The sequence below is a fragment of the Agrobacterium sp. DKPNP3 genome (assembly GCF_052686535.1).
In genome coordinates this window covers 1-57,531 of the sequence record NZ_JBQYSN010000002.1, presented here as the reverse complement: position 1 = coordinate 57,531, position 57,531 = coordinate 1, and the positions used below count along the sequence as shown (strand labels likewise).

At 58.7% G+C, this 57,531-nt stretch carries 50 protein-coding genes and 1 pseudogene (1 of these 51 only partly in view); 22 read left to right on the top strand and 29 right to left on the bottom strand.

What is annotated here, in order from left to right:
* Together ACUTJJ_RS01005 and ACUTJJ_RS01000 are read left to right on the top strand one after the other, a co-directional pair.
* A protein-coding gene (locus ACUTJJ_RS01005) for a DUF4118 domain-containing protein (protein ID WP_445541010.1) crosses the window boundary here: on the top strand, window positions 1-1,575 show its 3' portion. Its footprint begins 1,128 nt before the window's first position; only the last 1,575 of its 2,703 coding nucleotides appear in the window; its start codon lies beyond the left edge, outside the window; the stop codon is at window positions 1,573-1,575.
* Between the two features lie 57 nt (window positions 1,576-1,632).
* Window positions 1,633-2,322, top strand: coding sequence for a response regulator transcription factor (locus ACUTJJ_RS01000; RefSeq protein ID WP_063950330.1), 690 nt, complete (start codon window positions 1,633-1,635; stop codon window positions 2,320-2,322).
* Between the two features lie 30 nt (window positions 2,323-2,352).
* On the opposite strand, the gene ACUTJJ_RS00995 is transcribed toward ACUTJJ_RS01000, so the two are convergent.
* Window positions 2,353-3,405, bottom strand: a complete 1,053-nt coding sequence (locus ACUTJJ_RS00995; protein ID WP_063950331.1) for a threonine aldolase family protein — start codon at window positions 3,403-3,405, stop codon at window positions 2,353-2,355.
* A gap of 447 nt (window positions 3,406-3,852) precedes the next feature.
* Here ACUTJJ_RS00995 and gltB point away from each other — a divergent pair, with 447 nt between their 5' ends.
* Both gltB and ACUTJJ_RS00985 read left to right on the top strand, forming a co-directional pair.
* On the top strand, window positions 3,853-8,520 hold the full coding sequence (gltB, locus tag ACUTJJ_RS00990) for a glutamate synthase large subunit (protein WP_236734446.1): 4,668 nt from the start codon (window positions 3,853-3,855) through the stop codon (window positions 8,518-8,520).
* A 172-nt stretch (window positions 8,521-8,692) separates the two neighbouring features.
* Complete coding sequence (locus ACUTJJ_RS00985) at window positions 8,693-10,147, top strand: glutamate synthase subunit beta (protein ID WP_445541009.1); 1,455 nt, start codon at window positions 8,693-8,695, stop codon at window positions 10,145-10,147.
* A 182-nt stretch (window positions 10,148-10,329) separates the two neighbouring features.
* Here ACUTJJ_RS00985 and ACUTJJ_RS00980 read toward each other — a convergent pair.
* The 3 genes and pseudogenes from ACUTJJ_RS00980 to ACUTJJ_RS00970 form a co-directional block, all read right to left on the bottom strand.
* A pseudogene (locus tag ACUTJJ_RS00980) lies at window positions 10,330-10,440 on the bottom strand (DNA-binding response regulator); the annotation flags it as partial.
* Between the two features lie 244 nt (window positions 10,441-10,684).
* Window positions 10,685-11,920, bottom strand: coding sequence for an SGNH/GDSL hydrolase family protein (locus tag ACUTJJ_RS00975; protein ID WP_445541008.1), 1,236 nt, complete (start codon window positions 11,918-11,920; stop codon window positions 10,685-10,687).
* Between the two features lie 66 nt (window positions 11,921-11,986).
* The gene (locus ACUTJJ_RS00970; RefSeq protein WP_063950336.1) at window positions 11,987-13,210 is read right to left on the bottom strand and encodes a lytic murein transglycosylase; all 1,224 of its coding nucleotides are present in this window, start codon (window positions 13,208-13,210) and stop codon (window positions 11,987-11,989) included.
* A 195-nt stretch (window positions 13,211-13,405) separates the two neighbouring features.
* Between ACUTJJ_RS00970 and galU the strand changes: the two genes are divergently transcribed.
* Entirely contained in the window at window positions 13,406-14,293 is an 888-nt protein-coding gene (galU, locus tag ACUTJJ_RS00965; RefSeq protein ID WP_063950337.1) for a UTP--glucose-1-phosphate uridylyltransferase GalU, read from the top strand.
* Between the two features lie 54 nt (window positions 14,294-14,347).
* Here galU and uppP read toward each other — a convergent pair whose 3' ends face one another.
* Window positions 14,348-15,841: a polysaccharide biosynthesis protein UppP gene (uppP, locus tag ACUTJJ_RS00960; protein WP_445541007.1), complete on the bottom strand. Its 1,494-nt coding sequence runs from the start codon at window positions 15,839-15,841 to the stop codon at window positions 14,348-14,350.
* Window positions 15,842-16,253: 412 nt separating this feature from the next.
* Between uppP and ACUTJJ_RS00955 the strand changes: the two genes are divergently transcribed.
* Both ACUTJJ_RS00955 and ACUTJJ_RS00950 read left to right on the top strand, forming a co-directional pair.
* Window positions 16,254-16,619, top strand: a complete 366-nt coding sequence (locus ACUTJJ_RS00955) for a PAS domain-containing protein (RefSeq protein ID WP_445541006.1) — start codon at window positions 16,254-16,256, stop codon at window positions 16,617-16,619.
* Window positions 16,620-16,729: 110 nt separating this feature from the next.
* Window positions 16,730-17,725 carry a KpsF/GutQ family sugar-phosphate isomerase gene (locus tag ACUTJJ_RS00950; RefSeq protein ID WP_209091076.1) on the top strand — a complete coding sequence of 332 codons (996 nt, stop codon included), beginning with the start codon at window positions 16,730-16,732 and terminating at the stop codon, window positions 17,723-17,725.
* A gap of 71 nt (window positions 17,726-17,796) precedes the next feature.
* Here ACUTJJ_RS00950 and ACUTJJ_RS00945 read toward each other — a convergent pair whose 3' ends face one another.
* From ACUTJJ_RS00945 to ACUTJJ_RS00920, 6 genes are all read right to left on the bottom strand, one after another.
* Complete coding sequence (locus ACUTJJ_RS00945; RefSeq protein WP_445541005.1) at window positions 17,797-18,261, bottom strand: NfeD family protein; 465 nt, start codon at window positions 18,259-18,261, stop codon at window positions 17,797-17,799.
* A 2-nt stretch (window positions 18,262-18,263) separates the two neighbouring features.
* On the bottom strand, window positions 18,264-19,316 hold the full coding sequence (locus tag ACUTJJ_RS00940) for an SPFH domain-containing protein (RefSeq protein WP_144576696.1): 1,053 nt from the start codon (window positions 19,314-19,316) through the stop codon (window positions 18,264-18,266).
* 57 nt (window positions 19,317-19,373) lie between these two features.
* Complete coding sequence (hemH, locus tag ACUTJJ_RS00935; RefSeq protein ID WP_445541004.1) at window positions 19,374-20,408, bottom strand: ferrochelatase; 1,035 nt, start codon at window positions 20,406-20,408, stop codon at window positions 19,374-19,376.
* A 346-nt stretch (window positions 20,409-20,754) separates the two neighbouring features.
* Window positions 20,755-22,665, bottom strand: a complete 1,911-nt coding sequence (locus ACUTJJ_RS00930; protein ID WP_445541003.1) for a 5'-nucleotidase C-terminal domain-containing protein — start codon at window positions 22,663-22,665, stop codon at window positions 20,755-20,757.
* 218 nt (window positions 22,666-22,883) lie between these two features.
* Complete coding sequence (gene omp10, locus ACUTJJ_RS00925) at window positions 22,884-23,261, bottom strand: outer membrane lipoprotein Omp10 (protein ID WP_063950516.1); 378 nt, start codon at window positions 23,259-23,261, stop codon at window positions 22,884-22,886.
* Window positions 23,262-23,410: 149 nt separating this feature from the next.
* On the bottom strand, window positions 23,411-24,856 hold the full coding sequence (locus ACUTJJ_RS00920; RefSeq protein WP_445541002.1) for a homospermidine synthase: 1,446 nt from the start codon (window positions 24,854-24,856) through the stop codon (window positions 23,411-23,413).
* Between the two features lie 258 nt (window positions 24,857-25,114).
* On the opposite strand from ACUTJJ_RS00920, the gene ACUTJJ_RS00915 reads away from it, so the two are divergent.
* Window positions 25,115-26,023 carry a GGDEF domain-containing protein gene (locus ACUTJJ_RS00915; RefSeq protein ID WP_445541001.1) on the top strand — a complete coding sequence of 303 codons (909 nt, stop codon included), beginning with the start codon at window positions 25,115-25,117 and terminating at the stop codon, window positions 26,021-26,023.
* Here ACUTJJ_RS00915 and ACUTJJ_RS00910 read toward each other — a convergent pair.
* Both ACUTJJ_RS00910 and ACUTJJ_RS00905 read right to left on the bottom strand, forming a co-directional pair.
* Window positions 26,020-26,655 (bottom strand): aminotransferase class IV family protein, encoded by a 636-nt coding sequence (locus ACUTJJ_RS00910; protein WP_144576691.1) that lies wholly within the window; start codon window positions 26,653-26,655, stop codon window positions 26,020-26,022. The genes ACUTJJ_RS00915 and ACUTJJ_RS00910 overlap by 4 nt on opposite strands.
* Before the next feature lie 99 nt (window positions 26,656-26,754).
* Window positions 26,755-28,605, bottom strand: coding sequence for a M3 family oligoendopeptidase (locus ACUTJJ_RS00905; RefSeq protein WP_445541000.1), 1,851 nt, complete (start codon window positions 28,603-28,605; stop codon window positions 26,755-26,757).
* Window positions 28,606-28,774: 169 nt separating this feature from the next.
* Here ACUTJJ_RS00905 and ACUTJJ_RS00900 point away from each other — a divergent pair, with 169 nt between their 5' ends.
* Both ACUTJJ_RS00900 and ACUTJJ_RS00895 read left to right on the top strand, forming a co-directional pair.
* Window positions 28,775-30,322: a sigma-54-dependent transcriptional regulator gene (locus tag ACUTJJ_RS00900; protein ID WP_209091092.1), complete on the top strand. Its 1,548-nt coding sequence runs from the start codon at window positions 28,775-28,777 to the stop codon at window positions 30,320-30,322.
* 176 nt (window positions 30,323-30,498) lie between these two features.
* Entirely contained in the window at window positions 30,499-32,403 is a 1,905-nt protein-coding gene (locus tag ACUTJJ_RS00895) for a DUF882 domain-containing protein (protein WP_209091094.1), read from the top strand.
* A gap of 78 nt (window positions 32,404-32,481) precedes the next feature.
* On the opposite strand, the gene pyk is transcribed toward ACUTJJ_RS00895, so the two are convergent.
* On the bottom strand, window positions 32,482-33,921 hold the full coding sequence (pyk, locus tag ACUTJJ_RS00890; RefSeq protein ID WP_063950351.1) for a pyruvate kinase: 1,440 nt from the start codon (window positions 33,919-33,921) through the stop codon (window positions 32,482-32,484).
* Window positions 33,921-34,403, bottom strand: coding sequence for a DUF1036 domain-containing protein (locus ACUTJJ_RS00885; protein WP_063950352.1), 483 nt, complete (start codon window positions 34,401-34,403; stop codon window positions 33,921-33,923). The genes pyk and ACUTJJ_RS00885 overlap by 1 nt, the downstream gene beginning before the upstream one ends.
* A 194-nt stretch (window positions 34,404-34,597) precedes the next feature.
* Between ACUTJJ_RS00885 and ACUTJJ_RS00880 the strand changes: the two genes are divergently transcribed.
* The 3 genes from ACUTJJ_RS00880 (at window position 34,598) to ACUTJJ_RS00870 (ending at window position 36,114) form a co-directional block, all read left to right on the top strand.
* The gene (locus tag ACUTJJ_RS00880; protein WP_063950353.1) at window positions 34,598-35,386 is read left to right on the top strand and encodes an N-formylglutamate amidohydrolase; all 789 of its coding nucleotides are present in this window, start codon (window positions 34,598-34,600) and stop codon (window positions 35,384-35,386) included.
* Window positions 35,387-35,400: 14 nt separating this feature from the next.
* Window positions 35,401-35,706, top strand: coding sequence for a DUF1244 domain-containing protein (locus tag ACUTJJ_RS00875; protein ID WP_063950354.1), 306 nt, complete (start codon window positions 35,401-35,403; stop codon window positions 35,704-35,706).
* Window positions 35,707-35,859: 153 nt separating this feature from the next.
* Entirely contained in the window at window positions 35,860-36,114 is a 255-nt protein-coding gene (locus tag ACUTJJ_RS00870) for a DUF2312 domain-containing protein (RefSeq protein ID WP_004445809.1), read from the top strand.
* Window positions 36,115-36,182: 68 nt separating this feature from the next.
* Here ACUTJJ_RS00870 and ACUTJJ_RS00865 read toward each other — a convergent pair whose 3' ends face one another.
* From ACUTJJ_RS00865 to ACUTJJ_RS00845, 5 genes are all read right to left on the bottom strand, one after another.
* Window positions 36,183-36,803, bottom strand: a complete 621-nt coding sequence (locus ACUTJJ_RS00865) for a hypothetical protein (protein ID WP_445540999.1) — start codon at window positions 36,801-36,803, stop codon at window positions 36,183-36,185.
* A 100-nt stretch (window positions 36,804-36,903) separates the two neighbouring features.
* Window positions 36,904-37,029, bottom strand: a complete 126-nt coding sequence (ykgO, locus tag ACUTJJ_RS00860; RefSeq protein ID WP_003497670.1) for a type B 50S ribosomal protein L36 — start codon at window positions 37,027-37,029, stop codon at window positions 36,904-36,906.
* 146 nt (window positions 37,030-37,175) lie between these two features.
* A complete protein-coding gene (locus ACUTJJ_RS00855) occupies window positions 37,176-38,252 on the bottom strand; it encodes a 5-(carboxyamino)imidazole ribonucleotide synthase (protein ID WP_445541052.1) in 1,077 nt (358 codons plus the stop codon).
* Between the two features lie 11 nt (window positions 38,253-38,263).
* The gene (gene purE / locus ACUTJJ_RS00850) at window positions 38,264-38,731 is read right to left on the bottom strand and encodes a 5-(carboxyamino)imidazole ribonucleotide mutase (RefSeq protein ID WP_035236741.1); all 468 of its coding nucleotides are present in this window, start codon (window positions 38,729-38,731) and stop codon (window positions 38,264-38,266) included.
* A 47-nt stretch (window positions 38,732-38,778) separates the two neighbouring features.
* Entirely contained in the window at window positions 38,779-38,982 is a 204-nt protein-coding gene (locus tag ACUTJJ_RS00845; RefSeq protein WP_003497661.1) for a YdcH family protein, read from the bottom strand.
* A 233-nt stretch (window positions 38,983-39,215) separates the two neighbouring features.
* On the opposite strand from ACUTJJ_RS00845, the gene ACUTJJ_RS00840 reads away from it, so the two are divergent.
* Window positions 39,216-39,392 (top strand): YdcH family protein, encoded by a 177-nt coding sequence (locus tag ACUTJJ_RS00840; RefSeq protein ID WP_006314700.1) that lies wholly within the window; start codon window positions 39,216-39,218, stop codon window positions 39,390-39,392.
* A 99-nt stretch (window positions 39,393-39,491) separates the two neighbouring features.
* On the opposite strand, the gene ACUTJJ_RS00835 is transcribed toward ACUTJJ_RS00840, so the two are convergent.
* Window positions 39,492-40,256, bottom strand: coding sequence for a sulfite exporter TauE/SafE family protein (locus ACUTJJ_RS00835; RefSeq protein ID WP_445540998.1), 765 nt, complete (start codon window positions 40,254-40,256; stop codon window positions 39,492-39,494).
* Between the two features lie 104 nt (window positions 40,257-40,360).
* On the opposite strand from ACUTJJ_RS00835, the gene ACUTJJ_RS00830 reads away from it, so the two are divergent.
* The 6 genes from ACUTJJ_RS00830 to ACUTJJ_RS00805 all read left to right on the top strand — a co-directional run bounded on the left by ACUTJJ_RS00830 (window position 40,361) and on the right by ACUTJJ_RS00805 (window position 47,061).
* On the top strand, window positions 40,361-41,014 hold the full coding sequence (locus ACUTJJ_RS00830; RefSeq protein ID WP_445540997.1) for a thiamine phosphate synthase: 654 nt from the start codon (window positions 40,361-40,363) through the stop codon (window positions 41,012-41,014).
* Window positions 41,015-41,022: 8 nt separating this feature from the next.
* Entirely contained in the window at window positions 41,023-42,123 is a 1,101-nt protein-coding gene (locus tag ACUTJJ_RS00825) for a tetratricopeptide repeat protein (protein ID WP_296072897.1), read from the top strand.
* 152 nt (window positions 42,124-42,275) lie between these two features.
* Entirely contained in the window at window positions 42,276-43,076 is an 801-nt protein-coding gene (locus tag ACUTJJ_RS00820; protein ID WP_063950519.1) for an inositol monophosphatase family protein, read from the top strand.
* A gap of 200 nt (window positions 43,077-43,276) precedes the next feature.
* The gene (locus tag ACUTJJ_RS00815; RefSeq protein WP_445540996.1) at window positions 43,277-44,296 is read left to right on the top strand and encodes a flagellar motor protein MotA; all 1,020 of its coding nucleotides are present in this window, start codon (window positions 43,277-43,279) and stop codon (window positions 44,294-44,296) included.
* Between the two features lie 2 nt (window positions 44,297-44,298).
* Window positions 44,299-45,330, top strand: a complete 1,032-nt coding sequence (locus ACUTJJ_RS00810) for a peptidoglycan -binding protein (protein ID WP_063950360.1) — start codon at window positions 44,299-44,301, stop codon at window positions 45,328-45,330.
* A gap of 87 nt (window positions 45,331-45,417) precedes the next feature.
* Window positions 45,418-47,061: an FAD-binding dehydrogenase gene (locus ACUTJJ_RS00805; RefSeq protein ID WP_445540995.1), complete on the top strand. Its 1,644-nt coding sequence runs from the start codon at window positions 45,418-45,420 to the stop codon at window positions 47,059-47,061.
* Between the two features lie 2 nt (window positions 47,062-47,063).
* Here ACUTJJ_RS00805 and ACUTJJ_RS00800 read toward each other — a convergent pair whose 3' ends face one another.
* A complete protein-coding gene (locus ACUTJJ_RS00800; protein WP_445540994.1) occupies window positions 47,064-48,863 on the bottom strand; it encodes an ABC transporter transmembrane domain-containing protein in 1,800 nt (599 codons plus the stop codon).
* 258 nt (window positions 48,864-49,121) lie between these two features.
* Here ACUTJJ_RS00800 and rpmE point away from each other — a divergent pair, with 258 nt between their 5' ends.
* Window positions 49,122-49,343, top strand: coding sequence for a 50S ribosomal protein L31 (gene rpmE, locus ACUTJJ_RS00795; RefSeq protein WP_003497640.1), 222 nt, complete (start codon window positions 49,122-49,124; stop codon window positions 49,341-49,343).
* A gap of 150 nt (window positions 49,344-49,493) precedes the next feature.
* Here the strand turns inward: rpmE and rcdA are convergent, their stop codons facing one another.
* The 3 genes from rcdA to ACUTJJ_RS00780 form a co-directional block, all read right to left on the bottom strand.
* Complete coding sequence (gene rcdA / locus ACUTJJ_RS00790) at window positions 49,494-50,009, bottom strand: protease adaptor protein RcdA (RefSeq protein WP_063950363.1); 516 nt, start codon at window positions 50,007-50,009, stop codon at window positions 49,494-49,496.
* A gap of 400 nt (window positions 50,010-50,409) precedes the next feature.
* Window positions 50,410-50,601, bottom strand: a complete 192-nt coding sequence (locus ACUTJJ_RS00785; protein WP_063950364.1) for a DUF1192 domain-containing protein — start codon at window positions 50,599-50,601, stop codon at window positions 50,410-50,412.
* Window positions 50,598-51,887: an MFS transporter gene (locus tag ACUTJJ_RS00780; protein ID WP_445540993.1), complete on the bottom strand. Its 1,290-nt coding sequence runs from the start codon at window positions 51,885-51,887 to the stop codon at window positions 50,598-50,600. Before ACUTJJ_RS00780 ends, ACUTJJ_RS00785 begins: the two co-directional genes overlap by 4 nt.
* 136 nt (window positions 51,888-52,023) lie before the next feature.
* Here ACUTJJ_RS00780 and ACUTJJ_RS00775 point away from each other — a divergent pair, with 136 nt between their 5' ends.
* Window positions 52,024-52,179, top strand: a complete 156-nt coding sequence (locus ACUTJJ_RS00775; protein ID WP_172801642.1) for a hypothetical protein — start codon at window positions 52,024-52,026, stop codon at window positions 52,177-52,179.
* Between the two features lie 82 nt (window positions 52,180-52,261).
* Here the strand turns inward: ACUTJJ_RS00775 and ACUTJJ_RS00770 are convergent, their stop codons facing one another.
* The 4 genes from ACUTJJ_RS00770 to ACUTJJ_RS00755 form a co-directional block, all read right to left on the bottom strand.
* Window positions 52,262-53,287: a class I fructose-bisphosphate aldolase gene (locus tag ACUTJJ_RS00770; protein WP_445540992.1), complete on the bottom strand. Its 1,026-nt coding sequence runs from the start codon at window positions 53,285-53,287 to the stop codon at window positions 52,262-52,264.
* Window positions 53,288-53,477: 190 nt separating this feature from the next.
* Window positions 53,478-54,680: a phosphoglycerate kinase gene (locus tag ACUTJJ_RS00765; protein WP_063950520.1), complete on the bottom strand. Its 1,203-nt coding sequence runs from the start codon at window positions 54,678-54,680 to the stop codon at window positions 53,478-53,480.
* 67 nt (window positions 54,681-54,747) lie between these two features.
* Window positions 54,748-56,613, bottom strand: a complete 1,866-nt coding sequence (locus ACUTJJ_RS00760) for a potassium/proton antiporter (protein ID WP_445540991.1) — start codon at window positions 56,611-56,613, stop codon at window positions 54,748-54,750.
* A 318-nt stretch (window positions 56,614-56,931) separates the two neighbouring features.
* Window positions 56,932-57,531, bottom strand: a 600-nt coding sequence (locus tag ACUTJJ_RS00755; RefSeq protein ID WP_445540990.1) for a type I glyceraldehyde-3-phosphate dehydrogenase, incomplete at its 5' end; no start/stop codon positions are given.

Here is a 57,531-nt window from a genome sequence, read left to right as displayed (position 1 = left end):
GTGATTTCCGGCGATAAGTCCACCGAAAAGCCGGCGCAGGCCGCCAAGGCGGCGTCGCCGCCATTGCACCGCTCGCTCTGGCCATATCTGACAAGTACGCTGTTCGTCGGTTTGGCAATTGTCGCAGGCATCGTTCTCGACCAGACGCTCGATGTGAGAAATCTGGCGCTGGTATTCCTTATGGCGGTGCTGGCGGCTGCCGTCCGCGGTGGCTTGGGACCCGCCATATACGCCTCCCTTCTCGGCGCTTTTTCCTTCAATTTCTTTTTTCTCGAACCGCGTTACACGCTCACCGTTCGCGATCCCGAAAGCGTCGTGGCGCTGCTGTTTTATTTCGGTGTGGCGCTGGTCGCCTCGAACCTCACCGCAGCGGTACAGCGACAGGCCGCCGCCGCGCGAGCGAGGGCCAGGACCACCGAAGACCTGTATCTGTTTTCGAAGAAGCTTTCGGTAACGGCCACGTTGGACGACGTCCTTTGGGCCGCAGCGTTCCAGATGGCCTCGATGCTGAAGGTGCGCATCATTCTGCTTCTGCCGGAAAACAACACGATCGCGGTCAAGGCCGGCTACCCACCCGATGATACACTTGTCGATGCCGATATTGCCGCCGCGCAGTGGGCCTGGGAGCATAACAAGGCCGCGGGCCGCGGGGCTGACACACTGCCTGGCGCAAAACGGCTTTATCTCCCATTGCGGACCGGCAGCGGTGCGGTCGGTGTGGTGGGGCTGGACGATGACCGCGTCGGACCGCTGCTGACGCCTGAGCAGCAACGGCTGTTTGATGCCTTGGCCGATCAGGCGGCACTCGCCATCGAGCGGATACAACTTGTGTCCGATGTGGATCGGGCAAGGTTAGCGGCGGAGACCGACCGGCTGCGCACCGCACTCCTGACCTCCATTTCCCACGACCTCAAAACGCCGCTCGCGGCAATCCTCGGCTCGGCCGGAACGCTGAAGGATTTCGCCGACGATATCCCGCCGGACGCGCGCGGGGAGCTACTCTCGACGATCATCGAAGAATCCGAGCGGCTCAACCGGTTCATCTCCAACCTTCTCGACATGACCCGGATCGGTTCCGGTGCGATGGAGCCGAATTTTGGTTTGCACTTTGTCGGCGATATGGTTGGCACCGCAATTTCCCGTGCGGCGAAAATTATCGTGAGGCATGAAATTGTTCTGGATATTCCCTCCGACTTGCCGATGCTGAAAGTCGATCCTGTGCTGTTCGAGCAGGTGCTGTTCAATCTTATCGACAATGCCGCCAAATATGCGCCCGAAAATACACAAATCGAAATCCGCAGCTGGCGGCAGGGGAAAACGATCTTCCTCGCTGTCGCCGATGCCGGACCGGGCATTCCGCCTGCCGATCTGGAGCGGGTGTTTGACAGTTTTTACCGGGTACGGAAGACGGATCACGTGCAGGCGGGAACCGGGCTTGGCCTCTCCATCTGCAAGGGGTTTATCGAGGCCATGGGCGGCTCGATAAGGGCGGAAAACAGATCGGGTCGGGCGGGCGCTCAGTTTACGGTCAGTCTGCCGGTTCCTCCAGATGCCCCGATGATAGACCATGATTAAGGCGCGATTGCTGATAAGAAACGGTGATGCCGCATCCGGCCGCTGAAGGAGATCGGAATGACTAATTCCGCCGTTCGTATTTTGATCGTCGACGATGAACCGCCCATTCGCAAGCTATTGCGCGTGGGCCTGTCGAGCCAGGATTACGCGGTGAGCGAGGCGATGAATGCGAAGGTGGCCATGCAACTGGTGGAGCAGGACAAGCCCGATCTGATCGTTCTCGACCTCGGCCTGCCGGATATGTCGGGCCACGATCTCCTTGCGAAATGGCGTCGCGAGGGGCTTGCCCTGCCTGTCATCATTCTTTCCAGTCGCACGGACGAGGCGGGTATCGTCCGGGCCCTGGAGTTGGGTGCCGATGACTATGTTTCCAAACCTTTCGGCATGAACGAACTCGTCGCCCGCATCCGGGTTGCCCTGCGTCATCGTTTGCAAAGCCAGGGGGAGAAACCTGTTTTTCAGACCGGTGATCTTTCGGTTGATCTGGTGAGACGCATTGTGAAGGTTGAGGGCCGGGAGGTGAAACTCTCGCCGAAGGAATATGACATCCTGCGGGTCCTCGTCCAGCACGCGGGAAAGGTCCTGACCCACCGATTTCTGCTTGAACATGTGTGGGACGAATTGACCGACGTGCAATATCTGCGGGTCTATGTCCGACAGCTACGCCAGAAGATCGAAAAAATTCCGGATCAGCCGCGCTATATCCTGACGGAAACCGGGGTCGGCTACCGGTTGCAGGAGGTTTGAGGGCGTCGCACAGCAACGCCCTCCTACGTCTTAGACGGCAGCGCAGATGGACAGGAATTCGTCCACATCAGCTTCTGTCGTCGCAAAGCTCGTCACCATGCGTATCAGGACTTCGTCCTTGCTGACCTTTTCCGGCATGTCACGCGGCTCCAGCCAGTCATAGAATTTCGCGCCTTTTTCAGTTGCGGCTTCAGCGGCTGCTTTCGGAAGAATGGCGAAAACCTCGTTGGCCTGAGTCGGCCAGGCGAGACGCGCGCTGTTCAGAGAGCCAAAGCCAGCGCGCAGCCGGTTGGCCATGGTGTTGGCGTGGCTTGCAAGACCGAGCCAGAGGTCGTCCTGCAGATAAGCTTCAAACTGCGCGGCGATGAAACGTGACTTCGAAAACAGCTGGGCCGTGCGTTTGCGCAGGAACGAGAAATCCCGCGCGAGCGAGGGATCGAAAAAGACGATTGCTTCCGCGCACCAGCAGCCATTCTTCGTGCCGCCAAAGGACAGCACGTCAACGCCGCGTTTCCAGGTCATTTCGGCCGGCGTGGTACCCAAAGCGGTAAGTGCATTGGCAAACCGCGCGCCGTCCATGTGCAATGGCAGGCCGTTTTCCTTGGCGATCTTGGAAATGGCGTCTATTTCGTCGAGCGTGTAGACGGTGCCCGCTTCGGTCGCCTGCGTCATGGTGATGGCGGCGGCGCGGCCGTGGTGAACGGCATCCTGCGGATATCGGGCAATGCGCTCGATCAGGTTTTCCGGCAACATCTTACCATTCGGCCCCTCAACAGCGACCATGCGCATGCCGGAAAAGAAATCCGGCGCGCCGCATTCATCCTCGATTACATGGGCTTCCGAATGGCAGAACGTCAAGCCGCCGGCGCGGGCGATGCTGGCGAGCGACAGAGAATTGGCCGCCGTACCGGTCGCGACAAAAAACACCGCAACCTCGCGTTCGAAGATTTCGTTGAAGCGCCTTTCGATCGAGAGATCGAGTTCGCTGGTGCCATAGGCGGCGGCAAAACGTGTCGATTCCCGAGACAGTCGCTCATTGACGGCCGGGTGGGCGCCAGCCCAATTATCTGAAGCAAAAAACATCTGCGAAGGCTTTCCGATGGCTGAGGGTCTGTGTCTGGACGTGTGAGGCTATGCTCAGAAAAAGTTCTATGACCTCTGACCGCGATTGGCAAATCCGGCAATGAAAGCAATGGCAAGAAGGTATTCCAGGTAACAATGTTTCACGCAATAGGTCAGTATCGAAACTTCGCTGAATGCCAGGGTACCCGCTAATTGGATTCGGACACTTGCTAAAGGCGACCAATTCTGCCAAAATCACCAGGAATTGAGACAGTCTTGCTGTCCTAAATTTGATCCAGCCGGTCCAGATGGTGTTTGCGGTAAGCAAAATCCCTAAGGTGCCGGATCTTCGCATGAAACCGTGCAAGTGATTTTGCAGGAGGGACAAAAATGAAAATCGAGCAGCAGGCCGCAAGCGCCGCCGCAATCCTGACCAACGACTGTCCCTCCGTGGCCGCCGCTGCGCCCATGTCTGCGAAAGCGCGTTTCGCGGGTGGTTTGCCGGAAAAGCAGGGTCTTTACGATCCGGCCAACGAGCATGACGCCTGCGGCGTCGGCTTCGTTGCGCATATGAAGGGCCAGAAGTCGCACCAGATCGTCAAGGATGGCCTCTTCATCCTCGAAAACCTGACCCACCGCGGCGCTGTCGGCGCCGACCCGCTGATGGGCGATGGCGCGGGCATTCTGGTGCAGATTCCGGACCGTTTCTTCCGCGAAGAGATGGCGGGCCAGGGCGTGACCTTGCCGAAGGCAGGGGAATACGCCGTCGGTCACATCTTCATGCCGCGTGATCCCGCGCGCATCGAGCACTACAAGAAGGTGATTGTCGACGTGATCGGCGAAGAGGGGCAGCAGTTCCTTGGTTTCCGTGACGTACCGGTCGATAATTCCTCGCTGTCAAAGGCGCCGGATATTGCTGCCACCGAGCCGCACCATGTTCAGGTTTTCATCGGTGCTGGGCGCGACGCCGCGACCAATGCCGATTTCGAGCGCAAGCTGTTCCTGATCCGCAAGGTCCTCTCCAACCGCATCTATGACGAGGGCGGCGGCAAGGAAACGCAGGATTTCTATCCCGTTTCCCTCTCCTCCTCGACCATCGTCTACAAGGGCATGTTCCTCGCCTATCAGGTTGGCGCCTATTACAAGGACCTGGCCGATCCGCGTTTCGAATCGGCCGTGGCGCTCGTGCATCAGCGTTTCTCGACCAACACCTTTCCGTCCTGGAAACTGGCGCACCCCTATCGCATGGTCGCCCATAATGGCGAAATCAACACGCTGCGCGGTAACGTCAATTGGATGGCGGCGCGTCAGGCTTCCGTTTCGTCGGCGCTGTTCGGCGATGACATTTCCAAGCTCTGGCCGATTTCTTATGAAGGCCAGTCGGATACGGCCTGCTTCGATAACGCGCTCGAGTTCCTTGTGCGCGGTGGTTATTCCATGGCCCATGCCGTGATGATGCTGATCCCTGAAGCCTGGGCTGGCAACCAGTCCATGTCTGCCGAACGCAAGGCGTTCTACGAATATCATGCAGCCCTGATGGAGCCGTGGGACGGTCCTGCTGCCGTTGCCTTTACCGATGGCAAGCAGATTGGCGCGACGCTCGACCGCAACGGCCTGCGCCCGGCGCGTTACCTCGTCACCGATGACGACCGTATCATCATGGCATCCGAGGCAGGCACCCTGCCGGTCCCTGAGGAGCGGATTGTCAAGAAGTGGCGTCTGCAGCCCGGCAAGATGCTGCTGATCGATATGGAAAAGGGTTCGATCGTTTCCGACGAGGAAGTGAAGCACGAGCTTGCCGCGAAGCATCCTTACCGCACCTGGCTCGACCGCACGCAGCTCATTCTCGAAGAGCTGAAGCCGGTTGAACCGCGCGCGTTGCGCCGCGACGTGTCGCTGCTCGACCGCCAGCAGGCCTTCGGTTACACCAGCGAAGATACGAAGCTTCTGATGTCGCCGATGGCGACGACGGGTCAGGAAGCCATTGGCTCCATGGGCACCGATACGCCGATTTCGGCCATGTCGGAAAAGTCGAAGCTGCTCTACACCTATTTCAAGCAGAACTTCGCCCAGGTGACGAACCCGCCGATCGATCCGATCCGCGAAGAGCTCGTCATGAGCCTCGTGTCCTTTATTGGTCCGCGGCCGAACATTCTCGACCACGAAGGTGCCGCCCGCGCTAAGCGTCTGGAAGTGCGCCAGCCGATCCTGACCAATGGCGACCTGGAAAAGATCCGCTCCATCGGCCACACGGAGGACCGCTTCGACACCAAGACGCTCGACTTCACCTATGATGTGGAGCGCGGTGCCGAGGGCATGCCTGAAATGCTCGAACGCCTGTGCGAGCGCGCGGAATCGGCTGTTCGCGGCGGTTACAACATCATCGTTCTCTCCGACCGTCAGCTTGGACCGGATCGCATTGCGATCCCGGCGCTGCTGGCGACGGCCGCCGTGCATCATCATCTGATCCGCAAGGGCCTGCGCACCTCGGTCGGTCTCGTCGTGGAAACCGGTGAGCCGCGCGAAGTCCACCATTTCTGCCTGCTTGCCGGTTATGGCGCGGAGGCGATCAACCCCTACCTCGCCTTCGATACGCTGCTCGACATGCACAAGCACGGCGCTTTCCCGAAGGAAGTCTCCGATGACGAAGTGGTCTATCGCTACATCAAGGCGGTGGGCAAAGGCATCCTCAAGGTCATGTCCAAAATGGGGATTTCGACCTACCAGTCCTATTGCGGCGCGCAGATCTTCGACGCCATCGGCCTCTCTTCGGAATTCGTCGAGAAGTATTTCTTCGGCACTGCGACCTCGATCGAGGGCGTTGGTCTGACGGAGATCGCCGAGGAAACCGTGGCGCGCCATACCGCAGCATTCGGCAAGGACCCGATCCTCGCGAACACGCTCGATATCGGCGGCGAATATGCTTATCGCATGCGCGGCGAAAGCCACGCCTGGACTCCGGATGCCGTCGCTTCGCTGCAGCATGCGGTTCGTGGCAACAGCCAGGATCGCTACCGCGAATTCGCCGCCATGGTGAATGAGACGGCACTGCGCATGAACACCATCCGCGGCCTGTTCAACATCAAGTCGGCGGAAGCGCTCGGCCGCAAGCCTGTGTCCATTGATGAGGTCGAGCCTGCGGCTGACATCGTAAAGCGCTTCTCGACGGGCGCCATGTCCTTCGGCTCGATCAGCCGCGAGGCGCATACGACGCTTGCTATCGCCATGAACCAGATCGGCGGCAAGTCCAACACCGGTGAGGGCGGCGAAGAATCCGACCGTTACCTACCGCTGCTCAATGGCAAGCCGAACCCGGAACGCTCGGCCATCAAGCAGATCGCGTCCGGTCGTTTCGGCGTGACGACGGAATATCTCGTCAATGCCGATATGCTGCAGATCAAGGTCGCGCAGGGTGCAAAGCCCGGCGAAGGCGGACAGCTGCCTGGCCACAAGGTGGATGCGACGGTTGCCAAGACCCGTCATTCCACCCCGGGCGTCGGCCTGATCTCGCCGCCGCCGCACCACGATATCTACTCGATCGAAGATCTGGCGCAGCTGATCTACGACCTCAAGAACGTCAATCCGGAAGCCGATGTTTCGGTTAAGCTGGTATCGGAAGTGGGCGTTGGAACGGTTGCGGCCGGTGTGGCCAAGGCCCGCGCCGATCATATCACCGTCTCCGGTTTCGATGGCGGTACCGGTGCATCGCCGCTGACGTCGCTTAAGCACGCGGGCTCCCCGTGGGAAATCGGCCTTGCCGAAACCCAGCAGACGCTGGTGCTGAACGGTCTTCGCTCGCGCGTTGCCCTGCAGGTGGATGGCGGTCTGAAGACCGGCCGCGACGTCATCATCGGCGCGCTGCTCGGTGCGGATGAATTCGGTTTTGCCACCGCGCCGCTGATTGCGGCGGGCTGCATCATGATGCGCAAATGCCACCTCAATACGTGCCCAGTGGGCGTCGCTACTCAGGACCCGGTCCTGCGCAAGCGCTTCAAGGGCACGCCGGAACACGTCATCAACTACTTCTTCTTCGTGGCCGAAGAAGTGCGCGAAATCCTTGCTTCGCTTGGCGTAACCAAGCTGGACGAGATCATCGGCGCTTCCGAACTGCTTGAGAAGGATGAGATGCTGGCGCACTGGAAGGCTAAGGGGCTGGATTTCAGCCGCATCTTCCACAAGGTCGAGGCCCCGAAGGAAGCGACCTTCTGGACCGAACGCCAGAAGCACCCGATCGACGACATTCTCGACCGAAAGCTGATCGAGAAGTCGCAGCCATCGCTCGAAAACCGCGAGCCTGTGGTTTTCGAAGTGCCGATCAAGAACGTCGACCGGTCGGCCGGCGCCATGCTGTCGGGGGCGTTGGCGAAGCGCTGGGGCCATAAGGGTCTGAAGGACGACACGATCCACGTGACGTTGCGCGGCACGGCGGGTCAGTCCTTCGGCGCGTTCCTTGCCCGCGGCATCACCTTCGATCTCGTAGGGGATGGCAACGACTATGTCGGCAAGGGTCTGTCAGGTGGCCGCATCATCGTGCGCCCACCGGAAAATACCCGGATCGTCGCGGAAAACTCGATCATCGTGGGCAACACGGTTCTCTATGGTGCGATCACCGGCGAGTGCTATTTCCGTGGCGTGGCAGGCGAGCGCTTCGCCGTGCGCAACTCCGGTGCGGTCGCTGTTGTCGAAGGCGTGGGCGACCACGGCTGCGAATATATGACTGGCGGTATCGTGGTGGTTCTCGGGGAAACGGGCCGTAACTTCGCGGCCGGCATGTCCGGTGGCGTGGCTTACGTTCTCGATGAAAAGGGCGACTTTGCCACCCGTTGCAACATGGCCATGGTCGAGCTGGAGCCGGTTCCGGAAGAAGACGACATGCTGGAAAAGCTGCATCATCACGGCGGCGATCTCATGCACAAGGGACGCGTTGACGTCTCCGAGGACATGACGCGTCACGACGAGGAGCGCCTTTACCAGCTGATCTCAAACCACTTCCACTACACGAATTCGTCGCGTGCCAAGGATATACTCGATCGCTGGAGCGAGTTCCGTCCGAAATTCCGCAAGGTCATGCCGGTTGAATACCGTCGTGCGCTTGAGGAAATGGAGCGCATGCGCATGGGCGTGGCGGCGGAGTAATCCGCCGCGTGAGGACACTACACCAGCTGGTCTCGCGGTCGCCGTTCCCACGGCGATCTAGCGCTCGAGCGGCGAGACCGGATTTGAATTCATCGTGCTGGGGGCGGCTTTAGGTTTCGCCACTTGGTACTGGGGCCCGACAGGCGCTCCGCTTTGATGTGAGGACATAAACGTGGGCAAGGTTACAGGTTTTCTCGAGATCGACCGGCAGGTGGGCAAGTATCAGCCTGCATCGGATCGTATCCGCCATTTCCGCGAATTCACCATTCCGATGTCGGATGCCGAGGTGCAGAAGCAGGCGGCGCGCTGCATGGATTGCGGCATTCCCTATTGCCATGGCCCGACCGGCTGTCCCGTGCACAACCAGATCCCGGACTGGAACGATCTTGTTTACAATAACAACTGGGAGGAGGCGATCCGCAACCTCCATTCCACCAACAACTTCCCTGAATTCACCGGCCGCGTCTGCCCAGCGCCCTGCGAGGAAGCCTGCACGCTGAACCTCGAAGACACGCCGGTCGCCATCAAGACGGTCGAGCAGGCCATCGCCGACAAGGCTTATGAACTGGGCTTCATCGTGCCGAAGCCGGCGACGATCCATACCGGCAAAAAGGTCGCCATCATCGGCTCCGGCCCTTCGGGCATGGCGGCGGCACAGCAGCTTGGCCGCGCCGGTCACGAGGTGCATGTCTATGAGCGGGAATCAAAGCCCGGCGGCCTGCTTCGTTACGGTATCCCTGATTTCAAGATGGAAAAGAACTTCATTGATCGGCGGGTCGAGCAGATCAAGGGCGAAGGCGTTACCTTCCATTGCGGTGTTAATGTCGGCGTCGACGTGACCGTTCAGTCGCTTCTGGCCGACCATGACGCGGTTCTTTACTGCGGCGGCTCTGAAACCCCGCGTCCAGCCGGCATCGGCGGGGCGGACCTGCATGGAGTGCACGATGCCATGCCATATCTCGTGCAGCAGAACCGTCGCGTTGGCCGTGAAAACATCGATAGCATCGGCTGGCCGGCCGATCCTATCCTCGCCGGTGGCAAGCATGTTGTCGTCGTCGGCGGCGGTGATACCGCGTCAGACTGCGTGGGTACGGCGTTCCGCCAGGGCGCGGTGAAGGTCACACAGCTCGACATCCGCCCGATGCCGCCGGAAAAGGAAGACAAGCTTGCGGTTTGGCCCTTCTGGGCGACCAAGATGCGCACGTCCTCGTCGCAGGCGGAAGGCGCGGTGCGCGAGTTCCAGGTCGCCACACTGGAATTCGTCGGCGAAGACGGCGTTCTGACCGGTGTGAAGTGCTGTCAGGTGGATGAACGCCGCAAGCCAATCGCCGGTACCGAATTCATTATCAAAGCCGATCTCGCCTTCATCGCCATTGGTTTTTCCGGTCCCTTCACGGATAGCGTGCTGAAGGAAATGGAAGGCAAGTTGACGCTCAACACGGACCGGCGTGGTTCCACCAATGTGGTCGCCAACGAGACGGATTACAGGACGTCGGTCGAGAAGCTCTGGGCTGCGGGCGACGTTCGCCGTGGTCAGTCCCTTGTGGTCTGGGCAATCCGCGAAGGCCGGCAGGCCGCCCGCGCGATCGATGAGGCGCTGATGGGCGCCACGGTTCTGCCGCGCTAAGCCGGCGGAATCGATAAAGATGGAAAGGCCTGTTGCAGAAGCGACAGGCTTTTTCGTTTGATTGCCGTGCGATCAGCAAAAGGGAAGCGTGATGCGGAAGCAGGCGCCGCCGGTGGAGGAATCGCTGATGCTGATCTCGCCGTTGTGATAACGGACGATTTCCTGAAATAGATTGAGTTCAAGCGGGCAAGATCGAGCGTGCCGACGGAATCAACGATAATATCGAACCGATGGAGCGCAGCTGACAGCGCTGCCGCCATTTCGCGTTCGTCTTCTACAAGAAGCAGGCGCATGAACGATCTCGGCATTAACAGGCGTGACTTCTCGGGGGAATGGCACGCGCGCAAAATAAGAAGGACTGCGTCATCGATGCTCAGTGCATCAGACGCGTTAGCTTGAAATAAATATCGCCAGGCAGAAAGTATGATCGCAATTAATAGACGATCACCCAGCATTCCTGCAAAGCTTAGTCAAGACTGTCATTGATGGGTTGCCTCAACATTACGCCGGTGAGGCTCGGCTCGATGGAAATGGCGCTTACTGTTTCGCTTGTGTGGTGTCTGTGACCACGCGATAGTCATCGATGCGGCCTGCAGGCGCATCGGCCATCTCGCCGCGTTTGGTCAGCCTCTCGCGTGGCGATTCCACGACGGAAACGCGAGCCGGAGTGGGAGAGGGAGGGACATCGCCAAGCAATTTGTCGCCCCCATCAAGAGCAGGATCGGTGAGGCTGATCGGCTGGGTACGCACTTGGCCGGCATCGATGCCGAGTGCGGGCAGGGAGGTGAGGGCTGGCAGATTGCTGCCGTCGAGTTTGACCAGATCAGGGCCCGCGCCATCAAGGTGACGGCGCACGAACTTTTCGACATAAAAGGCAAGCTTGCGTTTGCCGGCCTGTGTCATGCCAATACCATCAGCTTCACGAAGGCGGGCTTGCTGACCATTCATGTCATAGCCGGTGACGACGAATTTTCCTGCCTCATCCACGAAGCCATCCCAGACGTCAACGAATTCCCCGCCATATTTTTCAACGTGGTTGCGATAGAGCCGGTTGAAGCCGACCAGATCAGCGGAGAGCGACGGCGACTGGAAGGCGGGCAGGCCGACCCAAAGCACAGGAACCTTTGGACGTCCTGCGAGTGTCAGCAGTTCGTCGATGCGTCGTTCATATTCCTTGAACCAGACTTCGGTACCGAATTTTTCCTTGCTATCGCCGATCTGCATCTGCTGGCGATCGTTGGACCCCATCATGATGACGATGGTTGCCGGATTCGTCTCGGTAATGAATTGCGGAAGGGTCTTGAACCAGTCGTAATAATCGGTGCGAACAAGACCTGAAGAGCCGTTGGCGCGCACATCGACGACAATCGCCGGCGAGTTGGCGAACGCGTTGACCAGCTCTTCTCCCATGCCACCGGCAAGGAAGTCGCCGATGACCAATACGCGCCGCGCATTTTCAAGCTTGGCGGCAGGCTCCGGCTTTGCGGTGCGCATCTGCACAACCGACGGTGTTTTCTTGGTCGGTTGCGGCCGGGTGACCGATCTCGTTGGCGGGGCAGATGGAAAATCGCGGCGGCTGCGGCGCTGGTATTCGCGGTCTGACCCGCCGTCGCGGCCCACCGGCTTGCCGAACAGCATCTCAAACAGGGTGCGCCGCTGCTCCTGCGCGATGCTTTCGGCGGGAGCAAGCGGCAGCGCAAGCACGGTGCAAAGAAGGACAGCGCAGAAACGCCAGCCGCTTCTTCCATAGTTTGCCGCAGGTTTCGCACTCATCACATCAACCCTTCCGGATATTTCGGCGGCGGATTTTTGGGTGCCGCCGAATGTGCCGGGACATTATCAGTTGCGCAGCGCCCTCAGCAGACGCTGCGACGGCTGGCCATCGGTTTCCATACCCATACGCGACTGGATAGCGCTGATGGCGGCTTTCGAGCCGGAGCCGAAGTTTCCGTCGACTTCGCCATCATAATAGCCGAGTTCCTTCATGCGGGTCTGAAGCTCGAATTTTTCTCTGATATCCAGCGTGCCATCCGGGCGTGGCCACTTCTGCTGCATGCCGCCATAACCGGCAATCTCGTCAGCCAGCAGGCCCACGGCCAGAGCGTAGCTGTCGGATGCGTTGTATTTTTTGATGGTGAAGAAGTTCTTCATCATCAGGAAACCCGGACCGTTGGCACCGCCCTGCAGTTTCAGCATCGCGCGGTCCGTACCACGCGTGAAGCTTTTGCCGTTCGGCCTGGTGAAGCCAAGTTTTGCCCACTCTGCAATGGTTTTCGTCTGCCCTTCATAACGGGCGCCGCCCCGCGGGACCGCCGTCTCGTAACCCCAGGTGCGGCCCGGCTCCCAGCCGTTCTTTGCAAGGAGGTTGGCGGCCGTCGCCAGCGCGTCCGGCACGGAATGCCAGATATCACGCTTGCCATTACCGTCAGCATCAACCGCATAGAGCAGGTAGCTTGTGGGAATGAACTGGGTGTGACCCATTGCTCCAGCCCACGAACCCGTCAATTGCTTGGGCGTGACATCGCCAGCCTGAAGAATCTTGAGCGCAGCGATCAGCTGGGTGCGCGCGAATTTGGCGCGCTTGGGATCGGAATAGGCGAGCGTTGCAAGCGCCTGCGGGATGTTGTGCAGCCGCTCCGGCTTTTCGAGAACAGCGCCGTAGTTGGACTCCATCGACCAGATGGCAAGGATGATGTGTTTGTCGACGTTGAAGTTGCGCTCGATCCAGTTAAGCGTCGCCGCGTGTTTCATCTTCATCTCGCGGCCGATCCGCACCGTGTACGGATTGACGCGTGAGTCAAGATAATCCCAGATCTGCGTGGTGAATTCCGGCTGGAAGGTTGCCTTGCGAAGCGCGTCGGGATCCGGCTCGCTGACGCCGGCAAAGGCCTTCTGATAGGTCGCCTTGCTAATGCCTTCTTTCGCGGCTGTTGCATAGAACTGGTTGATCCACTGACGGAATCCCTGATCGGCTTTGGCCGCGACAGGCGCCAGCGAGATTGCCAGGCCGGCAAACACCATGCAGCCGAATTTGCGGACATCTGAAAGGATCATCTTTGTCATCGTCTGTCTTTCGTTCTCTCGAATGTCATTTCGATTGCGAAAACGCATCGGGCGTCGTCATGGATAACAAAAGATCGTCAACAAATTCTTTACCATTAATAGATGGTAGCGTCACCCTTTACAAAACGTTGTTGTTTTTGAAATAACAACAGCGTGCGGGGATTGTGATCAAGTTTTATCTCTCAGGAGGGATACGTGGTAGAACATAAGAAAATTCGGAAGGCCGTATTCCCGGTCGCAGGTCTCGGCACGCGTTTTCTGCCTGCCACCAAGGCAGTTCCGAAAGAAATGCTCACCGTCGTCGACAAGCCCGTTATCCAGTACGTCGTTGATGAGGCGGCGGAAGCAGGCATCGAGCATTTTGTATTCGTTACCGGCCGCGGCAAGGCGGTGATCGAGGATTATTTCGACATCCAGTTTGAGCTCGAACAGATGCTGCGCGAGCGCAACAAGAATGCCGAGCTGACATTACTGGCTGGTCTACTGCCGAAGGCCGGCACGGCGAGCTTTACGCGCCAGCAGGTGCCGCTCGGTCTTGGCCACGCTGTATGGTGCGCGCGCGATATCGTTGGCGACGAGCCGTTTGCCGTGCTCCTGCCTGACATGATCATGCATTCGCAGAAAAGCTGCCTGAAGGGCATGGTCGAGCTTTACGAGCAGACCCAGGGCAACGTGATCGCGGTGCAGGAGTGTGCGCCTGACCAGACCCATAAATATGGCATCGTCGGTGTTGGCGAGACCGTCGGCGAAGGCTTCAAAATCACCGAAATGGTCGAAAAGCCTGCGAAGGGGACAGCGCCGTCAAATTTCTATATCAACGGCCGCTATATTCTTCAGCCGGAGATTTTCGACATTCTTGAAAATCAGGAACGTGGCGCAGGTAACGAAATCCAGCTCACCGACGGCATGCTGACGCTCGCCAAGTCGCAGGAGTTCGCAGGCTACCATTTCCGCGGCCAGACCTTCGACTGTGGCGCCAAAGATGGCTTTATCCTCGCCAACGTCGCCTTTGCCCTGGAACGCGGTGACATCAGGCCCACAATAGAAGAGCCGATCAAGGCCCTGATCGACGGTCTGAAATAGTCCATAAGAGCCAAGACAATCCCGGCCTTCGCGCCGGGATTTCTTTTTCTGGAATTATCGTTTGAGCACCAGACCGGCGCCGACACGCAGATCGTTGCTGTCATAGACAGGGGTCCACTGGTAGCTGACATCAGCGGTAAGGTCGAGGTAACGGTTGATACCCCAAGTCAGGCCGGCCCCGGCGGTATATTCCACGGCATCCTCGGAAGCACGGAATTTGCGATGAACCACCTGCCCGGTCAGCCGCGCGACGAGGTTGTTGCGCAGCTCGTGGGTCAGGCCGGCATCAAGCCGATAGGACACCCAGCCACCCTGAGGGCCGCCGGCAAAATCCTCGATCGTCGTGCGCAAACCGAGATTGACGTTTGTCCCGCGCTGGGGTGACCAGTTGAGAGTGCCATCCAGCGTCAGGGCGTCGATCGCATCGAGGCGGTCATCATCATATTGCTTGCGCAGATAACCGATGGCGGCTTCGCCCCGCGTTTTCTCGCCCAAATCGACCTCGGCACCCACTTTTGCACCATAGGAATTGGAAGAACGGGCATAGCCGGAATTGTCGAGGCGCCTATCGTATTTCGTCGTCCCCACGTTCAGTTCAAGGAAGGGGATGAGCGCCGGCGACAGTTCATAGCCGATACGACCGCGCAGATTGGCGCCATTCTGGTCACGGTCGTTGAGGCTGATCGGGCGGCCGTCTATGCCTTTTGCATCCGTGTAGACGGTACGAGAAAGATCGAGCGCCGCGAGACCGCGAAGCTTGCCGAAATCCCGCTCGATCGATGCTCCCGTCGTGAAGCGGTGCTCGCCGCCTTGGACGGCGGCCCCTGTCAGGGCATTCGGGTCCGTCGTGTCCTCGCGGCTGAATTCATAGCCGGCCTTGAGATTAGCGGTCGTCTGTCCGCCGAGGTCCAGACGCAGATCCGCATCGATCTTCGCCCGAGGTTCTTCGCCATCCTTGTCGCTGCCGAAGTTTCTTTCCCAGGCACCGTCGCCCGTGACCGTAAGCGCGTGCCGGGACCAGTCGCTGGTGAGCGTGCCGCGTATGCCCGTCGTCAGATAATTGCGTCTGGAAGGGCCGCCCGTATTGGTCTGCCTTTCCGTGTTGATCGTCTGACTGATTGCTGGCCGAAGCACGAATGTTCCGACGCGAATTCCCGGCGTTTGTCCTGGCACGGCGGGAATGCGCGGGTTTTCACCGCCATCCACCGTCGGCTCGTAGGGGTTTTCCGCATCAGCAAAGGGCTGGCCCGCCTCGTCCTGCTGCTCGTAAATCGGGTCGCCCGGATTGTTCGAGGGGCGCCAGAGCTGGGGTGGGGGCGAGGGCGTCGGCGTCAGCTGGACTGCGCCAGTGGCCGCCGCGTCAACTGCGCTTGGCATTGGCGAGGCCGTTGCATTATCGGAAGACGTCGCCTGCCGCAGCGTTGGACCAGCAGGTGTCGCCGTCTGCGCCAAAGCGCTCTCCAGCGGGCAAACAAAAGTACAGGCGAGCAGCAGGGTCGCTGCTTTCCGCGACGTCGGCAGACGTGTGGCGGTGCCCTTCACATTCATTCCTTCTCACCCGGCGGATCCGGCCGACGTCAGATCAAAGGTAAACAGGGCATCTCACCAGACCTGACGGGAGACAGGCCGATGACATGACGTGAAGAAACCAGTGACCAGACAGGCGACGCAAGTTTTAACATCGCTTTAACAATAGGTTTTTTATGGTTAACAGTTGATAAAGATCACTGAATTTTCATCCATCCGGCAGGGGCGAAAAGCGAGCCGATTTTCTCGCAAGCCTGCCGATCGAAAGATGGACGATGATCGCCGCGAGGTCCGCACCAAAATTGCTAAATATTTCTAATATGCGAAGATTAAAACGTTTCATTTTGGCACGGGTTTGCCGTATGATTACGATGATCGATTTTAAAGCGGTCAAAAATCGTATTGAATTTATTTTGTGTGACAACGTCGTTTCATGAAGTCCGTTTTGAACATCAGGCAAGTTGGTTTTTATTGTTGGGATATCACCAATGACCGTTTCTATCTGGACGCGATCTGCGCTGAACTCTTCGGAATTCCCGTAAAACAGGGGATGCTTGGCATCAGCATTTTTCAGGTGCTGGAGAAAGTGGACCTCGATCACCGGAACCGGGTGATCGAAACGGCGCTGACAACGTTGAAGAATGCGAGTTTTTATGATCAGGAATATGCGGTGCGCCGCACCGATGGGTCTGTTTCGTGGGTAAGGACGCTTGGACGATATCTGGTCGATGAAGACAACATTCCTTTCAAGCGGCTCGGGACGATGGAGGAGATATCACCCCCGGAGCGGCATCACTAAGGGAACGAGCGCTACCGAAACTGTTGAATACTTGCCCCGAGACGCGTTCTAAAATGCGGCGCGCGGGGCGAAGAGTGGACTTATTCCGGCTTAAAGAGTAACAGTCGGGCATGATTACGCGCGCCGTCAAACTGGTTGAAGACAACGCCATTGAATCCGCCCTGCGGACGATCTCGATGGAGCGGGCTGGCCTTGCCGCCCTTGAGGATGCCCTTAAGAACGGCCTCTCCGAGCCCTTCTGCAAAGCGATCGAGACCATCGGCGAATCCAATGGTCGCCTCATCATCACCGGAGTTGGCAAAAGCGGCCATATTGGCGCAAAGCTTGCCGCGACGTTTGCCTCCACAGGCACGCCCGCCTTTTTTGTCCATGCGGCGGAAGCCAATCACGGCGATCTTGGTATGATCGGCGGCGACGATGTGGTGCTGGCTATTTCCAAAGGTGGCGAAAGTGCGGAACTGCGCAGCATCATCAATTACTCGCGCCGGTTTTCCATTCCGCTGATTGCGCTCACCTGTTCGGAAAAATCATCGCTGGCGCAAGCCTCCGATATCGTGCTGCTCGTTCCCAATGAGCAGGAGGCCTGTCCGCTTGGACTTGCGCCAACCACGTCCACATTGATGCAGCTCGCGCTGGGTGATGCTCTTGCCGTGGCTCTGCTGGAAGCGCGCAATTTCACTGCGGGTGACTTCAAGGTGTTTCATCCCGGCGGCAAGCTGGGTGCCAGCCTGACGCTGGTCGCCGATATCATGCATACCGGCGATCGCCTGCCATTGGTCGGAAAGGGAACGGCGATGCCGGAAGCGGTTGGCGTTCTCTCGCGCAAGCATTTTGGCTGCGTCGGCGTTCTGGATGAGGAGGGGCGTCTGTGCGGCATCATCACCGAGGGCGATATGGCGCGCAACCTGTCACGTAACCTCGCCGAACTGGTTGTCGACGATATCATGACCCGCAGCCCGAAAACGGTCAAAAAGTCGGTGTTGGCCACCAGTGCGCTGGCGACGCTGGAAAAATTCCACATCGGCGCCCTCATCGTCGTTGACGACGACAATCGGCCGATTGGACTGGTGCATTTCCACGATCTCCTGCGGATCGGCGTCGCTTAATAATTTTGCTGACAGCTGCATCGATCGCCGTCCGGAAGTCCATCGTCGATGCTGCCGACCGGGTGCCGGACTTATCGGTCGATCGGCTCGATCGTCAGTGTGCGCCCGCGAGCCGACGCAATCCTGACGCGGGTTCCAGCTGGCAGGTTTTCGCCATTCACCGGCCACCAGGTATCATCAAGTCTGATGCGTCCGCGACCCTCAACGATCGGCTCCTGCAAGGTGGCAGTGCGGCCGACAAGACTCGCTTCGCGCTGGTTGAGGAATGGCTCGTCGCTTGTATCGCGGCTCCGGCCGAAATATTTCCGGCCAAGCAGGGCAAAAATGACGGAGAGTGCTGCAAACAGCACCAGCTGCAACTGCCAGGCCCACACAGTGACATCCCAAAGGACCAGCGACAACGCGCCGATCACCAGAGCGGCTAGTCCAATCCAGATCAGAAAGACGCCCGGGGCGATGAGCTCTGCTGCCAGCAGCGCGAAGCCGACGATCCACCAGCTCCAGGGGCCCAGCTCTATCGCAAGCTGTTGCAGCATCGTTATTTCTCCGATGAAGAGCCGAAGGGATTACCCGGGATAGCGACATTGATGCTCTGGCCGGAAGCCCGGGTTGGTGGCACGGAGCGGGACGATGCAGGGGCTGCGGTGGGCGTGCTCGGCGAATCGCCGTTGTTACCGAACACTTCTTTCGCAATCGTGCCGATGCCGCCGAGCGAGCCGATCAGCGCCGAGGCTTCCATCGGCATTAGCACGATCTTGGAATTCTTCGCAGTGCCGATCTCGGCCAGCGCTTCGGTGTATTTCTGGGCGACGAAATAGTTGATGGCATGGACATTACCGGCGGCGATGGCTTCCGAGACCATGCGGGTGGCGTTAGCTTCGGCCTCGGCCAGGCGCTCTCGGGCTTCGGCATCGCGGAACGCTGCTTCGCGCTGGCCTTCCGCCTCCAGAATAGCAGACTGTTTTGCACCTTCTGCGCGAAGAATTTGCGCGTTGCGGGCGCCTTCCGCTTCCAGCACCTGCGCGCGCTTCTCGCGCTCTGCCTTCATCTGTCGCGCCATGGAATCAACGAGGTCCTTCGGCGGCGCGATGTCCTTGATCTCGATGCGGGTGACCTTGATACCCCATGGCCCAACCGCCTCATCGACGACACGCAGCAGCCGATCATTGATGGCATCACGGTTCGACAGCAACTCGTCGAGGTCCATCGAGCCCATCACCGAGCGGATATTGGTCATTGTCAGGTTTTCGATCGCCATTTCCAGATTGGAGATCTGGTAAGCGGCCTGCGCGGCGTTCAATACCTGATAGAAGGTGACAGCATCGGCAGAAACACTGGCATTGTCACGGGTGATGACTTCCTGTGTCGGGATATGGAGAACCTGCTCCATGACATTCATCTTCGAACCGATGCTTTCAAAAAACGGTACGATGAGATTGAGGCCGGGCTCAAGCGTGCGCGTGTAGCGACCGAAGCGTTCAACGGTGTAACGATGCCCCTGCGGCACGGTCTTGATGCCGGCAAACAGCACCAGAATAACCAGAACAACCGCCGCTATGACGACGATGTCGAAACCGCCCAATGCAATCATCACTTTCCTCCTCCGATCAGAACGTCCGGGTTTTATCCCACCAATCTTATGGCAAGATTACACCCAGCCTTGCAACTCCCGTCTTACAACCTCTTCGAGAACATTCATGCCCTCGGCGCTGTCGTTCAGACATGGTATATGGGTAAATTTCTCACCGCCATGATGCAGGAAAATCTCCCCGGCTTCACCGGCAATCTCCTCCAGCGTCTCAAGACAATCTGATACGAAACCTGGATTCATGACGGCGATGCGCTTGATGCCCTCCGAGGCCAGCTTCTCCATCGTCTTGTCGGTGTAGGGCTGCAGCCATTCTTCCGGCCCGAAACGGGACTGGAAGGTAATCATGAAGTTCTTGTCGGTTCGACCCAGCGCCTGGCGCAGCAGACGGGCGGTTTTCTGGCAGTGACAATAATAGGGATCGCCCTTTTTGAAATAGGATTGCGGAATGCCATGGAAGGAGGTGATCAGCATCTCCGGCTCCCAGTCCAGCGTTGCCAGATGGTTGTTGACGGAGGCCGCAAGCGCTTCGATATAGGCGGGATCGTCATGGTACGGCGGCACGGTGCGGATGGCTGGCTGCCAGCGCAGCTTCATCAGATGCTCAAAAGCCTTGTCGTTCACCGTTGCCGTGGTTGAGGCCGCATATTGCGGATAGAGTGGGAAAAGCAGGATCTTTTCGCAGCCCTTTTCTTTCAGCGCGTCGATCTTGGAGGCAATCGATGGCTGCCCGTATCGCATCGCCCAGTCGACCACGACATTGGGTAAATCCTTAAGCGCCTCGGCCATAAGCTCGCCCTGGCTGCGGGTATAGGTGCGCAGATAGCTTTCGTTGCGCTCCTGGTTCCAGATTTCCTGGTAGGCCTTGCCGACCTTCTGCGGGCGCTTGTTGAGCACGATGCCGTAAAGGATCGGATACCAATAAAGACGGGACCATTCTATCACGCGTTTGTCGCTCAAGAATTCCGCCAGATAACGGCGCATCGGCCAATAGTCCGTACCGTCGGGGGTGCCGAGATTGACGAGCAACACGCCCACCTTGCCGAAGGTTACGCGAGGATGGTTTGCCGGGAGGGGGGATAGGTCTGTCGCCATGAATGATACCCTGAAACTCGAACTGCTGATGTCAGGAGTTATTTCGCCCAAGGATAAGGCTAACGCTCCATCGTGTGTTTGTGCCTGAACCAGACCGTGACACGGTTTGGCCGAAAATGTCCGAGCCATACGCTCCGACAGTAGTTTTGTTCATGTGTTCTAGACGAAAATTTTCAGGATTAAACCACTGTGAGATGCTATTTCCGGCAATGGCGCAGCCGCAGGCTGCCAGCCGTCAAAAATTTATCCTTAAGCCTTTGCTTTTTATGGGAAAATAGAAAACCGGCCCCGATCTTCAAGGGCCGGCTTCTATATGCGGCAAATTGCCCTGCTGTCAGCGTGCGACTTATTGAGCGGGCAATTCCAGCTCTTCGCCGATCTCGATATGGTTCGGATGTTTCAGCGTATTTGCCTTGGCAATTTTGCCCCATAGAGCGCCATCGCCGTATTTTTCCGCTGCAATCTTCCAGAGGGAATCGCCCTTTTCAACGACGTATTTGCTGGCCGCGGCAGCGGCTGCAGCAGGTGTCGGGGCTGCTGGCGCGGTCGTTGCGGGCGCAGTCGCGGTGGGGGCAGCAGTAGTGGCGGGTGCAGTTGTCGCAGGCGCCGGTGCCGCAGGCTTTGCCGGAGCGACGTAACCGGCGGGGGTCACTTCGCTGATGCGACCGTCCGTATAGGGCTTATAGGGGCTATTGGCGGTAATATAGGCCGCAACCGCCTCTTCGAGGTTAGGGCCGAAGTCATAGGCGTTGATGGCGTTGGTCGCAAAGACCTTGAAGCCATCGCCGCCGGTGCGGACGTAGTTATTGGCTGCGACAATGTAGGTCTTGGCGGGATCGAGAGGCACGAAAGCGTCACCCTCCTTGACCTCAACCGAAACGATACGACTGCCGGCCGGCTTGGAACGGTCAAAGGAATATTTCATGCCTGAGACCTGCATGAAGCGGCCCGCACCGTCGTCGATCTGGCTGACGCCATTTTCAAGGGCGGCGCGAATATCTTCGCCCTTCAGCTGGAAGGTTGCGACGGTGTTCTGGAACGGCAGAACCGTCAGCACTTCACCCATCGAGACATCGCCGCCATCGATGGAGGAGCGCAGGCCGCCACTATTGGCAAAAGCAATGGTGACGCCCTGATCCTTGACGCGGGCAAGTGTCGCATCCGCGACCAGATTGCCCATGGAGCATTCCTTCACACGGCAAATCTTGCGGTCCCCTTCGATCGGGCCTTCGGAGGTGCCAACGACCTTGGCTTTCAGAGCCTCGATCGGCGCCTTCAGCTCATCGATGCGCTTCAGCGTGGCTTCATCAGGCTTGAAAGAAGAATCGACGAGGATCGGGTCGCCCTTGCTCTCCTTCACGACGCCGTTGTCATCGAAGACCACTTTGAGGTCGCCGAGATACTTGCTGTACTGCCCTGCCTGCACAACGGGAACCTTGTAGCCACCCGGGTTGTCGACGAGCGTCGGATAGGGGCCTTCGGCCTTTTGATCGGTGTTCGACAGAAGCGTGTGCGAATGGCCGCCTACGACGACGTCGACATCGGGAATTTTGGCGATGAATTCGAGATCGCGCGGGTAACCGACATGGGTGAGCGCGATGATCTTGTTGACGCCCTCCTGCTTCAGCTTCTGAACCTGCTCGCTGATTTTCGCGACATCCTCAGCGATCGTGATGTTGGGACCGGGCGTTGCCAGTTCCGCGGTGTCGTTGGCGACGGCACCGACGATAGCGATCTTCTGTCCGCCGACGTCAAGCACGAGGGAGGGCTTGACGCGGTCGCCAATTTTCGAGGCGGCGGTGGCAACAACGTTGGCGGTCACGACCGGGAACTGGACCTTGTCGAGGAAGCCGGCAAGGCCGTCTTCACTGTCGTCGAACTCATGATTGCCGACGGTCATGGCGTCGAACTTCATGGCGTTCAGCATTTCCGCTTCAACGGTGCCTTTGTAGGTGGTGTAGAAAAGCGATCCCTGGAAATTGTCGCCGGCATTCAGAAGCAGAACATTCTTGCCTTCACCCTTTAGCGCATCGCGCGTCTGGTTGATCGCGGTCAGCAGGCGCGCGGCGCCGCCGAAGCACTCGTTCTTGCCCTCTTCTTCCGCCGAGCAGGTCGAGTCGAATTTGTTGATCGATTCGATACGGGAGTGAAAATCGTTGATGTGAAGAATGTTGAGCTCGTAATCCGCCAGCGCGGCTCCCGCTGAAAGCGTGATCACCGAAACGCTCAGCATGCCCATTCCGAAAATTTTCTTCATCGTCCCTCTCTCCTGTTCAAAGCGGAAGTCCAGGCCGGCTGATCACCCTCCGACCGGACGTATTCTTTAATCCGAAAACATGTCAGTCATTCGAAAGCAGAATGTTTTCATTTAGCGGCAGTCGCCGCAAGCGAAATTATGACAGGTGTAAAACAAACAAAAACGCACGCCCGAAGGCGTGCGCTTGAAAAAGACATCGCGTTGAATCGGCTAGGTAATCAGCCCTGGCGGGTGAGCGAGAACTGGCTATTGCTGTCAGTCGTGCAGTTCAATTGCGACGGCGATACGAGGGCGCAGTTGACACGCGACTGCGTGTTACGCACCAGCGACGTCATGTTGATTTCGTAAAGCGTCGGCGAAATCGTCACGTAAGTGCCGGAGGCGAGAAGCGTATTGGTGTCGGTGGAACGGGTGGAGAAGGCGCCGTTCTGGAACGTCGATACGATGCCGTTTCGGTCGATCCAGCGACCGTCCACGGCTGGGCCGCGGGAAAGCGAAGGCGCCATCGATGTCTGCTGGGAGGAGGGACCTGGCGCGACGCATGAAGACACCGCGATGGCGGCTGAAAGCAAAGCAGCGCTTGTCTTGAAGTTCATGAGCCTGTTCTCCTGCGATTCGATGAAACTTTCTATGCTTCGACCATGCCGTGAAGCGTTTTTCATTTCAAGGCAACGTTGTTTGCTTCCACCGGTTCCCGATGGCATTCACGAAAGCCCCAGCGTGGCAAATATGAGACTCTTGCGCGTCAGCGGACGAAGATATTGCGGAACTGCCAGGGATCGGACGTATCGATATTGTCAGGAAATAGTCCCGGACGTCCGTCGATCGGCGTCCAGTCGGTGTAATGCCCCTCAACGGGTCCGAGATAGGGACGTTGCACCTCAAGGCAGCGGCGGTAATCCATCTCGTCGGCTTCAACGATACCGGCTTCCGGATTTTCAATTGCCCAGACCATGCCGGCCAACACGGCGGAACTCACCTGCAATCCGGTTGCATTCTGGTTCGGGGCAAGCGAACGCGCCTCCTGAAGCGTGAGGCGCGAGCCGTACCAATAGGCGTTCTTGTCATGACCATAGAGCAGGACGCCCAATTCGTCGGCACCGTCGACAAGCTCATCCTCGGCAAGTACGTGCTGGATCGGCTGCGGGTTGCCGCCATTGCCGAACATTTCGTGCAGGGACAGGATGGCGTCGTTGCAGGGATGGTAGGCATAGTGGCAGGTCGGTCGGTAGGTGACGTCGCCTTCATCGTTGCGGACGGTGAAGTAGTCGGAGATCGAGATCGCCTCGTTGTGCGTGACGAGAAAACCGTATTGCGGTCCGAGGCCCGGGCACCAGGTGCGCACCCGCGTATTGGCGCCGGGCTGATCAAGATAGATCGCCGCCTTGTTTCCCTTCTTCTGCTTCTTGGCGTTCTTCGGCATCCAGTTTTCATGGGTGCCCCAACCAAGTTCGGCTGGCTGGAAACCTTCTGCGATGAAGCCTTCGACGGACCATGTGTTCCAGAACGCCCCGAATGGCTTCGGTTCTTTCGCCCGCTGCGTATCGCGCTCGGCCACATGCACACCTTTGACGCCAAGCTGTTTCATCAGCGTCGCCCAGCCTTGTCGGTCATCAGGCTGTGGTTCTTCGATATCGAGGCCGGCATCGCTCGCGAGATTGACGAGGGCCTGTTTTACGAACCATGACACCATGCCCGGGTTGGCGCCGCAGGTGGAAACGGCCGTCGTACCACCAGGTTTGCGCGCCTTTTCCTTCAGCATGGTTTCCCGAAGGGAGTAATTCGTTCTGGAGGCGTTGTCGGCATCTCCATTGAAGTAAAAACCGGGCCATGGCTCCACCACGGTGTCGATATAGAGCATGCCGTGCTTACGACATATCCGCATCAGATCGACAGATGCGGCATCGACCGAAAGATTAACGCAGAAGCCCTGTCCCTGCACGCCTTTCAAAAGCGGCTTGAGAACGTCCTTGTAATTCTGCTTGGTGAGATGGGTCTTGATGTGGCGAATGTTTCTCTCGGCCAGAAAGGGGGCGATGTCCTCCCGCGGATCGATAACGACGAGGCGGGCCCTGTCGAAATTGAAATGACGTTCGATCAACGGAAGAGTACCGCGCCCGATGGAGCCGAAGCCGATCATGATGATGGGTCCGTCAATATTGCCGTAAATCGGGTAGCCTGCATCCGTCATTCGTCAATTTTCCTTTTTTAGCCAATAAGTAAGCTAGATCATAAAAGCGTGCCACAATAAAGGGCAGCTGGATGACGGACATATGACGATGGTCGCGGCACGATCCATCCTCGCGATCTTTTCACCATTTCTCCCACTACGAATTTAAGAAAGTTCGTTTATAGTGGAGCTCTTCTTTTCGTCCGTGGGTCCACAGGTTTGGAGGGGCTTTGGTCAGATGGTGAAAAGAAGTTTTTGCCATCGCAGGAGAGCTACCTGTTGAATGATCTGTTAGGGCGCGCCACGGCGCTTCAGAATGAAACGCCCGTTCTGATCGCTCTTTATGACTCCGGCGACCACTTGCGCCATGCCAATCCGTCATTTCGGGAAAGCTTTCATCTGGCCGCTGGCGATTTCCCCAGCTGGGCGGACATCATGCGGCTGAACCACCGGCTGCGCACCGGCGTCGTGATCCGCAACAATGATTTCGAGGGATGGCTGCTTTCGGCGCAGTCCCGTCGCGGCAAGCTGCCATATCGCGCCTTCGAAATGGATCTTTATGACGGTCGCTGGTTCTGGATGACCGAGACGGTACAGCAGGATGGGTGGATGCTATGCGTCGCGAGCGACGTCACCGAATTGCGTCAGGGTTATCGCGCACTGCGGCAGGACAGGGATCTGGCCGTGCGTGCCTCACAGACCGACGAGTTGACGGGAACGGCAAACCGCCGGTTCGTCTTTACAAAGCTTGCCGTGCAGGTAGATCAGGTCGCCAAAGGGCTTGAAGCGCCGTTCTGCCTCTGCACGTTCGACATCGATTTTTTCAAGCAGATCAACGACCGCTTCGGTCATAAATGCGGTGATGCGGTGTTGCGGGATTTTGTTGCTGTCGCTCATTCCGTCATCCGCCGCGTGGATTGTTTCGGCAGGATCGGCGGTGAGGAGTTCATGCTCATCCTGCCACGCAGTTCGGTCGCCGAAGGCCGGGAGATTGTGGAGCGACTATTGCAGAGAGTGCGCGTTTCCAGACCTCTCTCCGAATTCCCGGATTTTTCCTACAGCTGCTCGGCCGGCCTGACGGCCTACCGCATCGGGGAAAGCGCGGACGATATTTTCATGCGCGCCGATCAGGCCCTTTACGCGGCGAAGGAAAAAGGCCGTGACCGGCTTCTGGCGGTCACCGTCTAAATCAGCTCCGCTGCAATCAGCCCATACAACGAATTGCCAACGAAGAGCTTCCGGCCGGTCATCTCGTCAGGTTTGAGGGTCTGCCCGCGTGCTTTGCGTTCACGGATGAGTTCCGCGCGCAGCACACCCGGCAGAATGCCGCTATCCAGCGGTGGCGTCAGCATCGGTCCCTCAGGCATTTCCACGAAGATGCTCGTTGACGATCCCTCGCACAATTCGCCGCGCTCGTTGAGCAACAACACCTCATCCGCCTCGTCAGCCGAGAATTCGGCGCGGGCTGCGTCATAAGGCTCCCGCCGGGACGATTTGTGGCGATAGAAGGTGTCGGAGGAGTCGAGCCTGGTCTGTCGCGCAATGCGTACCCGCCACACTGTGGCCGGCTGCAAGGGTTTGAAGTCGGCGGTCTCGATGTCGAGTTCGCCCTTGTAGTTCATGACCAGTTTCACGCAGAGAGGCTTCTCGCCGCCCACCTTCTTTTCCATTAGCTGGACGGCATTGACAGGTGCACGGAAACCAAGCGCATCGGCGGAACGCAATAGTCGACGCATATGCTGGTCAATGCGCTGAAAGCCGGTCTGCGGTTCCCAGCGTAGCGTTTCCCTCAGGGTCAGATCGGCGGGTTTGCGTTTCATGGCCTTTGCTCGTCGCCTGGGTTGTTCACTGGAATCTCTGCCGGCAGTATGAACCGACAAAGCTTGTCCGAAGTAGGATAGCTTTGCCGGCGGAAGAGATTAAGCCTGGTCCTTATCCAGCGCTTCCAGTTCGTCAATCAGTCCTTCGATCATGGAAAGTCCCTTGTCCCAGAAGGACGGATCGGTTGCATCGAGGCCAAAGGGCTTCAGAAGCTCCGAATGATGCTTGGTGCCGCCGGCCTTCAGAAGCTCGAAATACTTCTCCTGGAAGCCGGTCTCGGCGTTTTGGTAAACCGCGTAGAGCGAGTTGACCAGGCAATCGCCGAAGGCATAGGCATAAACATAGAAAGGCGAGTGGATGAAATGGGGGATATAGGTCCACCATGTCTCATAACCCTCTGAAATGCGGATCGCCGGGCCCAGGCTTTCCGCCTGAACGGAGAGCCACAATTCGCCGATCTGCTCCGAGGTCAGCTCGCCCTCTTTTCGGGCGGTGTGCAGTTTCCTTTCGAATTCGTAGAAAGCAATCTGTCGCACGACCGTGTTGATCATGTCCTCGACCTTGCGCGCGAGCATGGCCTTGCGCTCGCGGACATCTTTCGTATCGTTGAGTAGCTTGCGGAAGGTCAGCATTTCCCCAAAGACCGACGCGGTTTCAGCGAGTGTCAGCGGGGTGGCGCACATCAACGCGCCCTGTTCGCCGGCCAAGACCTGGTGCACGCCGTGGCCCAGCTCGTGGGCGAGCGTCATCACGTCACGCGGTTTGCCGAGGTAATTGACCAGCACGTAAGGATGGGCGGAAGGTACGGTCGGATGGGCGAAAGCGCCCGGCGCCTTGCCGGGGCGGGCGGGGGCGTCGATCCACTGTTCATCGAAGAATCTGCGCGCAATATCGGCCATCTCAGGGGCGAAAGCGCCATAGGCGGAAAGTACGGTGTCCTTCGCCTCATCCCAGGGAATGATCGTGTTGGACGTATCGGGAAGCGGCGCGTTGCGATCCCAGTAGTTCATCTGTTCCATGCCGAGCCACTTCGCCTTCATGGCGTAATAACGATGCGAAAGGCGCGGATAGGCGTTCTTTACGGCGGCGGCCAATGCATCGACCACCTCGCGTTCGACGCGGTTGGCAAGATGGCGGCTGTCGGCGATATCCTCGAACTTGCGCCAGCGGTCGGAAATGTCCTTGTCCTTGGCAAGCGTATTGGTGATGAGGGTGAAGACCCGCAGATTGTTTTTGAAGGTGGCGCTCAGCGCTTCCGCCGCTTTCTTTCGGGTCTCCGGCTCCGGCTCCTGCAGCATGTTGAGCGTGACTTCGAGTGGAAGGCTCGCGCCGTCGATGTCGAAACGCAGATCGGCCATGGTCTCATCGAACAGCCGATTGAAGGCTGCCGCACTGGTCATCGATTTTTCAAGGAAAAGCTGTTCCAACTGGTCGTCCAGCTGGTGCGGCTTGTCCTTGCGAAGATCGACCAGCCACGGACGATAATGTCCAGCGTCAGGATCGTTCTTCATGCACGCATCCATGACTGCATCATCGATTCGGTTGAGCTCGAGGGTAAAAAACAGGAGATGGGCCGAGATATCCGTCAGCTTCGCCTGGGCATCGCCGTAGAGCTTGCCGTTCGCAGTGTTCGAGGTGTCAGAAAAATAAGTGAGCCCAGCAAAGGAGCCGATGCGGCCGATAAGATCGTCCAGCGCCTCATATTCCTTCAGCGCAGCGCCGATGCCCTCTTCGCCCGTCGCCTTCGCGGCCGCTTCAAGCTTGCCCTTCCATTTCTTCTCGAAAGCCGCCGCCATCGACGCCGCTTTCTCAAGATCGCCCTTATATTCCGGCGAAGCTCCCGACGGATAGAGATCCGAGAGTTTCCAGCCTGGAAGGTCGCCGAGTGCAGGGCCGGACGTTTCGGCAAGCGAGAAGACGGGGTGCGAAGCGGGGCGGTTGAGGGTCATGGAACGTGTCCTTCTGATTATGCGTGCGAAGCATATGGGGACCTTGTTTCCCGCGGCAATGGATAAAATGCAAGCAATTCTCAAAACTGGATGTTCAAGTCTCCCGTGCCAGAGTGCGGCATAAGGGACCGCATGAAGCAGGTCCATAAACCGGAAACCGGAGCTAAAAATGACCGCGCATGTTCTCGTGATAGACGATGATCCCGTCCAGCGCCGCCTGCTCAAAAATGCGGTGGAACGTTATGGGCACCTCGCCTTGCTCGCCGAAAACGGCAAGGCGGGGCTCGAACTGCTCAAGCAATATAGCGGCGAGATCAACGTCATCGTCCTCGACCTCATGATGCCTGAAATGGACGGGCTTGCCTTTCTGAAAGCTGTCGGCGAACTCGGAACGGATGTTCCCGTGATCGTCCAGACGGGGCAGGGCGGCATCGATACCGTTGTGCAGGCCATGCGCGCAGGCGCCTTCGATTTTGTCGTTAAACCGGTTTCGCCGGAAAGGATCGGCGCCGCCATCTCCAATGCGCTCAAGCTTGACAGGAGAGAGGCAAAGGCTCGCACGGGTAGGCGCGGACGGAGCAATGCTGTGAATTTTACCGATATCGTTTCCGCAAGCCCGGCCATGCTGAGGGTCATCGACCTGGCGCAGCGTGCCGCCCAGTCCAGCATCCCCGTGGTGCTGGAGGGCGAATCCGGCGTCGGCAAGGAAATGGTCGCGCGGGCCATCCAGTCGGCTGGCGATAGGGCAAACAAGCCATTCATCACCGTCAATTGTGGTGCCATTCCCCATAATCTGGTGGAAAGCATTCTCTTCGGTCATGAAAAGGGTGCCTTTACGGGCGCGACGGAAAAACACATCGGCAAGTTCATGGAGGCGGATGGCGGCACGCTGTTCCTTGATGAGATCGGTGATCTCCCGCTTGATGTGCAGGTAAAGCTGCTCCGCGCCGTCCAGCAGGGCGAAATCGAAACCGTGGGTTCCGCGCGGGTTCAGAAGGTGAATGTGCGGCTGATTTCCGCCACCAACAAGAACCTTATCGAAGAGGTGAAGGAAGGTCGTTTCCGTGAGGACCTCTATTACCGCCTCAACGTTTTCCCGATCACCATTCCGGCACTGCGTCGTCGCAAGGAAGACATTCCGCATCTTGCACGGGTCTTCGCCGAGCGCTTTTCGGCGGAACAGAAGTTGCCCAATCCGGTTGGACTTGATGCGAGCGCGCTAGCCCTGCTCACGGCCTATGACTGGCCGGGTAATATCCGCCAGCTGGAGAACGCCGTTTTTCGCGCCGTCGTGCTGTCGCAGGGTGGGGATCTGGCGGACTCAGATTTCCCGCAGATCGCGCTGCAACTGCCGGAATTTGCGACCGGGAATGATGCTGATGGCCTCGCGCCGTCGCCTTCCGGTGCGTCTCTGAAGCTGGCGGCCTATTCGCCGCCTCCGACGCCGGCCGCCGAGAACCACGCGGTGATCGAGGACGCCTCGGATATTTCCACCACCATCTATCGGGGTGGGAACCTGATCTCGAGCACTGACGATTCGGGCAATATCCGCAAACTGGCTGAGATCGAAGAAGAACTCATCCGTTTTGCTCTACGCTTTTATCGCGGGCAGATGAGCCAGGTTGCAAGAAAGCTCGGCATCGGCCGCTCGACGCTGTACCGCAAACTGAAGGATTATGGCATCGATCCTGATGATCCGCTTCGGGACGCCGCATGAAGGGCTGAGCGACTTATTCCATCGCAGATCGTGAAATTCGTTAACTTCTGAGCAAGGATATCCGCTTACCGTCTATAAACCTCTTGTTAGTGGCTGATTCACTATATAGAGGAAGGTTGCATGTGTGTGGCAATTTTGCCATCGTGTCACCGTATTTGACGTTCATTTGAGGCAATGTGACAGAAATTGTCTTCCAGGCGGGGATCGAATTGCCATATCTGCATCGGAATAACGCGCCGTCGACAAAGATCGCGCGCGGCTTGATCAAGGATATATGCACGAAGCTGTCGGCGCGCGCTGTCACCTTTGCCTGCCTGATGCTTGCCGCAATGCCATTTGTAGGAGTTTCGGCGACGGAAGCCGCCGCCGAAACGCGCAGCCTCAAACTGTATTACATCCATACACGTGAGAAGGCGGTCATCACCTTCAAGCGCAATGGCAAGTACGACCAGAAGGGGCTGCAGGAGCTGAACCGGTTCCTGCGTGACTGGCGGCGAAATCAGCCGACGCGGATGGACCCGCGTCTCTTCGATCTCGTCTGGGAAGTCTATCGCCGCAGCGGCGCTACCGATTACATCAACGTCGTATCGGCTTTCCGCTCGCCGGAGACGAATGGTCTGCTGCGCACGCGCACCAAGGGTGTTGCGGAAAAAAGCCAGCACATGCTCGGCAAGGCCATGGACTTTTATATCCCTGGGGTCAAACTTTCCCGCCTTCGCGAGATTGGCATGCAGATGCAGATCGGCGGCGTCGGCTTCTATCCGACCTCGGGGTCGCCTTTCGTGCACATGGATGTCGGCGGCGTTCGCGCCTGGCCACGCATGAGCCGTCAGGAACTCGTTCGCATTTTCCCGAACGGCAACACGCTGCATCTTCCGTCCGATGGAAAGCCGCTTCCCGGTTATGAGCAGGCGATGGCGGATTATAAGAAGCGCGTCAGTTCGTCTTCCATTCAGGTTGCTTCCAGTGCAGGCGCCGGCCCGGCATCTTCCGGAGGCGGTAAACGCAAGACCCTGTTGCAGGCTCTCTTTGGTGGCGGTGACGAGGATGAAGATCCCGATAGCATCGCAGCACCCGAGCCCGCCGAACGTCCGGCGGTTGCTCGCCCGGCCGCGCCGCCGCAGGCGGCTCCAGAGCCTGAACCCACGATCGCCGTTGCTTCTGCCCAGCCGCTTCCTGGCGTGAGCGAGGCACCGCTGCCGACCGCTCGTCCGGCATTCGGTAACCCGCCGCCCGGCAATACCGGGCTTGCGACCGCGCTTTATTCACCGGCCCGCAATGCCGCGCAGGATGCCCTGCAGGCGGCGACCACACCGACGCCGACATCTGCGCCGGCCGAGCGCCAGCAATTTGCTGACCTGGCTCAGGTTTCCGTGCCAGTACCCACGCTTCTCGGCCCACGCGCCATGAAGGGTGATGCGGAGGGCTCTGTCCTGACCGCTTCTGCCGACGGTGCGACACCGGCTGCATCCGGCGAACTTGCGTCGGTTCCTGTCCCGGCAAACCGTCCGGCCGTTGCAGAAGCCCTGCTGGCGGCAGCCAACGCTGACGCTGAAGGCGAGGACGATCTTGCGGAAGCAAACGAGGATACGCTGTCGCCGACGGTCGTTGCCGCTCTTGAGCAGAGCGGACAGGCTGCCCGGTCGCAGGTCCAGTCAGCAGCTGCGCCGACGGCCGCGCCCTTCCCTGCTGCCGTTAATCACAAGGTCACCGTTGCTCCTGCAGAAACGGCCAAGGCTGAACCGCAGGCTGGTTTTGGTGATGCGTTTGATCTGAAGCCGTCCCTCAATGGCGGTCTCAGCGCCGGTCTGCCCACCAAGGGTTCGCGTCCCAGCAAGCAGGATGCCGCCGTGTCCCAGCAGGCGATGGTTGGTGGCGGACGCCTGACGCAGGATTTGATCTCGGACTGGGCCCTTAACCAGAACAAGGGCACGACCGGTCGCTCGGTCAAGGCTCCACGTGTCGTCGCCAACCGCATGCTGAGCAACGACCGGTCGGCATCAGCGACGTCGGCGAGCTTCAAGCCCGGTGCCGTTGCAATCGAGTCCAGCCGCTTCAGCACACCTGTTAAGATGCACTGAGCACGTTTATCTATGGCCGAATGGCCAATAAAAAACCCGCCGGCGACGGCGGGTTTTTTGTTGCTTGACGATAGTCTGTCAGACGCCGCTCTGGCCGTCTGAGCCGATGTAGGCGATACGCACCATGTTGGTCGCACCGGGGGTGCCCAGCGGCACGCCGGCCGAAATGATGATGCGATCGCCCGGCTTGCCGAAACCCTCGGAAACAACGATGCGACAAGCGCGGTTGACCATGTCGTCGAGATCGCTGGCATCACCGGTCACGACGCAATGCAGGCCCCAGACGACAGACAGGCGGCGGGCAGTCTGGATGATCGGCGACAGCGCGATGATCGGAACTTGCGGCCGTTCACGTGAAGCGCGCAGGCCCGTCGTGCCTGATGAGGTGTAGGTGACGATCGCGGCAAGTTTCAGCGTCTCGGCGATCTGGCGCGCGGCAAGGGAGATGGCGTCGGCGCCTGTCGGCTCCGGCTGGGCGCGCTGCGCATAGATGATGTTGGAATAATGCGGGTCCTGTTCGACGGTGCTCGCAATCGAGGCCATGGTGGACACCGCCTCGACCGGATAGTCGCCCGATGCGGACTCGGCAGAGAGCATGATCGCATCCGCACCTTCGAAGACGGCGGTGGCGACGTCGGACACTTCAGCGCGGGTGGGCACCGGTGCCGTGATCATGGATTCCAGCATCTGCGTGGCAACGACGACCGGCTTGCCAGCGCGACGGCAGGCGCGGGTCAACTGCTTCTGAATGCCCGGAACGGCTTCCAGCGGCATTTCAACACCAAGATCGCCGCGGGCGACCATCAATGCGTCGGAAAGCTCGATGATTTCCTCGATGCGCTCGATAGCCTGGGGTTTTTCGATCTTGGACATCAGACCAACGCGACCGCGAGCGATCTTGCGAACTTCAGCCAGGTCTTCCGGACGCTGGACAAAGGAAAGCGCAACCCAGTCGACTTCGCCCGTTTCAAGAACGGCATCGAGGTCAACACGATCCTTGTCGGTGAGAACGCCAACGCCCAGCAGGGTGTCAGGCAGGCTGATACCCTTACGATCCGAAATACGCGTGCCGGAAACCACTGTCGTCACGATGCTCTTGCCGTCGCTCTTTTCGGCGCGCAGATGCAGCTTGCCGTCATCGATCAACAGGCGATGGCCCGGCTTGACGGCTTCGAGAATTTCAGGGTGCGGCAGGAAAACGCGCGTGTTGTCGCCGGGTGCTTCATTGTTATCCAGCGTAAAGGTCTGGCCGGGAACGAGCTCTACCTTGCCTTCAGCAAATTTTCCGACGCGCAGCTTGGGACCTTGCAGGTCGGCCAGAATGCCAATGGGGCGGCCATTGCGGCTTTCGACGGAGCGTATGCGCTGGATCAGCGTCCGCATCACGTCGTGGCTCGCATGGCTCATGTTGATCCGGAAAAGATCGGCGCCAGCAAGATGCAGCTTCTCGATCATTGCCTCTTCGGAAGAGGCCGGGCCGAGCGTTGCAAGAATTTTGACTTTCCGGTTGCGCTTCATCAGTTTTGATTTCCCTGTGTGCCTGGCGTATCGGAAAGCTGGACCATCCAGCTTCCCTGTCTGCCCGTGTCATATTCCTTGAAACCCATTCTCTGGAAGCTGCGGGCATAACAATCGTCCACGCCGGTGATCTTGAACTCGTTTTCCGCAACGCACATGTTGACGTCACCGGTCCAGCGGCCGCCATGGGCGGCATCTTCGGCATAGAGATAATAATAACGTGACTGCAGCTCACCCTCGATCAGCGTAGCGCATGTCGAGGAGGGGACCTGCCACCAGCCTTCGCTGACCCAGCCGTCCTTTGCACGATAGCCGATGGCGACGCCCACGAGGTTCTGCGTGCTGTTGCACACGCGGAAATCCGCATGGGCGGGCGCTGCTATCATGAGCGGGGTCAGAAACAATGCTGCTGCGCAGATAAGACGGGTGATATGCCTGATGTGGCGAGGAAGAGCGAGAGATGACTGAGTCACGGCTTCCATCCGGATTCCATGTTATAATGAACACACTTCTTGGCGTGGCCGCCCAAGAAAGTCAACGCGAGTTTAATCGATTATATTGTTCGTGGGATCGTGAGTGCGGTAAGGTAGATGGCTGTTATGCCGCCCGAACTTGCGCCCGGCCTCAAGCCATGCCATCAAGTTTCTCTCCTCAATCCTGCCCCAGAAAATCATCGATGAACGACTTCATACCCTATGAAATCATAGAAGGCGATTATGACAAAGGCATGGTTCTTTTGGCGGACCATGCCATGAACCTCCTGCCGGCACACTACGGCAATCTTGGCCTTCCGCAAACCGCTTTTCATCGCCATATCGCATTTGATATCGGCATCGAGGGGTTGACCCGCTCCCTTGCGACGCGGCTCGGGGTTCCGGCCGTGCTCGGACGGTTCTCTCGCCTGCTGATCGATCCGAATCGCGGCGAGGACGACCCAACCCTCATCATGAAAATTTCCGATGGCGCGATCATTCCCGGTAACCATCCGATCTCCGACGAGGAGTGGCAGCGACGGATCGAGGTTTTTCATCGCCCCTATCATGATGCCGTGGATCGTGTGTTGACCGGTGTGGCGAAAGCTTCTGAAGAAGCGCCGCTTGTGCTGTCGCTGCACTCCTACACACCGTTCTGGAAAGAAACGCCGCGGCCGTGGCATGCAGCCGTTCTGTGGGATACCGATCACCGTGCGGTCGATCCACTTCTGGGGCATCTGCGCGCCACTGGCGACATTCTCGTGGGCGACAATGAACCCTATGACGGCGCGCTCAAGGGCGACACCATGTACCGCCATTGCATGATGAAGGGCATACCGCATGCGCTTCTTGAGGTGCGGCAGGACTTGATAGCGGACGAGCAGGGGATTGCCGAGTGGTCTGACCGGCTTGCTCCCATTTTCGCCGCAATGAACGACGATCCCGTCTTGCACGAGTATCAGCAATTTGCCTCTCGAACCGGCCCCTATTGAACGAGGAGTTCGCCATGACGACCGAAAACGAAAACGGGCAGATTGAGTTCGAGGCGGCCGCCTTCCGACGCCTCGTCAAGCATCTCCGTGAACGCCACGACGTGCAGAACATCGACCTGATGAACCTCGCAGGCTTCTGCCGCAACTGTCTTTCCAACTGGTACCGTGAAGCCGCCGAGGAGGCTGGCGTTCCGCTCAGCAAGGATCAATCCCGCGAAATCGTCTACGGCATGCCTTACGAGGATTGGAAAGACAAATACCAGGGCGAAGCAAGCGGCGACCAGAAAGTCGCTTTCGAGCAGAACCGGCCCAAGGAATAAGCCTTCGCTAACGGAAACGACTTGACGGAACGCCTTACAATGGGCAGTTCACAGGCCTGAATTTTGCTGCCGGCTGGCAGCGACCGGCGGGGACCTCGTCTGGTTGAAATGAACACAGCGCTCGCATGCGGGCCGCCAATAAAGGAATATACGATGGACGAAACCAGCACCACCGAAACAGTCGCCGCCGCAGAACTGCGTCAGTTCATCGAGCGTGTCGAGCGCCTCGAAGAAGAGAAAGCCGCCATTCAGGGTGATATCAAGGATGTGATGGGTGAAGCGAAGGGTCGTGGATACGATACCAAGGCGATCCGCACCATCATCCGCCTGCGCAAGAAGGACGCCAACGAGCGGATTGAGGAAGAAACGATTCTTCAGACCTATATGGCCGCGCTTGGCATGGAATGATCGGCTGAAACGACGTCAACGAAAAATCGCCGCTTTTGCGGCGATTTTTGTTTCGGCCTCAATCGAATTCACCCGCGGGTGCCCGCCAGTTTTTCGGAGAGATCGACAGCTTCCTTGCGGGCGTCCTTGTCCGCGGGATAAAGCGCCAGATACCGTTCCCATGCTTTCAGCGCCAGTTCGTCTCGCCCTGACGCTTCGAGAATATTGGCGAGGCTTGCGAGCGCAGGGAAATAGCGAGGCTCTTTTTCCAGCGTCAGGTTGATGTCTGCCATCGCCTTGCGGGTGTCGCCATCGGCGAAGTGAACCATGGCGCGGCGATAGGGCGCCTGCACATAGTCGGGATCAAGCAAAACAACCTGGTCGAGAAAATCGTAAGCGGCGGCGTTGCGCTTTTCGTCGGCAGCTTCACCTGCCCATTGCATCAGGAGATTGATCGTCGCGCTGCCAGAATCATTCCATTCGGCGGCGATCTGGTTGGCGATGCTGCGCGCCTTGACCGCATTTCGTTCTTTTTTCAGCGACGCGAAAAGCGTGTCGATGGTCTTTGCCGGAGATGGCGCCGATTCGGCAGTAGTGGCTGGTTTTCCGTCTGCCGCATAGGCAACAGCAGCCGTTCCCGCAAAGGCAAGGCTTGAGAGCAGAAAGCCCTGAGCAAGAATAACAGCGGTGCAAAAACGATTTGGGCGCATAGGTTAAAGCTTAACCCGGCTGCGCCCAATATCAAATGCAAACTTCTGAACTGTCAACAATGTGATCCACGACATCGTCGCGAACCGCAGTCGTGGTCAATCAGCCCTGACGAGCCTTGAAGCGCGGGTTCTGCTTGTTGATGATGTAGACGCGGCCCTTGCGGCGAACCAGGCGGTTATCGCGATGACGGGCCTTAAGCGCTTTAAGCGAATTCTTGATCTTCATTTTACTGGTCCGCAGTTTTGCACGGTTTATGCCGTGCTATTCAAACAATCAAAAGCGCGCAACGGGGCGCGCTCTTTTCGGTTGGCAGGCAGATACCTGTTTGAGCCCTGCCTGTCAACACTTGCCCGTGTCTTTGCCTTAAAAGACTAGGCTTTTCCTGTGTGCAGAAGCTGCGTCACATGGCCCATCTTGCGGCCTGGCCGTGCTTCTGTCTTGCCGTAGAGATGCACGAGACAGTCTTTTTTCGACAGCCATGTCGGCACGTCGTTGATGTCGTCGCCGATCAGGTTGGTCATGATGCAGTCGGAATGGCGTTCCGTGCTGCCGGGGTGAAGGCCCGACACGGCACGAATGTGCTGCTCGAACTGGGAGATCACACAGGCCGCCTCCGTCCAGTGGCCGGTATTATGGACGCGCGGCGCCATTTCATTGGCGACCAGCGAACCGTCAGGCAGCACGAAGAACTCAATGCCGATGACACCCACATAATCGAGCGCGGCAAGAAGCTTTTCTGCCGATTGAACGGCGAGAGCCTTCGCGGCGTCTGACAGTGCCGCCGGAACGGTCGACGTGTGCAGGATGCCGTTCAGATGGACGTTCTCGGCCGGATCGTAACAGGTGACGGTGCCGTCCTGGAAACGGGCGGCGATCAAAGAGATTTCCCGCTCGAAGGCTACGAAGCTTTCCAGGATCAGCGGCACGCCGCCGAGCGCCGCAAAGGCGCCTGCGGCGTCTTCGCCGCCCCGGAAAAGACGCTGCCCCTTGCCGTCATAACCCATGCGGCGAGTCTTCAGCACGCCTTTATCACCAAAGGCGGCCAAGGCTGCTTCCAGTTCTTCCTGGCTATCCACGGCGCGGAAATCGGCGGTGGGAATGCCGCAGTTGTTGAGGAAGCGCTTCTCCGTCAACCGATCCTGCGAGGCGCTGAGCGCTTTTGCAGGCGGGTAGACCGGCACGGAGAGGCTGAGTTTTTCAGCCGCTGTAACCGGGACATTTTCAAATTCGTAAGTGACGACATCGCAACGGCTTGCGAGTTCCGCAAGCGCCGTCGCGTCATCATATGCCGCAACGATCTGATCGTTGCAGACTTGCGCTGCCGGACAATCCGCCTGCGGCTCCAGCACGATGGTCCGGTGGTTGAGACGCGCGGCGGCCATCGACAGCATGCGGCCAAGTTGCCCGCCGCCGATGATGCCGATGGTGAGATTGGTGGTCTTTGCCATGGCGTCTGTCGTCACTGGGCGCTGTCCATGGGATATTCCGCGACGGCGGCCGATTGGCGCGCGCGCCAGGCATCCAGCCGGTCGGCCAGATCTTCATCGCTGAGCGCAAGCACTGCTGCGGCAAGAAGTGCGGCATTGATCGCGCCAGCCTTGCCGATGGCAAGCGTGCCTACGGGGATGCCGGCGGGCATCTGCACGATGGAATAGAGGCTGTCCTGACCGGACATGGTCTTGGACTGAACCGGAACACCAAAAACAGGCAGCGGGGTCATGGCTGCGGTCATGCCCGGCAGATGGGCGGCGCCGCCCGCACCCGCGATGATGACCTTGAAGCCTTCGTCCTTCGCGCCATTGGCGAAGTCATAAAGCCGGTCGGGCGTGCGGTGGGCGGAAATGATACGGGCTTCGTATTCTATGTCGAGCGCATCCAGCGTGTCGGCGGCGTTCTTCATGGTCTCCCAGTCGGACTGGCTGCCCATGATGATGGCGACGGGGGGCGTTTCTGCTGTCACGTAATCTCTCCGGCTCAGGCGATGATATCGGGAATGACCTGGTCTTCAAGCTGGGTCATCTTGTCCTTGACCGCCAGCTTTTTCTTCTTCATGCGCTGGATTCTCAGCGCATCGCAGCTGGTCTGGATCATCGCGTTGATTGCCGCGTCGTAATCCTCATGCTCCTGGCGCAGACGCGCCAGCGTGAGCCTGATGTCCGCCTGGTCCTGATCGGGCATCTCGTCATCCCCATTTTATGCCGCCGGATCGGCTCCGGCGTGTCTCTGATCGTAAACGAGCCTCTATCATCAAATCGCGGTAACGGGAAGTTATCCCTTGCGACCAAATTGCCCACTTATTGCCTTCATTTCGCCTTCGACAAGCGGCGCGATCCGTGTCACATTGCCGTCGTAAACCTGAAACTCCAGCGATGGAGAGCTGGAGGTAGGTTCAAAAAGGAAGGACGTGCCGCATGACCATTCAGGCTCATATTGCATCGCTCGAAAAGAAACACGGTGCTCTGGAGGAGGAGCTCGAAAGTATTCTTGCTTCCCCGTCGTCTGACGATAAAGAGATCGCGGACCTTAAACGTCGAAAACTGCGCCTGAAGGATGAACTCCAGAGGCTCAAGGCCTCAACAAGGCATTAATTTTGCCGGAGCACCGATCCTCGATGAACGAAGGGTCGGTGGTCTGAGCCTTCAAGCCCTGGCGGCCCAACCGGCTTCCAGGGCTTTTTATTGCGCGGTTCAGAATGGCAGCCCGTCCCATAACAGCTTCAGCGCCGCAATCAGCGCCATGGAATACATCAGCGGGTAAAAGACCGACGGTTTCAGATATTTGACGACCCGTGCGCCGGCTAGCGTCGCCACCATTGCCACCGGCAGCAGGCTCGCCGATGTCTTGAGGTTGGTGGCATCAAGTGCGCCGAGCGCAAAATAGGGAATGAGCTTGATTGCGTTCATGATGGCGAAGAAGCGCACGCTCATGCCGGTATAGGTCTTCGGGTCGAGCTTCAGCGGCAGCACGTAAATCTGGAAGGGCGGTCCCCCCGCATGTGCCACGAAACTGGCATAGCCGGAGAGAGATGACCAGAGTGTGGCAGCCGCAGGTCTTTGCGGCTTGGCTGGGATTTCCTGGCCATTGCGGCTTTTGAAGCTCTCATAGAAATACCGCAGCACGAACAGGATCGTGACCGAGGCGACGACGAGGCGCATGGCGTCGGCGGATACGAGGCTCGACGTCGCCCAGCCGAGCGCGATGCCGGCGATGGCGCCGGGGAGCATGATGAGCAGCGTTTCCCGGTGGTTATGATGCCGCCAGGCCCACAGCGCCACGAGATCCATGACGATCAGGATCGGCAGGAAGATTGCCGCTGCCTGCACGGGTGAAACGGCAAGCGCCATCAAAGGTACGCCCATGAGCGCCAATGCGCCGCCAAGACCTCCTTTGGAAAGGCCGACGAGGACGACTGCGGGAATGGCGACGAGATAAAAATGAAAATCGGTCAGCATGGATGGACGGTTGATCCTTTCGCCGGTCCGGTTTATCGGATTTGTCATATGAAAACGAGTGCAGATTGCGCAGCAAGCGTCTTCTGTCTGAAATGGACGAACCGATGACCCCAGTTGAAGATCGTTGCCGCCTTGTCCTCATCGTTCCGCAGATGGACGATGCGCAAAAGCAGGCGACCGCGGTGGAGGAGGCGTTGCGGGGCGGCGACGTCGCATCCGTTATCATTCCGCAATATGGTCTGGATGACGCTGCTTTCCAGAAACGTGCCGAACTGATCGTGCCCGTCGTGCAGAAGGCCGGTGCAGCAGCGCTTATCGCGGGCGATAGCCGTGTTGCCGGCCGGGTGAAGGCGGACGGGCTGCATGTTATCGGCAATGGCGAGGCGCTTGCGGAGGCCGTGGAAAAATTCACGCCGAAGCTGATCATCGGCGGCGGCAATGCGGATGATCGTCACAAAGCTCTTGAGCAGGGCGAGGCCAACCCTGACTACGTGTTTTTCGGAAAGCTGGAGGGCGATATCAAGCCTGAGGCACACCCGAAAAATCTGGCGCTTGGCGAGTGGTGGGCGTCGATGATCGAAATTCCTGCCATTGTCATGGGCGGGACCGACCTGTCCTCGGTTGTTGCCGTGGCAGAAACCGGTGTGGAGTTTGTGGCGATGCGCAGCGCCGTTTTTGACAATGCCGGCGGTGCGGCCCAGGCGGTTTTGGAAATCAACGCCCTGCTTGACGAAAAAGCGCCACGGTTTGACGGTTGATACAGGCCATGATCATGCGCTCGCTTCCACGCTGCCTTTCCGTTTCGCTGCTGGCGCTCGCTTTCGGCGGGCCGGCGGGTGTCGTGTTTGCCCAGTCCGGGCCGCAGAGCGAAAGCAACGCGCTTTCCCGCCAGCTGGAAAATGAGGCGCAGCCGACCCGGCAGGGCCGGGTGCAATCCGAAGAACAAAAGGACCTGCAGCCCTCCGCGGGTGTGAATGTCTATCAGCGGATGGGCGCTGAGTTACCGGCACTGCCGCCGGAGAAGGAATTCAAGGGCCGGGTGGATGAGGCCTATGGCCATTTTCAGCGTGGCGAATATGTTCAGGCGCTCGACAAGGCGCTGACCCGCGCGCAGAGCGGCGACGCAGCGGCCCAGACACTGGTTGCCGAAATGATGTCGCGCGGCCTTGGCATCGCACGCGACGAGAAAACCGCTGCCTTCTGGTACCAGCAGGCGGCAGAGGGCGGCGACCCCGTCGCCATGTTCAAATTTGCGCTGATCCTGATGGAGGGCAAGTTCGTCACGCGCGACAAGGCAAAGGCTGACGATTACATGCGGCGGGCGGCGGAAGCCGGCAACGCCTCTGCCCAGTTCAACTGGGGCCAGATTCTGGTTTCGGAAAATCCGGGCGCCAAGGGTCTGCTGATGGCCTTGCCGTTTTATGAAAAATCCGCCGAGCAGGGGATTGCAGACGCTCAATATGCGGTATCGCAGATCTACTGGTCAGTGAAAGACGTGCCTGCGGATAAGAAAGCCAAGGCACGCGACTGGCTGATGCGTGCGGCAAAGGCTGGATATGACACCGCTCAGGTCGATCTCGGCATCTGGCTGGTCAATGGTTTCGGCGGTGAACGCAATCTGGATGAGGGCTTCCGCTGGCTTTATGGCGCGGCGCAGCGCGGCAATATCGTTGCGCAAAATAAGGTCGCGCATCTTTACGTACAGGCGCTTGGCACTCGGCCGGACCCCATCGAGGCCGCCAAATGGTACGTGCTTTCCCGCCGTGCGGGCCTGAAGGATCCGAAGCTGGAAGACTTCTATCTCGGCATCACCGACGAGCAGCAGAAAAAGGCGATTGAGGCGGCAAATCGTTTCCGCCCGAGCTGATGCTGCCGTTGCGACACAACGTTCGGGCTTTTTACCTTGAATTTCCGCGCGTTTTGTGGTCTTGAACCGCAAACTTTCAATTCATGAAAATAATGACGTGCCGGCCCGGCGAGCTTCCGGTCGGTTCGCAAGCTTTCCAGGAAACAACATCGATGGCCCGTTCAGCCCTTCTCAATGTCATGGTTCAGGCCGCCATCAAGGCGGGTAAGTCTTTGTCGCGTGACTTCGGTGAAGTGCAGAACCTTCAGGTTTCGGTCAAGGGACCGAGCGATTTCGTCTCCCAGGCAGACCTGAAAGCTGAAAAGATCGTGCGCGAAGAGCTGATGAAGGCTCGCCCGACCTATGACTTCCTGGGTGAGGAAGGCGGCGAGGAAAAGGGCACAGACGGCGCGCATCGCTGGATCGTTGATCCGCTTGATGGCACCACTAATTTCCTGCACGGCATTCCGCATTTCGCAGTTTCCATCGCGCTGGAGCGTAACGGCGAGATTGTCGCTGGCGTGATCTTCAACCCGGCGACCGATGAACTCTACACGGCCGAGCGTGGCGGTGGCGCATTCCTTAATGATCGCCGCATCCGCGTTGCCGCGCGCAAGGCCCTGACGGATTGCGTCATTGGCTGTGGCGTGCCGCATCTCGGTCGCGGCAACCACGGCAAGTTCCTGGTGGAACTTCGCCATGTCATGGGTGAGGCTGCCGGCATCCGCCGTATGGGTGCTGCGTCGCTCGATCTCGCCTACGTCGCAGCAGGCCGCCTCGACGGTTACTGGGAGGCCGACCTCTCGCCATGGGACATGGCTGCCGGTCTGGTGCTGATTCGCGAAGCTGGCGGCTTCGCCTCCGACATCAAGGGCGGCTCTGATATCTTCGGAAGCGGGACTGTGGCTGCCGGTAATGAATATATCCACAAGGCGCTCGTTGAAGTCGCAAATCGGCCCATTCCCGGCCGTTGATTGATTTCAACGGAAACTCCTTGATTTCTTCAGGTTTGGGACGCCCGGCGGGTCATCGCCGGGCGTTTTTGGTTCGCGTTACCCGCGCCCGGCTTTTTTTCATGAAATGCCTGTGACGAAAGACGGGCTTTTCGCTTCAAATCGTCGCAATTTTCAAATAGCTTTCCGCTGGATAGGTGACCATAGGGAATGCGAACGTTATGGCGGATTCGGAGCGGCTCGATCTTGGTGCCGAGAAACCGGTGATCACACGGGAATATAGCCACAAGCTGTCCAGTCCCACGCCGTTTCTCTGGACGATGGTTCTGTTTCTGGTCCTTGTAGGCTTTCTGGCGGCCATTCTTTACAGGCAGGCACACACGGCCTTCATGACCAATCCCGGTCTTAACGGCTTCATTCTTGGCGTGCTTGTCATCGGCATCATCTTGGTTTTTACCCAGACGATGAGCCTGCGCTCCGAAGTCAGCTGGTTCAACGCCTTCCGCGCCGCCGGTAGTGTCGACAAGGTGGGCCGCGCGCCGAAACTGCTGGCGCCAATGAGCACGCTGATCGGCAAGCGCGGAGAAACCCGGCTTTCCACCGTCACGCAGCGGACAATCCTTGATTCCATTGCGACGCGACTCGATGAATCACGCGACACCTCGCGCTACCTTGTCGGCCTGCTGGTATTTCTGGGTCTGCTCGGCACCTTCTGGGGGCTGATTGGGACAATTGGCGCCATCAGCAACGTCATTCAGTCACTCGACCCGAGCGCGGGTGACAGCAATGATATTCTCGGCTCCCTCAAGGCTGGTCTCACCGCGCCCCTGTCCGGCATGGGAACCGCATTTTCCTCATCGCTCCTGGGCCTTTCCGGCTCGCTCATTCTCGGTTTCCTTGATCTGCAGGCGGGCCGGGCTCAGAACCGATTCTACACGCAGCTCGAAAACTGGCTCTCGTCAGTAACAGATACCTCCGCTGAAGGCCCGAGGGAGTTCAAGGGTGAACCCGGCGCGGTTGTCAGCACCGAGCGTTCGCTGGCGGCCATGACCAGCCTAGCCGAAGGCATCCAGGGTCTTGTGAAGAACATGCGTAGCGAACAGCAGATGTTGCGTGACTGGATCGAGGCACAGCAAGAGGAATCGAAATCGCTCCGCCGCACGCTCGACAGGCTGTCGGCGCGGATCGATAGTGAGTCAAAATCCCCCGGACGCACCCGGCACGATAACGGGAGCGAGTAGCCATGGCGCTCGCGCGCAACCGCCGCCGCGACAGGGGCGTAGATTACTGGCCGGGTTTCGTCGATGCGCTCTCGACGCTGCTGATGGCCATCATGTTTTTGCTGACGGTCTTTGTGCTGGCGCAGTTCGTGTTGTCGCGTGAAATTACCGGCAAGGACGAGGTGTTGACCCGCCTCAACAGCCAGATAGCCGAGTTGACCGAACTTCTGGCGATGGAAAAAGGTAACAAGCAGGATGTCGAGGATGCGCTGGCGAGCCTGCAGTCCACGCTCGCAGCGTCCGAAAATGAGCGTTCGCGCCTCCAGGCGTTGCTCGATGCCGGCTCTGGCAGCAATGCGAGCGCCAACGCCCGCATTGGCAGTCTGACAGGCGAGTTGGACGAACAGCGGCAGGCCAATTCCCGCGCCTCGGCACAGATTGAATTACTGAACCAGCAGATCGCGGCACTGAGAGCGCAGATCGCCTCGGTCGAAGCGGCGTTGCAGGCGTCGGAGGCCAAGGATGCGTCGTCTCAAGTCAAGATCGCCGATCTCGGCCGACGCCTGAACGTGGCTCTTGCCCAGCGCGTGCAGGAACTGAACCGTTATCGCTCTGACTTCTTCGGGCGTCTGCGTGAAATCCTGTCGGATCGCGAAAACATTCGCATTGTCGGCGACCGGTTCGTCTTCCAGTCGGAAGTTCTCTTTCCCTCGGGGGGGAATGAACTCAATCCGGAAGGGCAGGCGGAGATGGCTAAGCTCGCCACGGCGCTGCTCGACCTCTCCAAGGAAATTCCGGCCGAGATCAACTGGGTTCTGCGCGTCGATGGCCATACGGATAATGTTCAGCTGTCTGGATCAGGCCGTTACCGGGACAATTGGGAGCTTTCCTCCGCGCGTGCGACATCGGTCGTAAAATTCCTGATCTCCAGGGGGGTTCCGGCGAACCGGCTGGTTGCTGCCGGCTTTGGCGAAAATCAGCCGATCGCGGAAGGTGATTCGCCTGAAGCACGTCAGCAGAACCGCCGGATCGAACTCAAGCTGACTGAACGCTGAATCGCGATTCCGCCATGGCGATTGCCTTTCGGCGAAACTGAACTTACGTTCGCGTAAAAGTAATTCCGTCATATCTGGGAGGGGCTGATGGAACGTTACGATGTGATCGTTGTTGGGGCGGGGCTATCCGGGCTGGTGGCGGCAACCGAGGCGGCTGAGCGCGGTTTCCGCGTTTGCGTGTTGGATCAGGAGGGCGAGCAGAACCTTGGGGGGCAGGCCTTTTGGTCGCTCGGCGGTTTGTTCTTCGTTGATAGTCCGGAGCAGCGGCGGATGCGCGTTCGCGACAGCCTCCATCTTGCGCGGCAGGACTGGTTTGGGTCGGCCGGTTTTGATCGCCCTGAGGATCATTGGCCGCGCCGTTGGGCGGAGGCCTATCTTGATTTCGCCGCCGGTGAAAAACGCGCGTGGCTGCATCGCATGGGCATGCGCTGGTTTCCCATTGTGGGTTGGGCCGAGCGCGGCGGTTCTCTGGCGGATGGTCACGGCAATTCCGTGCCGCGTTTTCATGTCACGTGGGGCACCGGCCCCGGTGTCCTGGCACCCTTCGTGAAGAAAGCGAGGACAATGGCGGCGAGCGGTCGATTGAGTTTTCGCTTTCGCCATCAGGTTGATCGGTTGGAATTCACGGATGGCCGCATAACGGGCGTTTCCGGGGTCGTGCTTGTCGCTGATCCGGTTCTTCGTGGCCAAAAAAGCAGCCGCAATGCCGAGGGAGATTTCCGCCTTTCTGCCGCTGCAGTCATCGTCAGTTCTGGTGGCATCGGCGGCAATCAGGAACTGGTACGGCGCAATTGGCCGGTCGAGCGGCTTGGCAGTCCACCCGAAGAGATGGTGTGCGGTGTGCCTGCCCATGTGGATGGTCGCATGATCGGTGTCACCGAGCTCGCGGGCGGCGCCGTCATCAACCGAGATCGCATGTGGCACTATACCGAGGGCGTGAAAAATCATCATCCGATCTGGCCGAACCACGGCATCCGAATTCTCCCCGGGCCATCGTCCTTCTGGTGCGATGCGGATGGCAACCGGCTTGATGCTCCCGCCATGCCGGGCTTCGATACGCTTGGCACGCTGAAGATGCTGGGACAGCGTGGCAGCAGCCACAGCTGGTTCATTTTGACCAAGGCGATCATCAAGAAGGAATTCGCGCTCTCAGGCTCCGAGCAAAATCCTGATCTGACGGGCAAGGATGTGCGGCTGCTGCTGAGGCGGTTGGGCAAGGACCCGCCGGGTCCGGTGCGGGCATTTATGGAGCGGGGCGAAGACTTTGTCGTTCGCGAAACGCTGGAAGAGCTGGTGGCGGGAATGAATGCCATCGGCGGCAATAGGCTCGATACTGATCACATCCGCCGACAGATTGAAGCCCGTGATCGGGAGATCGAAAACGGCTTCGGCAAGGACGCGCAGGTGACGGCGATCCATGGTGCCCGACGTTACCTCGGTGACCGCCTGATGCGAACGGCCAAGCCGCACCGGCTGCTCGACCCGGCCATGGGCCCGCTGATCGCCGTGCGACTGCATGTGCTGACGCGCAAGACGCTTGGTGGGCTGCACACCGACCTCGAAGCGCGGGTGCTGGATGTTGTGGGCCAGCCGGTGCCGGGTCTCTATGCCGCCGGCGAAGCGGCAGGTTTCGGCGGCGGCGGCATGCATGGCTACAATGCGCTGGAAGGCACATTCCTTGGCGGCTGCCTGTTTTCGGGCCGCGTTGCGGGGCGCAGCGTCATGTGTTGAGGTTACGCCTGCGCGCGCAGATCCTCAGGCCCGGTCTGGAATTGCAGCCTGGCAAGCCGCGCATAAAGGCCGTTTTGGCGAATGAGGCTCTGATGCGTGCCTTCCTCAATGATACGGCCTTCGTCCATCACCAGAATGCGGTCGGCCTTCAGCACGGTGGCGAGGCGATGGGCGATGACGAGGGTGGTGCGGGTCTTCATCAGCTCGTCAAGCGCCTTCTGTACCAGCGTTTCGCTTTCTGCATCGAGTGCCGAGGTGGCCTCGTCCAGAAGCAGGATCGGCGCATTGCGCAGGATGGCGCGGGCTATGGCGATACGCTGGCGCTGGCCGCCGGAAAGGGTCACGCCACGTTCGCCGACCTGGGTATCATATCCGTCGGTCATGCGTTCGATGAAGCTGTCGGCCTGCGCGGCAATCGCGGCGGCCCGAACTTCCTCACGGGTTGCGTCAGGTTTTCCAAAGGCGATATTGTCGTGGATGGATGAGGCGAATATCGCCACATCCTGGGGCACGATTGAAAGACGCGCGCGCAGATCGGCAAGGGTAACATCACGGATGTCAATGCCATCAACGGTGATACGCCCGTGCTGCGGATCGTAGAAGCGCATCAATAGGGAAAAGACGGTGCTTTTGCCTGCACCTGATGGCCCGACGATCGCAACGGTTTCGCCGGTGCTGACCTTGAAGGAAAGGCCGGAGACGATTGGCCGTCCGGTTGCGAGCGGATAGCTGAAATCGACATTTTCGAATTGTGCCTCCCCGCGTGGCGGCTGCGGCATGGTGAGGGGTGCCGCAGGCTCGGCGACTGGCGAGCGCTCAGTCAGCAGTTCGGAAAGGCGTTCGGCTGCACCTCCCGCCTGTGCCAGTTCCCCCCAAACCTCTGACAGCTGACCAAGACCGCTGGCGGCGATAACCGAATAAAGAACAAACTGCCCGAGGGTACCCGCGGTCATGCTTCCTGAGAGGACGCTCTGCGCGCCGTACCAGAGAATACCAACCACGCTTCCAAAGACGAGTGTAATGGCGACCGCGGTGAGAATCGAACGCGCGCCAATCGCAGCGCGAGCGCCCTGGTAGGCGGCTTCCACAGAGGCGCCGTAACGGGCATTTGCCAGTGCCTCGGCGTTGAAGGATTGCACGGTCCGGCTTGCTCCAATCGTTTCGGACGCATAGGCGGCGGAATTCGCCAACGTATCCTGCGTCGTGCGCGAGCGGGCGCGGACCGATCGTCCGAAGGCGATCAGCAGAAAAACAATGAAGGGGATGGCAAGGAGCGCAAGCCCGGAGAGACCGGGGCTGGTATAGATCATCATCACCACAGCACCACAGCACATGATGATGTTGCGAAGGGCAACGGATGCCGACGAGCCGAACGCCGATCGAATCTGCACCGTGTCTGCCGTCAACCGCGACGTGAGCTCACCGGACCTGTTGGCATCGAAGAACTGCTGCGAGAGGGTCGTGAGATGCGCAAAGACATCATGACGAAGATCGGCAACGACCCTCTCACCAATCGTCATGACGTAGTAGTAGCGCATGGCGCTGGCGAGCGCGAGGATGACGGCGATTGCCAGGAGCATGGCGAAATAGCTGTTGATCATGCCGCCATCGGGTGTCTGGAAACCGTGATCGATAATTCGTCGTACGGCGAGCGGCAGGGCCAGGGTCGTCGCGGAGGACAGCACAAGCGCAAAAAGCGCTGCAGCCACCAGCCCGCGATACCGCCTGAGATAGGGAAAGAGGCTGAGAAGCGGCTTCAGGCTTCTTTGTTTTGCCGCTTTCTGCGCTTCAATGTCTGCCACGCTGTGTGCTCCTCATTACGCCTTTCGCGCGTCATATTGGACGGGTTTTTCCCTCCGGGGTTAAAAATCCTGTCCCTGCGGCCATCTCCCTTCACAAGGGGATAGCAGGCTCTTGTTATCTCGGCGACCTTCATGTATAGGCTCCGCATCAAATTGGGAAGCCATAGCCCATCTGGACTATGGCTTCATTTATTGAATTGGCTCAGTTGACGCAATTGCGGCAAATGGACCGCACGTCACTTAACCAGGAAGATTGTCATGAAGGCTGATATCCATCCCGATTATCACACGATCAAGGTGGTCATGACCGATGGCACCGAATACGAAACCCGCTCTACCTGGGGTTCGGAAGGCGCCGTCATGAACCTTGAAATCGACCCCAAGTCCCATCCGGCATGGACGGGCGGCAACCAGCAGCTTATGGACCGCGGTGGTCGCGTTTCCAAGTTTAACAAGCGTTTCGGCGGCCTCGGCCTCTGATCCCTTGCGAACAGATCGTTTGAAAAAGCCCGGTTTAACCGGGCTTTTTTGTTGCCGGAATCCGGACATTTCGATCAGAAAAGACCTGAAAACAAAAAAAGCAGGTCTGGAGAGACCTGCTTTTCAAAGCATCTGGATAATGTCGATTTATCAGTTGATCGTGAAAGCCGTGCGTAGAAGGTTGAGCTGTGCCTGGACGCTGTTCTCGTTGTCCGGCACCTTGGCGGCTTCGGACGGGCGATAGATTTCGCGGTCAAGCAGGGCAACCCGGTTCTGCAGGCGCAGCGAACGCTCGATCAGATCACGGAAGGATTCCGGCAGGTCGTTCCAGCCTGGCGCATTCCGGTCAACATTGAAGCTGTCGAGGCGTACCTTGTTCTTTTCACTCAGAACCTGGTCGCGCGTCATTTCGCCATTGTTGACGGCGCGCTGCAGAAGAAGCCACGATGCCATCTGCATCAGTCGCGTTGTAAGACGCATCGATTCTGCAGCATAAAGAACTGACGCCATACGTGGCAGAACCTTGGAAGCGGTGCGGCCTGCACCGTCGAGATAGCTGGCCGTTTCCTCGACCAAGGTCATGCCTTCGGTATAGAGGGTCTTGAACTGGTTGGAAGCAGCCGCGCGACCCGCAAAGCTTATGGTATTTAAAACCTGTTCTGACATTTCTTTAAATCCCTGCTCACGCACCACACTGTCAGGCAACGACGATCCGGATATTTTGTTCCGGCCTTTAGTGTTTTCAGGATCGTATCTTTACCTGAAATGCGCAAGGCAATTATTAAAGAAGGGTTAATACCCACAGTTTTACCAAATAGGATGCACGGCAAAAAAAGAGCCGCGAAAGCGGCTCTCAAGGTAAAACAGGGAGAAAAATCAGACCAATTCGCCGTATGGAGAAGATGCCTGAGGTCCAGAAGAACTGGACATGTATAGTAATCTCTCAGAAAGCTTAATTTTTGGTTAATGGTAAACGAAAGACTGCACCGGAATCACTGGTCTGATTAATCTTGATCTCGTAGAAATCCAACTTGAGCTTCCTGCTGGCGAAGTTGCAGACGACTCGTCACGAGCGAAACAGGTTCTCCGCCGCCTCCCTGCCGGCAGACTTCTTCTTTTTCTCGTCTTCGAGTCGGGCAATCTCCGCCTGCAGAATTTCGATGCGATTGCTCAATTCATCCACCGATAGAAGGCTGAGATCGCTGCCGATCTCGTGTGCTCGCGGCTTCTGCGGACGATCATCATCAAAGAGGCTCATATGCCTGCTCCTTTTTCAACATAGCCGTCCCCTTCCTCAGGATATTGCGGTGCGCGGGGATCGAGCGCAATACTTTCCGGCGTCACCAGCGGCGAGGGTGTTGTCGGCATCATCGTTGAGAAATTGTCTTTTTCGTCGGTCGAAAGAGCGGCACGTCTGCGGCTTCTGATGATGGCGTAGGCGGTGATCAAGACGTGAGCGAGGGCGGTGACAAAGAAGAGGGCGTAGGGCCCGGAATAGGTCATGACCGCACCGCCGAGCGTCGGCCCGATGATTGTGCCAATGCCGTAAAGCAGAAGCAGGCCGCCCGACACCTTAACGAAATCCTGTGACGCCGCAAAGTCATTGGCATGGGCGACGGCAATGGGATAGAGCGCATTTGCTGCGGCGCCATAAATGGCAATCATCGGGATGAGGACATAAACGTTGTGCGGTTGGACCGCCGCAACGGAGAGACCGGCAACCGCGCCGAGGCCGGCGAGGCCCGCCAGGACATAACGCCGGTCAATCCTGTCGGAAAGGCGTCCGGCCGGAAATTGTGCGAGCGCGCCGACGAAGATTGTGACCGAAACCATGATCGCGATCATGGTCGGATCGAGACCGGCCCTGGCGCCGAAGACGGCGCCCAGCGTGCCGTACGCACCGTTGGCGATGCCGATCATCAGGATGCCGACGAAGGAGACGGGTGAGTTGCGGTAAAGAGCGGGCAGATCCAGCTTGACCTTTTGCAATGGCTGGGGGCTGGCGGCCTTCGAGAGTGTCGCTGGCAAGATCGCGATGCAATAGATGATGCCGCATATCATGAACAGCGACGTATTGCTGACATCGCCCATCGGCACGATCATCTGACCCGCGACGACGCCGAGCAGGGTGATGGCAATGTAAAGCGAAAAGATCATGCCGCGGCTCTCATTGGTCGCGCGTTCGTTCAGCCAACTCTCAATGATCATGGAGGTGCCGGCGGTGCAGAAGCCGGTAAGCGCGCGCAACGTGATCCACCAGATGTCATCGACGATCAGGCCGGTCATCAGGACTGTCAGGCACACCAGTGCGACAAAAGAGGCGAACGCCCGCACATGTCCCGCGCGGCGAACGATGGCCGGGGCGACGAAGCAACCGATGACAAAGCCCGCCGCCCAGGACGTGCCGAGGAAACCGAGGATTTCGTTGGAATAACCCTCCGCCGAACCGCGCACCGGCAGCATGAGACCCTGAAGGCCGTTACCGAGAAAAAGAAACAGAGTGCTGGATAAAAGAGCGAATACAGGTAGAAGATTTCTGCTCATAAAGTCACTCTCATGCGTTCGTACGGACAGCCGACAAGCCAATCAACCGGGGTCACCCGAATGAGTTGCACTCTTCTGGTGAACGGTAAAAATGTCCAGCCTGTGACGATGCAGAAATAAAGAAAAGGCTCAATAAATGACGAAGGCGATCGGCCTTTTTTTACTGCTGGCCATGCTGGTTCAGATCATTCGGCCTCTGGGCCTGCCGGGCCTCAAGAAAAGGGGTGATTGCTGGAAGATTGCGGTTGCCGCTTTTGTCATCTGGTCGGCGACGCTACTCTTGCGGCCCTAGGCCTTCATTAACGCCATATCGCTCTAAAGAAAAAGCCGCCCCGGGAGGCGGCTTCTTTTATGGTATGTCTGCGGCGGAAGCCTCAGGCTGCCTTTTCGAGTTCCTGTTTCCAGCTGCCCTTGGCGGCGAGGCTGTTCATGGCGGCGCGATGCGTGAAGGCACGCTGGCCGGCAGCGACGTTCTCCTGCTTGCCGCCCCACGTCTTGAGAGCGGTATCCTGAAGGGCGCGGCCATACGAATAGGTGAGCGACCACGGCAGGTCGTAACCGGAATTCATGGCGGAGAGGTGGGCCGTCGCTTCTTCCGATGATTGGCCGCCGGAAAGGAAGGCAATGCCCGGAACGGCTGACGGCACAGTTGCTTTCAGCACCTTCACGGTTCTTTCCGCCACTTCTTCAACCGAAGCCTTGCGGGCCTTTTTGCCGTCGATGATCATGTTCGGCTTCAGGATCATGCCTTCAAGGTTGACGCGGGCGTCGAACAGGTCTGCAAAGACGGTCTGGAGAACCCATTGCGTGACTTCTGCACAGCGGTCGATGTCATGCGTGCCCGGTTCGCCATCCATCAGCACTTCAGGCTCCACGATCGGAACGATATCCGCCTGCTGGCAGAGCGCGGCATAACGGGCGAGAGACTGGGAGTTGGCCTTGATCGAACCCCAGCTCGGACGCTGCTCACCGATGGTGATGACGCCGCGCCACTTGGCGAAACGCGCGCCGGCTTCGTGATACTTGCGCAGGCGCTCGTAAAGACCATCAAGGCCTTCTGTAATGAATTCATACGGGTGGAAGGCCATCGGCTTGGCGCCGATATCCACCTTGATGCCCGGCAGGCTGCCCGCGGCCTTGATGATGTCAACGAACGGCGTGCCGTCGGCGGCCTTCTGGAACAGGGTCTCTTCGTAAAGGATAACGCCGGAGATGTATTTCTTCATGGCGTCTTCGGAGCGGAACAGCATCTCGCGATAGTCGCGGCGCGAGGTTTCAGTCGATTCCAGGTTGATGCTGTCGAAACGCTTCTTGATCGTTCCCGTGGATTCGTCGGCGGCGAGCAGGCCTTTGCCGTCGGCGACCATTTTGATTGCGATGTCTTCGAGACGTTCGGTCATTTGCTATTCTCCCAAGGCACAATAAATTCCCGATAACAGAAGTTCCAGGGCAGGGAAATGGCACGCTAACTCATTGAAACGATTGAAATGATTTCAATCGTTTGAAACTTTTCCTCCGCGCGCACTTACCAAAAGACAAGGCCGGACAAGCATGGCTTGTCCGGCCTTGTGTCAGGCAAGTGAGATAAGTTTACTTGGCGGCGGTCAGTATGGCAACGCCCGGCAGTTCCTTGCCTTCCATCCATTCCAGGAACGCGCCGCCGGCGGTCGAGATATAGGAGAAATCGTCCGATACGCCCGCATGGTTCAACGCAGCGACGGTATCGCCTCCACCGGCGACGGAGATGAGCTTGCCGGCTTTGGTGCATTCGGCTGCATGTTTCGCCGCAGCCACGGTTGCTGCATCGAAGGGCTCGATTTCGAATGCGCCGAGCGGGCCGTTCCAGACGAGGGTTTCGGCGCGGGAAATCCAGGCCTTGATGCTTTCAACGGATTTTGGGCCCACATCGAGAACCATGGCATCGGCCGGAATAGCGTTGATATCGACGGTTTCGTTAGCGGCACCCGCCTTGAACTCGCGCGCGACAACGCCATCTTCCGGCAGCACGATGGCGCAGCCGGCCGTCGCCGCTTCGATCATGATATGTTTTGCGGTTTCGGCCAGATCATGCTCGCAAAGAGACTTGCCGACATTTGTCCCGCGCGCGGCGAGAAACGTGTTGGCCATGCCGCCGCCGATCACGAGGGCATCGACCTTTTTGACGAGGTTCATCAAGAGATCGATCTTGCTCGAAACCTTGGCGCCGCCGACGATGGCAACCACGGGGCGAACAGGCTGGCCCAGGCCTTTTTCCAACGCCTCGAGTTCGGCCTGCATAGTGCGGCCGGCATAGGCAGGCAGATGACGCGCCAGCCCCTCGGTCGAGGCATGGGCGCGGTGGGCCGCGGAAAAGGCGTCGTTGACGTAGATATCGCCATTTGCTGCGAGCGCCTCGACGAAAGCGGGATCGTTCTTCTCTTCGCCCTTATGAAAACGGGTGTTTTCCAGAAGCAGGATGTCGCCGTCATTCATTTTTGCAACGGCGTCTGCCGCCGGTGCGCCGACGCAGTCGCTTGCGAAGGAAACGGCATGGTCCAGCACGTCTTCAACGGCGGGCACGATCTGCGAGAGCGACATCTCGGCGACCGGCTCGCCCTTTGGACGGCCAAAGTGGGCGAGCAGGATGACTTTGGCGCCCTTTGAAGACAGCTCCAGGATAGTCGGCGCGACGCGCTCGATCCGGGTCGCGTCCGTCACCTTGCCATCTGCGACCGGCACGTTGAGATCAACGCGTACAAGAACGCGCTTTCCGGCAATGTCGTTGAGGTCGTCGAGGGTCTTGAAAGCGGGCATGGGTCGATCCTGATTTGTTGCGAGTTCGGCAGGGAACATACTATGCCTGAATGCCGACGCAAGTCGGTCAACCCTCATTTTCTCTCACGGTATTGGGAGGCGCAGGCACGTTTTCCTGGTGGTCCTGAAGGCGTGGCTGGCGCCTGCGCGCCACGTATTCCCGAACGCGATTGAGGATTTCCGAGAAGCTGATGAAGATCGGGAGACTGGTTGCCGGCTCAACCGGTTCAAGCGAAATTCCGACGCCGGTGATCGCCTCATGTTCGTCCAGCGCCCGCACGATCAGAACGATGGAGCCAAGACGGACCCGATCGGCATAATCAGCCTTGCCGGCAAGGCGTGCCTCGATCAATTCCGCGACGCTCATCGCCTGCTCGGTAGGCGACAGCAAACCGGGACCATAGGCTGCGTCCAGTTCTTTTGCTGGGCGGGTGGGCGAGATCGCGAATGTGCCGAAGAAATCGGCATCGTCATCTGCAACGGGCAGGGCGCTGGCAAACAGCCGGTCGATCAGCCGGGAGTAACCAGGCGCTATGAAGAGATAAACGAGGTCGTTTTCACGCAGCCGCCCGGCATATTGGTAGCGGATCGACTTGCCGTCGCGCACGACGAGTGAAGGCATCGCCCAGCGCGGAATGCGCTCCCCCTGCATGATGGCACTGCCTCTGGCGACGCGATAGGAAATCAGTTCGTGATTGGCCGTGCCGGGAAGGTCTACCTCCAGCTTGTCCACTTCCCCCATGCGCGGCGGCACGATAAGCCCCAGCCGTGTCGCCACCGGCTTGATGGTCCAGCCCTGCACGAGAAGCGATACCAGCACGATGATGAAGGCGGCATTGAAATAGATCTGCGCATCATCAAGCCCGCCAAGAATTGGCATGATGGCAAGCAGGATCGAGACCGCGCCGCGCAAGCCAACCCAGGCGACGAAGGATGTTTCCTGTTGCGTGTAGTTGAAAGGCATGAGGCTCAGCCAAACGGCGAGGGGACGGGCGACGAAGATCAGGAACAGCGCCAGCAGGATGGCTGGAATCGCGATTGCTGGAAATTGCGACGGCGTCGCAAGCAGGCCGAGCATCAGGAACATGATGATCTGGGCAAGCCATGTCAGCCCCTCGTGGAAGCGACGGATGGTTTCCTTGGCAAAGATCCTGCGATTGCCGGCGACGATGCCGGCGACATAGACCGCCAGAAAGCCGCTGCCGCCAATCGTGCCGGTGAAGGAAAACACGAGGAGCGCCAGGGCTAGCACGAATATCGGCGCCAGTCCGCGGTCGGCGGCGAAACGGTTGACGACGGTGGCGATCATGAGGCCGCCCAGCACGCCGAAGATCACGCCGAGCCCCATTTCCTCAAAAAAAAGCAGCAGAAAACCGCTGTCGATACCGGAGAGGCCCTGTCCTTTGGCGATGATCTCGACCAGGGCGACTGTGAGGAAGATGGCCATCGGATCGTTTGTGCCGGATTCGACTTCCAGCGTCGAGCGCACCTGGTCGCGAATGTGGATACCGCCGATGCGCAGTAGAAAAAAGACCGCTGCCGCATCGGTTGAGGCGACGATAGCGCCAAGCAGCAGGCCTTCGAGCCAGGAGAGCCCGAGCAGCAGGGCGGCCGCGCCTGCAAAGAAGACGGATGTCAAAATGACGCCGACCGTAGCAAGCGCCATTGCCGGCGCCGCGGAGAGTCGGAAAGACTGGACCGACGTGCCAAACCCGGAGTCGAACAGGATGACGGCGAGCACCAGCGAACCGAGCATATAAGCGAGAGGGTTGTTGGTGAATTCAATACCGAGACCGTCCACACCCGCCGCGAGTCCAATCACAAGGAAGAGCAGCAGCAGCGGCGCACCGAAACGGTAGGCGATCAGGCTCGAGAAGGCAGCGACGAGGACAAGAACAGTTGCCACCAGCAACAGAAGATAAAATGATTCCACGTTCACCGCCTCTTTCACGCCGCGCTGGCCGCTGCAATGATTGCTCTGCACGTTCGCAGTCAATGCGCCACGGGTTGCGATCTGTCAGCGCTTGTTCGGCGGCGTTGAAAGGTGACGCAAGGCGGGGTGTATCGAAAGATACGGCAGGGCCGAAGTGCATTGCGCACGACCGTTATCCCTGCGTCACTTGTCCGTTTCAAAATGGACCAGACAAAGGCAGGAACTTGAAAACTTGGCGGCACTTGAGAGGAAAAATCCGGAAATAAAAAATCCGGCAGGATTGCTCCCGCCGGACCTGCATTGATTGAAGATTATTCGTTAGATTGTCTTCGCGAAGGCGACGGCCGTGTCCGACATACGGTTGGAGAAGCCCCACTCGTTGTCGTACCAGGACAGAACGCGCACGAAATTGCCTTCCATGACCTTGGTCTGGTCATTGGCGAAGATCGACGAATGGCTGTCGTGGTTGAAGTCGCGCGAAACCAGCGGCTCGTCCGTGTAGCCGAGGATGCCCTTCAGCTTGCCGTTGGCGGCGGACTTGATCGCTTCGTTGATTTCACCGACCGTGGTGGCGCGCTTGGCAATGAACTTGAAGTCCACGACCGAAACGTTGGGGGTCGGAACGCGGATCGACGTGCCGTCCAGCTTGCCCTTAAGGTGCGGCAGAACCAGACCAACGGCCTTGGCAGCACCGGTCGACGTCGGGATCATGGACAGGGCTGCGGCGCGAGCGCGGTACAGATCCTTGTGCATGGTGTCGAGCGTCGGCTGGTCGCCCGTGTAGGAGTGGATCGTGGTCATGAAGCCATGATCGATGCCAACGACGTCATCGAGAACCTTCACGACCGGCACCAGGCAGTTGGTGGTGCAGGAAGCATTGGAAATGACCAGATGGTCCTTCGTCAGCTGGTCGTCGTT

Coding starts and splice junctions, on each gene's coding strand:
- ACUTJJ_RS00865 (WP_445540999.1), bottom strand. CDS start 36,803: ATGCGCCCAAATCGTTTTTGCACCGCTGTTATTCTTGCTCAGGGCTTT.
- ACUTJJ_RS00840 (WP_006314700.1), top strand. CDS start 39,216: ATGACCATTCAGGCTCATATTGCATCGCTCGAAAAGAAACACGGTGCT.
- ykgO (WP_003497670.1), bottom strand. CDS start 37,029: ATGAAGATCAAGAATTCGCTTAAAGCGCTTAAGGCCCGTCATCGCGAT.
- omp10 (WP_063950516.1), bottom strand. CDS start 23,261: ATGAACTTCAAGACAAGCGCTGCTTTGCTTTCAGCCGCCATCGCGGTG.
- ACUTJJ_RS00820 (WP_063950519.1), top strand. CDS start 42,276: ATGGCCCGTTCAGCCCTTCTCAATGTCATGGTTCAGGCCGCCATCAAG.
- ACUTJJ_RS00765 (WP_063950520.1), bottom strand. CDS start 54,680: ATGCCCGCTTTCAAGACCCTCGACGACCTCAACGACATTGCCGGAAAG.
- ACUTJJ_RS00945 (WP_445541005.1), bottom strand. CDS start 18,261: ATGCTGCAACAGCTTGCGATAGAGCTGGGCCCCTGGAGCTGGTGGATC.
- uppP (WP_445541007.1), bottom strand. CDS start 15,841: ATGAATGTGAAGGGCACCGCCACACGTCTGCCGACGTCGCGGAAAGCA.
- ACUTJJ_RS00830 (WP_445540997.1), top strand. CDS start 40,361: ATGACCCCAGTTGAAGATCGTTGCCGCCTTGTCCTCATCGTTCCGCAG.
- rpmE (WP_003497640.1), top strand. CDS start 49,122: ATGAAGGCTGATATCCATCCCGATTATCACACGATCAAGGTGGTCATG.
- purE (WP_035236741.1), bottom strand. CDS start 38,731: ATGGGCAGCCAGTCCGACTGGGAGACCATGAAGAACGCCGCCGACACG.
- ACUTJJ_RS00930 (WP_445541003.1), bottom strand. CDS start 22,665: ATGAAGAAAATTTTCGGAATGGGCATGCTGAGCGTTTCGGTGATCACG.
- hemH (WP_445541004.1), bottom strand. CDS start 20,408: ATGGCGACAGACCTATCCCCCCTCCCGGCAAACCATCCTCGCGTAACC.
- ACUTJJ_RS00835 (WP_445540998.1), bottom strand. CDS start 40,256: ATGCTGACCGATTTTCATTTTTATCTCGTCGCCATTCCCGCAGTCGTC.
- rcdA (WP_063950363.1), bottom strand. CDS start 50,009: ATGTCAGAACAGGTTTTAAATACCATAAGCTTTGCGGGTCGCGCGGCT.
- ACUTJJ_RS00905 (WP_445541000.1), bottom strand. CDS start 28,605: ATGACCCTCAACCGCCCCGCTTCGCACCCCGTCTTCTCGCTTGCCGAA.
- ACUTJJ_RS00825 (WP_296072897.1), top strand. CDS start 41,023: ATGATCATGCGCTCGCTTCCACGCTGCCTTTCCGTTTCGCTGCTGGCG.
- ACUTJJ_RS00995 (WP_063950331.1), bottom strand. CDS start 3,405: ATGTTTTTTGCTTCAGATAATTGGGCTGGCGCCCACCCGGCCGTCAAT.
- ACUTJJ_RS00855 (WP_445541052.1), bottom strand. CDS start 38,252: ATGGCAAAGACCACCAATCTCACCATCGGCATCATCGGCGGCGGGCAA.
- ACUTJJ_RS00770 (WP_445540992.1), bottom strand. CDS start 53,287: ATGACCGAACGTCTCGAAGACATCGCAATCAAAATGGTCGCCGACGGC.
- ACUTJJ_RS00875 (WP_063950354.1), top strand. CDS start 35,401: ATGACGACCGAAAACGAAAACGGGCAGATTGAGTTCGAGGCGGCCGCC.
- ACUTJJ_RS00920 (WP_445541002.1), bottom strand. CDS start 24,856: ATGACGGATGCAGGCTACCCGATTTACGGCAATATTGACGGACCCATC.
- ACUTJJ_RS00780 (WP_445540993.1), bottom strand. CDS start 51,887: ATGAGCAGAAATCTTCTACCTGTATTCGCTCTTTTATCCAGCACTCTG.
- pyk (WP_063950351.1), bottom strand. CDS start 33,921: ATGAAGCGCAACCGGAAAGTCAAAATTCTTGCAACGCTCGGCCCGGCC.
- ACUTJJ_RS00900 (WP_209091092.1), top strand. CDS start 28,775: ATGACCGCGCATGTTCTCGTGATAGACGATGATCCCGTCCAGCGCCGC.
- ACUTJJ_RS00870 (WP_004445809.1), top strand. CDS start 35,860: ATGGACGAAACCAGCACCACCGAAACAGTCGCCGCCGCAGAACTGCGT.
- ACUTJJ_RS01000 (WP_063950330.1), top strand. CDS start 1,633: ATGACTAATTCCGCCGTTCGTATTTTGATCGTCGACGATGAACCGCCC.
- ACUTJJ_RS00815 (WP_445540996.1), top strand. CDS start 43,277: ATGGCGGATTCGGAGCGGCTCGATCTTGGTGCCGAGAAACCGGTGATC.
- ACUTJJ_RS00805 (WP_445540995.1), top strand. CDS start 45,418: ATGGAACGTTACGATGTGATCGTTGTTGGGGCGGGGCTATCCGGGCTG.
- ACUTJJ_RS00975 (WP_445541008.1), bottom strand. CDS start 11,920: ATGAGTGCGAAACCTGCGGCAAACTATGGAAGAAGCGGCTGGCGTTTC.
- ACUTJJ_RS00845 (WP_003497661.1), bottom strand. CDS start 38,982: ATGCCCGATCAGGACCAGGCGGACATCAGGCTCACGCTGGCGCGTCTG.
- ACUTJJ_RS00885 (WP_063950352.1), bottom strand. CDS start 34,403: ATGGAAGCCGTGACTCAGTCATCTCTCGCTCTTCCTCGCCACATCAGG.
- ACUTJJ_RS00880 (WP_063950353.1), top strand. CDS start 34,598: ATGAACGACTTCATACCCTATGAAATCATAGAAGGCGATTATGACAAA.
- ACUTJJ_RS00940 (WP_144576696.1), bottom strand. CDS start 19,316: ATGATTGCATTGGGCGGTTTCGACATCGTCGTCATAGCGGCGGTTGTT.
- gltB (WP_236734446.1), top strand. CDS start 3,853: ATGTCTGCGAAAGCGCGTTTCGCGGGTGGTTTGCCGGAAAAGCAGGGT.
- ACUTJJ_RS00950 (WP_209091076.1), top strand. CDS start 16,730: ATGATTACGCGCGCCGTCAAACTGGTTGAAGACAACGCCATTGAATCC.
- ACUTJJ_RS00785 (WP_063950364.1), bottom strand. CDS start 50,601: ATGAGCCTCTTTGATGATGATCGTCCGCAGAAGCCGCGAGCACACGAG.
- ACUTJJ_RS00810 (WP_063950360.1), top strand. CDS start 44,299: ATGGCGCTCGCGCGCAACCGCCGCCGCGACAGGGGCGTAGATTACTGG.
- ACUTJJ_RS00775 (WP_172801642.1), top strand. CDS start 52,024: ATGACGAAGGCGATCGGCCTTTTTTTACTGCTGGCCATGCTGGTTCAG.
- ACUTJJ_RS00970 (WP_063950336.1), bottom strand. CDS start 13,210: ATGACAAAGATGATCCTTTCAGATGTCCGCAAATTCGGCTGCATGGTG.
- ACUTJJ_RS00910 (WP_144576691.1), bottom strand. CDS start 26,655: ATGAAACGCAAACCCGCCGATCTGACCCTGAGGGAAACGCTACGCTGG.
- ACUTJJ_RS00955 (WP_445541006.1), top strand. CDS start 16,254: ATGAAGTCCGTTTTGAACATCAGGCAAGTTGGTTTTTATTGTTGGGAT.